Consider the following 57671-nt stretch of genomic DNA (forward strand, 5'->3'; position numbering starts at 1 on the left):
GATCCGGGAGCCGGCCTTGCGCACCGTCCCGTCGACCGCATAACGGACACCCAACTCCCGCGCGGCCTGTGCCGGCGATTTAGTACGGTCCATATACATATTCGCGGATCCGCGCGCGATCACGAAAAATTCCTGAAACCGTGACAGATTGGTGGTGACGTCTTCTGTCAAGCCTTCTGCAAACCACTGATCATCCGTGTTGCTCCCCTGAAATCCAAAAGGCAGAACGACGATGGACTGGTTCGCGATGGGGCGTTCTTTGAACTCAGCAGAGTTTTCGAGGTTGCGGCGCAGTCCTGGCGTCATGGCCGCGGTCGTCGGGTTTTCATGCACTTGAAAGACATCGATTGTTCGGCCGATGTTCTTGAAATCCTGACCGCCAAGATATTCGTAACCATAGCCTAGCTTGTTGCTGACATGATCATAGGCGGCGCCTGAAATACACACTTGCCCAGGTGAGGCAAAAGCTTCAATCCGAGCCGCAATGTTGATGCTTTCACCGGTAATTTCATCGCCACTGACAAGTATTTCACCAAGATTGATGCCAAACCGGAACCAGATCTGCTCTTCTTCCGACAAACCTTCGTTTTCAACCGCCAGCGTTTTTTGCATTTCTACTGCAAAAGTAACTGCGTCGACGGCGCTTTCGAACACCATAAAAGCATTGTCACCTGCTGACCCCTTGAAATCACCGGAATACGCGCGAATGGATTCACGGAATTTTTCCAGTCGGTTAGCAACTGAGATGGTTGTACCGACCTCATCCACGCTCATCATGCTGCTAAAATTTGCCACGTCGGCAAAAACGATCGCCACAAGGCGTCGCCTGAGATTTCTGCGCAATCCAGATGTATTCTCTGTGCTACTCACGGCCCTCTTTCCAACAGGTCGGTGTAAATGAAAGGTCGCAGGATTGCATCACCGTTTCAATGACCTGCTCTCTTTTGGCTAACCATTCCGAACCCAAAATACCAGCAATTACGATATCTTTTCTTTCGCCTTCAACGAACCACCCTTCACGGAACTTCCCCTCATCAATAAATCCAAGCTTATTGATTGCCCGTTTCGTTGCAGCATTGTCATCACGATAAAAGGTTGTAACCCGGTGCAATCGCAGGCGCTTGAATGCAAGATCCAAAACGCACACCGCCATTGCCGATGCCAGTCCCTTCTTCCTGAAAGGCTTGGCAACGAAGAAGGGCAGCACCCCATCTCCTTGGATGTAGTTTACAGATTCCAGCCCCGCGATACCAAGAGGTTCACCGTTTTCAGTTTCGGCAATGAACCAAAACCCGCAGGGAGATTTTTGATATTCGATGGATTTGCTCCAACTTTCACGAAGCGCGTCCTCACTTGTTGGAACGGGAAGCGACCTATCAAAAAGGGCGACGTCCTGAAAATCCCAGAACCAGTTTGAAATATTTGCAATGTCGGCAAGCGCCAAGGGACGCCAGGTGATGTCTCCAGTGGTTTCTATTGACATAGAGTTATTCCTATCAAACTTTTTAAAAATTGATCGACGCCGACCGCGCGTTTCAGCTCCGTGACAGCGTTTCGCAAAAGAAACTACGTCGAGAATGTTAATAACCCAAAGTATGACCGCCCTTACCCGCTTTGCAACATTTTTAAGCACTCAGTTCAGCATTCCACTGTCCAGGATCGCAGGAAAAAACTGACAAGGCTCCAATTTCAAAAAGTCTTTTTATGGCGTAGACGTCTGAAACCGGGCTGGAAAAGGTTCAATCCATTCTCAAAAGACCTCAAACGCCAAACCCGTAAAATGCACGTTTTGATGGACAGAGAAAATCTGCGCGCGGCTGACCCAAAACACCAAAACAATTCCATTTTTATCTGATAACGGAGCATTAAGCGCTCACATATAGTAGTTTTTCAGGTTTCTTGAGAGTTCCAATGCACCTGAAGAACGACGCTATAGCTGGGGACACCACCAAGCTGCTGGTCGATGCACTGGCGCTGCCCGCCTTCATTGTTGGTTTGGATCACTCTGTAATCTTCACAAACGCCCTGGCAGACACCCTCTTGCTGGATAGCGAGGGTAATTCGCTTCTCGGTCGTTCCATACAATCCCTTCTCTCGCAGGACAAAGAAACCCAGTGCTTGGACGAACCGTTCTTTTCCCTCACGCAGACCGCTACCCGTACTGTCCGTCTCAATTCTGTCGGATCCAAAAGCGTCGAATTTTCTGTTTCCGCCCTGAAAGATCCGCAGGGTTCTGTCTTCAGCTATTTGTTTCAATGGCAACGACCTACGGAACAATCGCTCCAAGACGGGTCAGATGCGACCGGCCTGCATCGCGACACCAAACCAAGACATGTGGGAAAAGCCGCTGAAAAAACGGGTCAATCCAGCTGGGAGACGCGCTGTCATATCGAGAACGATTGGCGTTGGCAAACAACGATATTAAGCGCGAACCACGCTATTTGGGACCATGATTTTGAGCGAGATCAGCATTTTGTTTCCGAGACCTGGCGTCAACTGCGAGGTCTTTCTCAAGACGATCCATTCCCAAAATCCAATGAGGCTTGGTTGGAAACCATTCATCCCCAGGATGTTGACCATATTAAGAATGAGCTCCGGCGTCTCGATTCCCAGGAGACAGACATCATTGACTACAAGTTCCGGCAAAAACACACGCTCGGACATTGGGTTTGGTTCATGAGTAGCGGTCGTGTCATGCGCCGTGATAAATCGGGCCTGCCGGCGCGTATCATCGGGACTGATACGGACATTACCGATATCAAAACTGTCGAGTTGGAACGACACCGGATGGCAGATCGTCTGCATATCGCAATGGAAGCCGCTGGCATGGCGAGATGGGAATTCGACGTAGGAGCGAATTATGCGTATTGGGACGATCGCATGCTTGAGATCTTTGAGATCACGGATGGCATAAATATACGCAGCTCAAACGCTTGGGCAAACTACATTTATCCAGACGACAGAGAAGCAACACTCGCATTAGCGGCAGAATGCCTTGAACAAGGGAAAGACATAGCATGCGATTATCGTCACATGCGAAAAGACGGAAGCATCAGGCATATCCGGACACGCGGCAAATACGTTCGCGATAAAGAACACGGAGCACGATACTACGGCGTCAACTTTGACGTAACGCGCGATTACGAGCGCGCAGAAGAACTTGAACAAGCGCGGGCCCGTCTGGAACATGACAGCCGCCACGACGCACTCACGGGTTTAGCAAATCGCAGATACCTCGACGATGTATTCACGCGACAGTCGCAATATCTGGACCGCGCAGATCTCAGGCCCGCAATCCTTCACTTTGACATCGATTATTTCAAGCAAATAAATGACACTCTTGGACATGATGCAGGTGATGCCACTCTGAAACACGCCGCAGAAATCCTGAGAAAAAACGTGCCCGAAGATGCATTGGTTGCCCGCGTGGGGGGAGACGAATTCGTCGTGCTCCTGCTGAGTGCGCCCGACCCTTCCGAGTTGGAAGAAATAGCCAAGAATATCATTGGCGACATGTCACAACCGTTTTTTTATGGATCTCAACAATGCAATACGGGAACCAGCATTGGCATCGCTGTAGCCGAAGATGCGGAACCCTTGGACAACGGGTTGTTCATCAACGCCGATCTTGCACTCTATGCGGCAAAAAAGGCAGGTCGCGGCCGGCTTCAGTTTTTCACCCGAGAAATGAAAACAGAGGCGCGCCGTCGGAAAAACTCTTTTGACGCTCTGCTGGCGGGATTTGATAACGGCGAGATAACTTGCCATTACCAACCACAGTTTGACGCACAAACCTTGGAAATGACGGGTTTGGAAGCCCTTGTGCGGTGGGAAAGCAAGAAATTTGGGTTGATTATGCCAGATGAGTTTCTGTCGACCGCCGAAGACATGGGTCTAGTGGCGCATTTCGACGAACTCGTCTTGAGGAAGACACTGCACGATCTTGAAAAATGGGAAATGCAAGGATTTGATATCCCAAGAATTTCCGTCAATGTTTCATCGCATCGACTGAACGACCCTACTCTGATCAAACAGTTAAAACCTATGGGTATTCCGGAGGGTAAGATAGCATTTGAATTGCTTGAGTCCGCATTTCTGGATCTAAAAAACGAAGTTATCGAACGGAATCTAAAACAGATAGAACGTATGGGTATCGACGTGGAAATCGACGATTTCGGGAGCGGGCATGCCTCGATAGTAAGCTTGCTACAAGTTGCCCCGAAGCGTTTGAAAATCGACCGTTTTTTGATTGAGCCAATTGTGGCTTCAAATCGTCAGCGAGATTTGATCAAAACCATTATCGGGATCGGCCAAATGCTCGATGTACAGGTTGTCGCAGAGGGCGTAGAATCCTGGGAACATGTCAAGGTCTTGCAGGAAATCGGATGCTGTTACTTACAAGGATACGGTCTGGCGCGCCCTATGGACGCTGAAGGGGTGAGTACATTCATGCGAGAGTTGGTAACCAAAAATGGATGTCTGGCATTTGGTTGAAAACGTACATTCGAGCGCCTTGGAGCTGGCAAAATGGGGCTATCTCATGTCGTATTAACCGATTGCTCCCCTAGCCCCGTCACGAAATGGCCAGACCAAATTTACCGAGATCCCAACTTGCAAAAATTCGACTCGAATCATGATTTCGAGATGACATTTGTTCTGACTGCATCATTGCGTGATTTCGCATAACAAAAAGTCCTCGGCGCGATTAATCTTGTCGTTTCGCGACCATGTTGCCACACCATGTTCGGGAGCGCTGTAGCTTGTGAGCAAGTCCATACCTTTGAAAAACTAATTCATAAGTGCTTGATCGGTATAAACCGGTCGCTTCTTCCTCGATCGTTTCAATAGGGTCTACGTGATTTTCTCTATTCTTGTCTTCGTCGCAGCACGGTGTACGATCGTTCGGTTCGGTGGGTTAACTTCTCAAGGAGGAAGTTGAGGCATTCTGCACCTGAAAATCGCGGTTGCTCGCAAGACTCCCCGTTGGATCCTAAATCTGATTTCAGTTGTGCATCGGCGCCAGATTTTTGGTGACGTGCCGCTGATTCTTTCAACAGAAAGCCTCGCTCAATCGATCCGGTTCAACAGTTAGGATGCGACGCAGCTTGTGCGGCGTGGCGGAAGCGCTCCCAACCTTACTATGAAAACACTTCGGGAACCCTGGCAGAAATGACGTGCCTTTAGACCTGTTTGATATGCCAGCAAAGCACAGCCTTTCGAACAACAATTTTCGCAAAATCCGCTCCGCATACACCACACGGCCCTTTGCATGGTCGCATTCTTGCGCAAAAGACCCAGATGTTTAGCTTAGCCGGGCCACGTGAAAACTGTATCATACCTGTTATGTTTTGGTTGAGCGTGGGGACGCGAAAGACCGTGTATTTGTCGCTGCAAAGAGTTGACTAATCGACAGTTTTGGGGCGGTGATTCTCAAGTGCTTTGATGCACGTGAACGTATTCTTGGGCAGGACAATCGACAGCTCCATCAAATTGTGTGCGGCGTTACCTACCAAGTCTGTCAGGGTACATGGACCATCGCTGATTAGAACCGTCGAAGACGATCAGCGTGCAGAAACACGCGAGGCGCAAACGCGTCCGGTGAGTCCCAATCCGCGCGCATTTCAGGGGCTGTTCGCATCCAATTCCAATCTGACCATGCTGTTTTATCCGGATAATGACCTTGGCTTGCTGAAAACATCTGTCACGAGACCTTGATGCCGTGATGTTAGCAGCTTCGCCTCAAGCCTTTTAGCGGGTGGCGGCAGCGCCGCTTACGCGGCACCTAATCGCCGGCCAGTATATCCGCCGGTTCGCGACATCCAGCATTTTGGTAGCATTCGGAAAGTTTCGCTGCCCCTCCTCAGTCTGCGCTAAGATTTCTATGCGATCAAACGGGTGCTTACTCATCGTCACTCATCCCAAGTTCAAACTCCAGTTGTTCACTTGAACAAGAGAGCAACATTCCTGATTTGCCGAAGGATGACACTATCGCTTCGCGGTGACAAAGACGCAGAACATTACTCTTGATTGCGTTTTGCGTTTAATCGTAAGCAGCCGAAAATCCCCCCCGCAGCCGTCGCGGCTGAGATACCGACCAAATATCACGGGCTTAAAATCTCGCGCGAAGCATTGCCCATTTAGGTGTACGTTACCGGGCTCCGATGATCGTGCACATCAGTATTGCAGTTTCGTTTGAGCTATTTTTACTGAGTTTCGTTCACAATCATTCGAGTTGCCGCCCGCCAAACTGTAGTGCTGGGACGCATCCATGTAGACGTCTTAGCGCCCTGTTTCGGTACCACCACATTGGTTGGTCGCTTTAACATCTCTGCTCGCACCTGCGGCTTCTTCAGCGCAGCCGCACCAGCAGAAGCTACATTTTTTTGACTCATGTATACATGTGTGCTTGTATGCAAACAGGGGGAGACTTTGAAAAATCTTTCAACCAGCCTGTCTGATGCATCGCGGAACTTTGCCGCGACGATAGACAAAAACAAACCCATGGGCGGTCAAATCTACGACGCCATCCGGCTCAGCATCATTCTGGAAGAATTGAAGCCAGGCGGAACGATCAACGAAACGGCTCTGGCATCTTGGTTTAACGTTAGTAGAACGCCAGTCCGGGAAGCGTGTCAAAAATTGATTGAAGATGGCCTTGTTGAAACGCGAAGCAAGGTTGGAACAGTGGTGGCATCTATGGACGAAGCCCGGGTGCGCGAAGGAATTATCATCCGCAGGGCGTTAGAACGTGAAGTTGTGCGCTTGCTATGCAAAAGCGACGTCGACTTTAGACCTCTGGATAAAATCATCGCACTGCAACGCGTCGCTTTGAGCCATGAAGATCACATTGAGTTCTTCCGCGTTGATGAAGAGTTGCACGCGACCCTCGCGACGCTCGCAGGAATACCGTCTGCCTGGCGTTTGTCGCACTCCGTCAAGGCGCATACGGACAGGGCACGGATATTGCTCACAAGGCATTTGCCAAACCGCATCAATACCGCATTTGATGAGCATCTGGAAATCATCGAGGCGATCAAGTCACGCGATGTCGAACTGGCACAGGCTCTGATCAACAAACATATCAATTCGGCCCTGGAATCTGTAGGTCACCATGTTTGATCTGGAACAAAATTCTGCAACCAAGTGTATTGTTTTTCTCGCTGCGAAGCGATTGGGGCGGTCTATCAAAACTCGACGATCGGTATGTTTGCAAATTGAAACCAATAGGTCTGGCTCGATCGAAGCTGCAATGGTTTCCGCGTCGCTTGAGCCTGTCCGTGATCCGAAAAACTCCAAATCGCGCTACTTACTACTGCAAAATCAAATATCTAAGAGACTGAAATATAAAACCGGTACGGTGCATCACATCGAGGCGGATCGGTATGCATCGAGGCGATATGTGACAGACCTTTACGACTGGAAATACTTGCAGCCAAAACCCGACTGGCTCGAGCATGGCTTAAAAAGCCCTGTTACCGTTGACGCGGCACGAAAGGAGCATTCTCTTTTGGCAGCGTCTTTTCTTCGGATTGAGGAAGGACCGGTTATGAGGAAGCATCCAGGATTGTTGCGCATTGTGTCCTGCGGTTTTTTTAGGCGGACAAAACAAAGCTATACCGTCGTGGATCCCTCCAAGGGATTTAACGCTCGGTCGCAAAAGCAGGTCGCGTCGCGCACAGCATTTTCTTGGGTACGGGTGGGGCGCACAAGGCGGTTTCAAATCGAAACAAGGGAAACGACGCGATTTCGGACCATCACCTGCGAGGTATCAGACAGCCCATTCAAGATCGGTGCTGCAAATGGCGAACTGTGGTCAAGGTCAACGCTAAATGATCTGAACTATTTGGTGAACAGCAAGTTTATCGCGAACTGTGAGATCAGAAAACTATCGCAAGAGGATGACGCCCCGAATTCAGCTAGAAACGCGGCGCCGGGTCTCGTTCAAAAATGCCTATTGGCGAGGTTAGCCGCATGAAAGAGGTATGGCGCTGGTTTGGGCCTCAAGACATGGTCTCAATTGAGGAAATCGTACAAACAGGTGCGAGCGGCGTAGTTTCAGCATTGCACCATCTCGCCAACGGCGCGGTTTGGGCACCAGAGGAAATCAAAAAACGTAAGGCTGAAATCACAACGCATGACGATGGCAGGCCAACCGGATTGACTTGGGATGTCGTGGAAAGCCTTCCGGTGTCCGAGGAGATTAAAACCCAGACCGGTGCATGGCGCGCGCACATCGAAAACTACAAGACCAGCTTAGAGAACCTGGCGGCTGAAGGCATCAAAGTCGTATGTTATAATTTCATGCCCGTGCTTGACTGGTCGCGCACCGATTTGGATTGGGTACTGAACGATGGCGCAACTTGCATGCGGTTTGACCTCGTCGACTTTGCAGTTTTCGATCTTTTCATTCTGAAACGGCCCGGTGCGGAGGTTGATGTGCCCCGCGACATACAGAAAAAAGCGCGGGACCGTTTTGAAACCATGGCGGATGAGCAGCGGCAAGCGCTGGTCCAGAATGTGGTTCAGGGCCTTCCTGGCGCCAACCAAAGTCTGACACATGATGATTTGCGCGTGTATCTTGCGCGATATCGCGGAATAGATGCCACGCTTCTGAAAGAAAACCAATACGCGTTCTTGAGGGAGGTTGTGCCAGTTGCGGAACGTCTCGGCATGCGCCTGTGCTGCCATCCCGATGACCCGCCATTTCCCCTGCTGGGACTGCCACGCGTAATGTCCACTGAACAAGATTACATGGAACTCGTCCAAGCAATTGACAGTCCAGCAAATGGCATAACACTTTGCAGCGGTTCATTGGGTGTCCGGGCCAAAAATGATCTGCCTGGGATGATGCAGCGTTTGGGAAAACACGTGCATTTCTTACATCTCAGGAACGTGCATCGCGACAGCGAGATCGTACCTACATCATTTCATGAAGCCGCGCATTTGGCAGGATCCACCGACATGGTGGCATTAATTGCCGCGGTCCTTGCGGAAGAAACACGTCGTTTCACAACCGGTGAGACAGTTTGTGAAATTCCAATGCGACCGGATCATGGCCATAAGATTGCGGATGATTTCAAACGTCCGGTCCAGCCGGGTTATCCTTACATTGGCCGATTGCGCGGGCTTGCGGAAATACGCGGTGTTTCGGCAGCGCTGGTGTCCTCTTTTGCTCAGCATTCCCTGACCAAAGATGATGCGGAGTCTGACCCGTGAGATATCATTGTGTTTATGACTGCGCCCCAGAAAGAAGAGGCGATCCAGAGAGGACCGGCGTTGGAACATGTCACGCTTGTGCGACCATCAAACGTCGTAAGCCTGCAGGCGTATTTGCGTTAATACCTGATGCAGGCTTTTCGACCGATCAAAGCCTTTCTCCAAACTTTTTCTCGCTTGACGCCTATTTTCTAGCGATCCCTGCGATCCACAAAAGTGAGTTATTTTCGAATTTCACAGAGGTACGCGATGGTTAGGCACAAACCGATGAGACTTGCCGTTATTGGCCTTGGGATGGCCTCAAAACCACACCTAGCAGCTCTGAAACGGCTTGCGGGCACGGTTGAAGTTGCGGGCGTGACCAATCGCAACGGGGCACGTCGCCAAAAAGTGGCTGATCAGTTCGGATGGCCTTGCTTTGTGGACATCGACGCCATCTGCAACTGTGAGACAGTGGATGGCGCCATAATCATCACGCCGCCCAATGCCCGACATGAAATCGTGGATAAACTATCTGCAGCGGGCAAGCACATCCTGATGGAAAAACCCGTAGAGCGTTCTTTTGAAAACGCGCGGCGGATCGTCGATCTTTGTGAGAAACGAGAGGTTGCGCTTGGTATTGTCTTTCAGCACCGCTTTCGAGCCGGTGCTGTCGCGTTGCGCGATCTTATTCAATCCAAAAGACTTGGAGACATCTACCTAGCGCGAGTGACGGTGCCTTGGTGGCGCGACCAAAGCTATTACGATCAAGACGGCAGAGGGCAATACGACTCCGATGGTGGCGGCGTTTTGATTACTCAAGCCATTCATGTCCTTGATTTGATGTTGAGCCTCACCGGGCCGGTCAGTTCAGTTGTCGCGCTGAAGGGCACCACGCCGTTACATCAGATGGAAGCGGAGGATTTTGCGTCAGCCGGCTTGCGATTTGAGTCCGGAGCCATGGGATCGATTGTCGCAACAACTGCCAGCTTCCCGGGCAGCGCCGAAACCTTGGAACTGGATACGCAACATGCAGCATTGCGCCTGACCGCGGGCGAGCTGGTTGTACATTGGCGCAATGGAGAAACGGACAAATTTGGCGAAGTAACCGGGACCGGCGGCGGCAGCGATCCGATGGACTTCCCATGTGACTGGCATCAAAGCTTGATCGCGGACTTTGCCGCCAACTGGCAAGCAGGTACGCCGCCCTCGGTTACAGGGCGCTCCGCATTAAATGTACACGCGTTGATTGATGCCATTGAGCGTTCCGCCCAAAGCGGACGTCAAGAAAACGTGGAGACATTGGTATGACCGCTCTCAAATTCGCAGCCCTCGGATTGGATCACCGCCACATCTACGGCATGGCCCAGGGCATGGTGGATGTTGGCTGCACCTTTTCAAGTTACTGGACAAAAAGCGAACCACAGCCTTTGGCCGGTTTGGTCAAGCGGTTTCCGGATGTGCCGCGTGAACATGATTTGCAAGCAATTCTGGATGATCCTGAAATCGCATTGGTGCTGATTGCAGCACCACCTGCCGATCGTGCGGCGCTTTCATTACGGGCCATGCGACATGGCAAAGACGTTATGCTGGACAAGCCGGGCTGCCTGACGCTGCAAGAGCTGGCTGAAATTGAGGCCTGCATTAAATCTACGGGCAGGATCTGGAGTGTGAATTTTTCAGAACGTTTCGAGGTGCCTGCCGTCACCTTGGCCGATGAGCTTCTGGCTGAGGGCCGCATCGGACGCGTGGTCCATGTTCTGGCGGTTGGGCCACATCGATTGAATGCGCCTATGCGGCCGGATTGGTTTTGGACCGCGAAAGACTATGGCGGTATTTTGGGCGACATCGGCACCCATCAAATCGACCAGTTCTTACATTTTACGGGTTCGACAGACGCCACGATCACGCGTTCAACCGTTGGTAATTTAAACACGCCGGATCATCCGGAGTTTCAAGATTTTGGAGAGTTGAACTTAAGCAGTGACACGGCGCATGGGTATGTGCGGTTAGATTGGTTTACGCCGGATGCTGCACCAAATTGGGGTGACGGGCGGCTGACGATTTTAGGCACAAAAGGCTTTATTGAACTGCGTAAATACATGGATATCGCAGGTCAGCCCGGAACGGATCATGTGTTTCTGGTCAATGGCTCGGACTGTACGCGCTTTGATGCTTCCCAAGCGGGCACACCATATTTTGCGCGGCTGCGTACTGACATTGAGCGGCGCAGCGAAACGGCCTGCCCACAACGCCACACGCTGACCGTGATGCGGTTGGCGATAGAAGCACAACAAAAGGCAATTCATTTGAACTAAGCGACGAGGTCGCAAATTAGCAGGAGCTCTGCACCCACCTTGGAGGAGAAACTATAATGAATATCAAACAAATTATCACCGGGGCGTTCACAGCCGCCCTTCTCGCGGGTCCAGCATTGGCGGACACTTGGCCCAGTAAACCCATTCAACTGATCGTGCCTTGGGGAGCAGGCGGCGCGACCGATCAGGTGACACGTGTTGTCGCGGCGGAACTTGAAGGCGCCTTGGGACAAAGCGTCGTCGTTGTAAACCAGCCCGGCGCTTCTGGATCGATTGGGTCGCAAGCCGCATGGGATGCGACGCATGACGGATACACCTGGACTGCTGGTGCAGCAAAGGATCTGGGCACTTATGCTGTCACAGGCAAAATGGACACATCGATTAAGGATTGGGACCTCTACCTGAATTCCGCTCTGGCGAGCGTTATCAGCGTTCCGGCCAATTCGGACATCACGAATTTGGATGAGTTTCTGGCCGCTTTGAAAGCCGGTGGTCTCAAGGTCGGTACGTCCGGGGTCAACTCGGCTGGGCATTCCACTATCGAAGCGCTTTCGGCAGCCGTTGATGGCAGCTACGTACACGCATCATATGATGGTGGAGCCAATGCAGTTTTGTCGACTGTGTCGGGTGAAACAGACGCAACGACACAGCTTATTTCTGAACAGATCGACATGCTCCGCGCGGGTCAGCTCAAGGCAATTGCAATCATTTCGGACGCAGATGTTGAGGTTCCAGATGTCGGGACCGTGACTGCAGTGACCGCAGCGCTGCCGGATTTTGCCGTTGCACCGATCTATTTTGGCCTCTTTATGCCTGGCGATGTTCCGGCAGAAGTCAAAGAAAAAATGCAAGCTGCTTGGAATGACGTCATTGCGAATTCAGCAGCACTCGCCGAGTACACTGAAGGTCGTGGCTCGATCAAAACTGTTTATTCGGGAGACACCGCGCAAGATAAAGTATGGGCATCCATTCAATTGAATGCATGGCTGTTGCATGACAGCGGACAGTCATCCGTGGATCCAGATAAACTGGGCATTGCGCGTCCATAAATGGAAACCAAGGCGTCGCCGCGTTTTGTGGCGACGCATCTGTATTGCATTGCCCAAAACCGAAAAATAGTCATCATGACCAACGCCAAGCTGGACCGGGCCCTAGGGGTTCTATTCGTTCTGATCGGAAGTCTCGTTACTTACGGTGCGGCTTTGATGCCGCGCTACGGCGAGCGGGACGCCCAAATCTATGAAGCACCCGGATTCACACCGGCGCTTTTGGGTATCGCATTGGCTATCTGCGGTGTGCTTTTGGCATTCCGACCTGCGAGTGACACGCAAAACACATCGTTCTGGGACGAAGTTGCCGGGTCATCAACGTCGCGAAAGCGGGCCGGCGCGGCATTAGGGTTAACCCTCACGTATGGCGGCCTACTCTTTGGCAGAGTTCCCTATTTCGCGGCCACATTCGTTTTCGTCTTTGCTTTCATTTGCACGTTCGAATTGCTTTTACGCCCCGCAGACAAGGCCAATCTGCGACCAACTTATTTGAAAACGATTGTTGCCGGCGCCGTGATCGCCACACTTTGTGCCGGGATTTCGCAATACGCCTTCGAAACCGTGTTTCTGGTTCAACTGCCCTGAGGTCGACATGCTGGATTACGCCGCACTAACGACTGCCTTTGGCAATGCTTTGACAATTGACCATTTGTTTATATCGCTGTGGGCGACCCTTCTCGGTGTTATCATCGGCATGTTGCCTGGACTGACTGCCACGATGGGGTTGGCCCTTTTGACAACCCTTACCTTTCAAATGGAAAGCAGCGCGGCTATCACTGCCTTGTTGGCAATGTATGTCGGCTCGATCTATGGTGGAAGCCGCACCGCGATTATCCTCAACATGCCCGGCACACCCGCCAGTGCCGCAACGACACTGGATGGGTATCCATTGTCGCGACAGTCCAAAGCGCGTGAAGCGCTGGGTCTTGCGACAATTGGATCCCTGTGCGGCACGCTACTGGGTGTTTTACTGCTGGTCTTCACAGCACCCGTTTTGGCAAATTACGCTTTGCGATTTGGGTCGTATGAGTTCTTTTGGCTAGCGCTCTTTGGTGTCGTCATCTCGGGGCGTTTGACGTCGATGGATGACCCTCTCAAGGGCTGGATCGCCGGATTTTTGGGCCTGATCATCGCCATGATCGGCCAAGAGCAGGTTTTTGCATTTGCCCGCTATACCTTCGGCTATCAACCTCTGTCAGGCGGTATCAGCCTCATCCCAGCCATGGTTGGAGCCTTTGGATTTGCAGAGATCCTGTCAAGCATTTCCAAAAGCCAAACACCCGAGATCGCGGAAAACAAAGGACGCGTGGTGCCAGAAGGTCGCGAATTGTTACGCTATTCCCCAAGCATCGCACGATCTGGTGTCGCGGGAACTGTGATGGGCCTCATTCCGGGCGTTGGCGAGGACATCGGCGCATGGGTTTCTTATGCCATTGCCAAACGGTTCAGCCGGGAAAGCGCCAAATTTGGACATGGATCCAAGGAAGGCTTGATCGCAGCCGAAACCGGAAATTCCGCCGCAGTGCCCGGCGCAATCATTCCGGTTTTGACGTTGGGAATTCCTGGGTCGGCGCCCTCAGCGGTTCTTCTGGCGGCGATGATCATTCACGGTGTTCAGCCGGGGCCGCTGATTATGATTCAGAATGCGCATATGGTGTACGGCGTGGTTGCCGCGATCGTGATTGCGGCCATTTTCATGACAGTTTTTGGACTCCTACTAACCAGCCCGCTCCTCATGGTTCTCCGAATTCCGCGAGAGAGGATTTTACCGATTATCTTCGTTCTCTGCGTCGTTGGGGCCTTCGCCATCGCATCCCGCCCCTTTGATGTTTTGGTCATGTTGGCGTTTGGGACGTTTGGTTTTCTATTGCGTCAGATGAACTACCCGATGGCCCCGATCATCCTTGGTTTGGTACTTGGCGCCATTCTGGACAAAAGCCTGCGTCGCGGACTCATTCTGTCAGAAGGAAGCCTCGAACCTTTCTTCACCCGCCCGGTCAGCGCTGTTTTGGCTTTCGCGACGATTTTCAGCGTTCTCGTCATCTTGGTATCGGGTCTAAAAGCTGTCGTGCGCAGGCGAGGCTAACGCTTCAAACAGCAGTCGGTCGTCTTGTTACGAAAAAACGCCACAGGTGTCAGGTCACGGGGCAAATATAGTCGGGCACGATGCCCGAGGTGGCAATGTATGGCGCTATGCTCTGCCGCGCGAAAAGCCCGTAATCCGTTATCAAGACTGTGCGCATACCTGCCGCAGCGCCCCCGAGGATGTCCGTGTGCAGTGTATCGCCCACCATCGCCACGCGTTCTGGCGTGATCCCTTCCAGCCGTTCGATCACGTCAGCGTAGGCGTTTCCGAAGGGTTTGCCGAAAAACACAGGGGCCACGCCTGTTTCATCCGCAAGTTGATGCGCGTAAAAGCCCGGCTCGATGCTGAGACCTGTTTCGCGCGGTGCGACAAGATCAGGGTTCGCGACCAAAACCGGGCGCGCCTGTGTTTGAAGTGCCTCACGCAGCGCCTCATAGGTCGCAACGGACAAATCAGCGCTTGAGAGCATCAGGAACCCATCCACCTCAGGCTGCGCCTGTGCTGTCCAGCGAACGACATCTGCATCAAGGTCGGCAAAGTCATCGACTTCGGTGCAGATCGCCCCCCAACGCCCCTCTGGCAGATGCTGTCCAAGCCGCGCGGCGCATACATCGCGGCTGGCCACCACTTCGTCAGCGGTAAAATCAAAACCAAGTTTGTGATACTTGCGCAAGGCAGCGGCGCGGGTGTCGCTGGCAGCATTGGTTAGCACTACCAGTTTTTTCCCGCGCGCGCGGAGTTCCTTCATGCGCTCGACCGCTCCGGGGATCGAAGTCTGCCCAACATTCAAAACCCCAAACGCATCCAGAACAAACGCATCCACGTCGTCTGCAACTTCTGACAAGGACGCACAATGCCGGGACGTTGACGGAAAAAGAGCCTGTGGTAAACGGTGCCGGATACCTTCGTAACGCGCAAAAGCTGCGGCGGTATCAAGCGTGGACAAATAAGACACGGATCAGATCAACCTGTATTGACGCGCTTTGTTGCGCAGAAACGGCAGACCCTTACCCATCACCTCAGTGTGGCTTTCCGCGACGGGTCGCCAGACGGACAAACCATGCGCAATCTCGGGCGGCATGTTGATGAAACTCTCCATTGCAAGCCCACCGTCAAAACCGATTGCAGCCAGCGTGGCATAGATTTCATCCCAATCACATGTCCCTTCACCCGGCGTGCCCCGGTCACTTTCGGACAAGTGGATATAGCGTAAGTGATCGCGCCCATCGAGGATGCCATTACCCGCTCCTTTTTCCTCAATGTTCATGTGATATGTATCCAAGTGCAGGAAAATGTTGTCCGATCCGACTTTCTCAATCATCGCAACGCCTTGGGCTGCGGTGTTGATCAAATGGGTTTCATAACGATTGACCGGCTCGATTCCGAACAGAATGCCCGCGTCTTTTGCGAGTCGCGCCGCGGCGCCCAATGCCCGCGCAACATTATCCAATTCGTGCAGCGTCGGCGGCAGACCGGAGCGTTCACCGATCCCCCCATATGTCACCCCACTCAACGCTAACGCACCCATTGCAGCAGTCTTTTCAATTGCCGTTTTCAGAAAGGCGATTGCGCCGTCGGGATTGTGGGACGCCCAGACGGCTTCCGGCAGGCCAAGAGAACATACGGCGGATAAATCCGCCTGCTGCAATAGTCTTCGACTGTGTTCCGCATCCGCTGATGGTGGATCCAACAGGGCGATTTCAATGAAATCCATCCCTGTTTCTTGTGCCGCCGCGATCGCCGCCGCCGCGCCTTTGGGGTCCCATGTCATGGTCCACATGCTGGTATGTACGCCAAATCCTTTCATCACACGCTTGAATAACCTCCCTCAATCATCATCAACGCGCCGTTCACCAGATCCGAGGCGGGTGAGGCGAGATAGAGCGCCATGTCTGCAATTTCCATCGGTTCGCCGAACCGGCCCAATGGCGTGGCAGCCAAAAACGGTTCTGATTTTTCTGGCGGTGACCACAGTTTGCGACCCATCTCCGTCATCACGACCGTTGGACAGATCGCGTTAACCTGAACATTGTACGGCGCAAATTCGGTCATCAGCGCCTTGGTCAACGCGTTCAGCCCACCTTTGGATGCGGCATAGGCGGCGTGGTCCGGCAAGGCAATCACCCCCGTCTGGGACGAGATGTTGATGATCTTGCCGTGCCGTTGCGCCATCATGGCCGGGGCGAGTCCCTTGGAAAGGATGAAGGGCGCGCGCAGGTTTACTGCCATTGTTCGGTCCCAATCGGCAATATCAAAGCTGGTCGCAGCACCAACAATCGCGGTGCCTGCACAATTTACCAGGATGTCGATTGTGCCGCGTATCGCCAGCGCTTTGGCTACAACTGTCTCCGCCCCCTCGGCCGTTGCGACATCAGCAATGATGGTGTCGCAGGTGCCGCCTGCTGCTTCGATCTCCGTCCTGAGGATTTTCAAATTGCTGGCATTGCGCCCGGTTGCCACCACTTGCGCACCGGCATCGGCAAAGACGCGTGCGACCTCGGCACCAATCCCGGAGCTTGCCCCTGTGACAAGAGCCGATTGCCCGGCAATGGAAAATCGATCGATCCAATCGGCCATGGTCATTCCATATTTGTATGCCGTGCACGCATGGCATCGGCACTGATACCAGCAGCATCGCGCAAGTGCAGGATCAGAATTTCAAAGAACATGAACTGTGCCGCCTCAAAAAGCGACCCCATCGGCAGCACGGATCCAGCACCGGACTGATCGCGCGCCATCGTCTGGGCCGGAAGATGAATGACTGTGTCCACCATGCCTGGCACATTGCCACTCGGCTCGGCGGTGATACACATCGTTGCAGCCTCTGCACCTTTGGCCCGCTCAACTAACGCAGACACGGTGCCAAATTCCCCAGGTCCGGCGCTAACGATCAACAAATCTCCTGAGCCGACGTGCGGCGTTGTCATGTCCCCGACCATATGCGCATCCAACCCCAAGTGAAACAGACGCATGGCCAGTGATTTGATCATCAACCCTTCCCGTCCCACGCCGTGCAGAACAATCCGGCGCGCAGTCAGAATGGGAGGTGCCATAGCCTCGATTTGCGCGGGCAACGAAGCCTGCAACACGTCTCCAACTTCGCCCACCGCCCGTTGTGCCAACTCATTCATACTCATAAGCTCATTGCCTTTTCAGAAAGATCGGACTGACGGGCGACTACCGCATCAACAGCATCTTCAAACAGACCTAAATCCTTGAGAAAATCAACAATTGTGTATCTGCTGCGAATGAAGGCAGAAGCGCGGATGGTCCTGCGCAGGTGGCCAAGCGAAATTCCGATGTCTTGCGGCAGAGCGGGTGACTGCGCACTGCGCAGCATGGCGATCATCTCATCCGCGCGAAACAGATGATGTTTCAGTGTCGCACGCGTCTCTGGCCAGATGCGGTGAATCCGTGTGATCCGATCCTTGTGCATTTGTGCGTTCGGCCACTTGGCAAGGGTTTCCTGCTCCGCTCGCTGCGCGATCCCACGATCGGGAATGCTAGTGTGTAAATCCGCCAAAGCCGCCGACAGATCCGGTGCGGCCGGTGCCAAGTCTTCAAGGTTTTGGTTCAGCAGCCAATCATAAAACATCAAAGCCGTGACACAGCCTACGGCGACCGCTGCCCCATGGGACACCTTACGCCCATCATGTTCGTGCCCCTCCATTTCCCACATATGGGCGATTTGGTGGTCCGCCCCCGATGCAGGTCGCGACGAGCCATGAAATTCCATGGCAAAGCCGACAGCTGTTAATCCAATAAACAGTGGCGCGCAGCCGTCACCTCCGTCTGAAACGCTTTCCGGGGCGGCGAGCCAACCGCGCAAATGATCCTGCACCAGCGGCCAGGCGAGGTCATCACGTGCTTCCACACCTACCAGCTCAGCGAGCAGCCAGTCCCCCCCAGCCGGGGATTTTCCAGCCAGATCGGCATAGCCCCAGCCTGTCATTTCTGGTGGTGCAGCCGCAATGACGTCCAGATCGGCAATCAGCGCGATGGGCGCCCGTACCGGGATCGTAACCTTGAATCCGTTCTTGGCGAGCGGAGCGCCTGCACTGGTGTAGCCATCCATTGACGCCGCAGTGGCGACCGATAGATAACGACGGTCACTCTCAAAGGCGGCGTATTTCACAAGATCATTGATGACCCCCGAACCAACCGATACGGGCATCAGCGCACTATCCGCACTCAGGCGGTCGAGAAACACCTGCGCGGCCTCAACACTGGCCTTGGGCAGCGGATCCGCCGGGATTACCAGAGTATCGACGGTAAACCCCGCAGCACGCAACGCCGCGCAGGCTGCTGCACCCGCTGCCGCAAATCCAGCCGTATCCGCGCAGACCAATGCCTTGCGTGATGCAAAAACCTGTGTGGCGACTGTCCCGGTCTGGGCCAGGGCACCCGGCGCTATCAAAAGGGCCTGCGTCGCGGCTGATCTTGCCAGCGCCGGCAAGATCAGGTTGTCGTACTGGCCTTGCCAGTTGCTCACGCGACCACCTCCGCGTCGCTATTGGGCAATGTGACGCCCTGCTTGTCAAATTGATGCAACCGGTGGACGGGCAACGAAATTCCGACCCTATCACCGGCCTTGGTCTGGTCTTCACCATCCGTCTTGACAACCAACCGAGCACCATCTGCGGCCTCAAGGTAAAGATAGCTTTCACCGCCCAGCTGTTCCTTGACCGCAACACTCAAATCGCCACCCTTTGTCAACACCACGTGCTCTGGTCGGATACCGATGCGAACGGCACTGTCTTGCGTCGAAACCCCGGTCGCGAAGGCTGTGTCCACGTCAAAGATATTCATGCCCGGCGAACCGATGAACCCAGCCACGAACTCGGACGCAGGCCGGTGATACAAATCCATCGGCGCGCCCACCTGTTCAATCCGTCCCGCATTCAAGACCACGATCTGATCAGCCATTGTCATCGCCTCAACCTGATCATGCGTCACATAAATCATTGTGGCGTCCAACTGTTTGTGCAGCGCTTCCAACTCCACCCGCATCTGCACCCGCAACTTGGCGTCCAGATTTGAAAGGGGTTCATCAAACAAGAACACCTTGGGTTCCTTGACAATTGAACGTCCGATAGCGACGCGCTGACGTTGCCCCCCCGAGAGTTGTCCGGGCTTTCGATCCAGGTAATCGGTCAATTGCAGGATTTTGGCCGCCGCTGCGACACGCCGGGTCCGCTCATCAGCAGATACACCGCCCACTTTCATCCCAAATTCCATATTTGCGCGCACACTCATGTGGGGATAAAGCGCGTAGGATTGGAAGACCATTGACACATCACGATCTACGGGTTCGAGGGTCGTTACATCCTTTTCGCCGATGTGAATGGCCCCATCGCTGATTGATTCGAGACCCGCAATTGTCCGCAGCAGAGTCGATTTTCCACAACCTGAGGGGCCTACGAAGACTACAAATGCGCCGTCCTCGACCGCCAGTGAAATATCAAAAAGCGCCTGTACAGGCCCATAGAACTTGCTGATATTCGATAGCTTTACCGTGGCCAAACCGTCTTCTCCTGATGCGCATCCCGCACTCTACAAAAGCCGGTTGCGTAAAAATTCGTGTTGACATCGTCGTCAAGTGTTACATCTGTATGTGCGACGATACAAAAGATTGTCAACCGTTTCCAAGGGAGGGAAAAATGATTATCAGGAAATTTCTCGGGACTACTGCTTTAGCCACTGCATTGGCTTTTGGCGCACAGACCGCAGGTGCCGATGGCCATGGCTGGAGCCTCGAAAAGGCCGCCGAACCCTATGCTGGGACAACTGTCGATGTGGTTTTTCTGTTGCGTCCTGGCTATGAGGCCATCGAAGCCATGCTGCCTGAATTTGAGGAAAAAACCGGAATTAAGGTTAACATCATCAAGCACCCTTACGAAAACGCATTGGGTGAGCAGGTCCGCGATTTTGTCGCCGGTGGTGATTTGGATGTGGCATTGATCGACCTGGTCTGGATCGGCAATTTTGCCGAAAACGAATGGATCGAGCCGCTGTCCAAGTTTACATCCAATCCAGAACTGGCCGATCCTGAGCTGGATATTGATGACTTCTTCCCGCTGGTTCTGAATGCCTTTGGGGGATGGAACGGTGAAATTTACGGCCTGCCGGTCGATAACTATTCGGGGCTGCTGTTTTACAATCGCTGCATGCTGGAAGAGGCCGGCTTTGATGGTCCACCCGAAACCTGGGACGCACTGAAGAACGAATATGGACCGGCCCTGACCAAGGATGGCAAATACGCTTATGCGTTGCAGTCCAAGCGAAATGAAACGCAATCCGCGGATAGCTTTGCGCGCATGCTCTGGCCCTTTGGCGGATCCTTCCTGAACGATGAATTCCGCTCCAACCTCGCGTCAGATGAAAGCATTGCCGGTCTGCAATTTCGCCAGGATCTGATGCAATACATGCCTGATGGTATCGTTGCCTATGATCACGCGGAAACCGTAAACGCGTTCAGTCAGGGTGATGTAGCGATGATCACCGAATGGTCGGCCTTCTATTCCAGCGTCGTCAGCGCGGACACCTCAAAGGTCGCTGATTGCGTTGAAATCGCGCCTGAGCCCATGGGTCCGGCAGGGCGCAAACCAGCCCTTGGCGGTTTCTCCATGGCTGTCGCTTCACAGGCCGATGAAGCGGAACAGGCGGCGGGCTATCTGTTCATCCAATGGGCCACATCAAAGGCTAATGCGGTCGAATATCTGGAGCGCGGTGGTGTACCCGCGCGTCAATCCGCTTATGCAGACCCGGCATTGGCAGAAACCTATAAGTTCATCCCGGCTTTGGTTGAATCCTGGCAGGACGGTGTGCCGGAATTCCGTCCACGCTTTGCGGAATGGCCTGAGATCACCGAGATTGTTCAGGAATGGGGCACCAAGATCATGCTGGAGGAAGTCACCATCGAAGAAGGTGTCACCGAGCTTGGCAGCCGCATGGAGGCCGTCCTGGAACAGGCCGGTTATTATGATGGCAGCAAGCCTCTTGCGCAGTAATACGCAGGTCTGACCAAATGGGCGGGGGCGCAGGTGTGCCCCCGTCCGCTCACAGAAAGACACCATGATGCCCGGTCCCGTCTCACGAAAAACCCTCTTTGGCTTCATCGGCCCGTCGGTCATTGCATTGGCTGCTATCGGGATTGTGCCATTGCTTTATGCGGCATGGACAAGCCTGCACTTCTATAACCTGACCAAACTGCGGCAAGTCGAATTCATCGGAATAGACAATTACATCCGGGTGCTGACAGACCCTTCGTTCTGGGAGGCGATGGGACGCACGTTCACGTTGCTGGGAATTGCGTTACCCTTGCAACTGGCCTTGGGTCTCGGGATCGCACTCGTGCTGCACAAACCCGGCCTAACGATCCTGAAAACCCTTGCGCGGCTCGGTCTGGTGCTGCCAATGGCCACGACTTATGCGGTTGTTGGCCTGTTGGGACAGGTGATGTTCAATCAGAAATTCGGCGTGGTGAACCAACTGCTGACCCCGTTCGGCGGCGACAACATCAATTGGATCGGTGATCCGACCAATGCCTTTGTCATGATCGTGTTTTGGGATGTGTGGCAATGGACGCCCTTTGTGGCGCTGATCATGCTGGCGGGGCTGACAATGGTGCCCGGGGAGATCGAAGAGGCGGCCCGCCTCGAGACGAAAAGATGGACTGTGGTGCTGCGGTATGTGCAACTGCCGTACCTGATACCGGGTCTGGTGGCCGTGCTGATCCTGCGCACCGCCGACACGCTGAAACTCTTTGACATGGTCTTCACGCTGACGCGGGGCGGACCGGGGGCGTCGACAGAATTCATCTCACTGATGATCCAGCGCGTGGGCTTTCGCGCCTTTGATCAGGGGCTGGCCTCGGCTCAGGCGATCATCTTGCTGATGATCACCATCGTTCTGAGCCGCCTGTACATCCGCGCGTTTTACAAGGAGGTCTGAGCCATGACGACCCAACGTTCCCTCTGGATCCAAGGTTTGTTGTTGCTGGTCATCCTCGCCGTCTGTGTGTTCCCGTTTTACTGGATGGTGACAACGTCGCTCAAAACCCAAATCGTGGCACTGGAAAGCCCGCCGGTCTGGGCTTTTGAACCCACCCTCGCCAACTATCGCGAAGCATTGTTCGAAGACGGTGTGCTAGGCACATTGATCAATTCTCTGATCATTGCGGTCTCCACCACGGCTCTGGCGATCGTGCTCGGGGTGCCTGCAGCCTTCGCCCTTGCCCGGTTCGAATTTCGCGCCAAGAAAGAGCTTTGGTTCTGGTTCATCACCAACCGGATGGTCAGCCCGATTGTCCTCGCCCTGCCCTTCTTTTTGATCGTGCGTCACCTTGGTATGCTCGATCAGCATATCACCCTGATCCTGATCTATCTTACCTTCAACCTGCCCATTGTGATCTGGATTTGCACCGATCAGTTTCGCGGCATTCCCTATGATCTGGACGAGGCCGCGCGGCTTGAAGGCGCGTCACAATGGATGATCCTGCGCAAGATATGCCTGCCACTGGCCATGCCGGGGGTGGCCGTGTCGGGCATCTTCAGTTTCATTTTCTCGTGGAACGAGTTGATGTTCGGCCTCGTATTGACACGCACTCAGGCCAAGACCGCACCTGCAATGGCTGTGTCATTCATGGAAGGTTACAACCTTCCCTACGGTAAGATCATGGCCACTTCCACGCTGATTGTGATCCCGGTCTTGATCTTCGCGCTTCTGGCCTCCAAGCAACTGGTGCGTGGCCTGACAATGGGCGCGGTGAAATAGGCTAGGATCAGCATGGCGCGCACGTCAAAAACCGGATGGATCGACGCGGACGAACAGCTCTTGGTCCGTCTGGCCTGGGCCTGCGAGATAGAAGGCATGACGCAAGCGGCGGCGGCCGACAAATTCGGGATCACGCGCCTCAAAGTAAATAAAGCGCTGAGCGAAGCGCGCGAGCGCGGTATTGTTCGCATATCCATCAATTCCGCATTTGCGCCCTGCGCCGCGTTAGAAGCACAACTATGCGCGCGCTTTGATCTGCAATCCGCGTCGGTCGCGCCGATTGCCAGCGTGAAGTATGACTTGCACACGCTGCTGGGCTCTGCGCTCGGCCAATACCTTGCCGGGTATCTACAAAAGTCTGACGTGTCGCTTTTCGGGATGTCATGGGGCAACACCTTGAACATGGCGACCCGTTTCATGGAACCGCTGAACCGGCCCGAGCTGGAGATAATTTCCGTCATGGGCGGGCTGGCCAAAGGTTCAGACCTCAACAGCTACGAAATTACAACACGTCTGGCGGATCTTTGCAATGCCCAGCACAGCTATTTTACTGCGCCGATTTATGCTGGATCGCGCGAGAGCCGCGATATTCTGACCGCACAGGAGGTGTTTCAGACCACCATCGAAAAGATCCGCGCAGCTGATGGCATCGCGTTGGCGGCAGGCGAGATGGCCAGTTCTTTGCTGATCAAGGATGGGCTGCCTGCGGATGTTGACTTGACGGACCTGGTTGCGCGGGGGGCCGTGGGCGACATCATGGGATACTTCCTCAAAGCGGACGGGTCGTTGGTCGATCACCCCATCAACGAGCGCGTTTTGGGACTGGCGCTGGATGACCTGCAGGCGATCAACAATGTGATCCTCGCGGCTGGCGGGCTGCACAAAGTTCCGATAATTGCGGCGTTTCTGGCGCGCGGGGCTGTTGCCACGTTGGTTACGGATCAGGCAACCGCAAACGCCCTGCTTGAGAACACCACATGAGTATTTATGCAGGCATTGATCTGGGGACATCAGGTATCAAGATCGCCCTGGTTGATGACGCCGGCCAGTGTGTGGCCCAGGTGTCGCGCCATTGCGCTGTTGATCGACCCCATCCCGGCTGGTCACAGCAGGACCCCGATCTTTGGTGGCAGATAACCCAAGCCTTGTTCGATCAGTTGCATGCAGAGCAACCCAAACTGCTGGCACGCCTTCGCGCGATTTCTTTGTCGGGTCAGATGCTGGGTCCGGTCTTTCTGGATGCATCCGATCGCCCGACCACGCCGTGCATTTTGTGGAATGATCAGCGTTCGATTGCCGAATGCAAGCTGCTCAGCGACCGTGTCCCCGACATCGGCTGGCGCGCCAATGGGCAGCCCGATCCAGGGTTTGGCGCACCCAAAATACTCTGGCTGGCGGGGCATGATCCAACAGCGCTGGCGCGCGCGGATGTCTTGATGCTGCCAAAAGACTACGTAAGGTTGTGCCTAACAGGTGACCGCGCGACCGAGGTAAGCGATGCCTCGGGCACCATGTTGATGGATTGCGCCACGCGCACGTGGGATGATGAACTGCTGAACGCTGCGGGATGGTCGCGTGACAAATTGCCCGACCTCTTGCCGTCCCATGCGGCGGCGGGCGTGCTGCGGGAACCGTTGCGTCAACGATGGACGATCCCGCAGAATGTGGTTGTTGCCACGGGATGCGGCGACAATTACGCTGGCGCTTTGGGCGTGGGCGCAAGCCGCGCGGGTCAGGCCGCACTCAGCATTGGGACATCAGGCGTTTTATCCGCCGTGGACGAGCGCTTTCGCCCAGCCCCAGATCGCGCGGTTTTGACCACACCTCACGCCGTCCCGGATACATTCCTGTCAATGGGCGTGGTGATGAGCGCCACACAATCACTCGATTGGATCGCGAATCTGTCGCAAAGCCTGGTATCCGATTTGATGAACGGCGTGGCGGCGCGCCTGAGCGAAAAAGGGCCCGCAGGTTTTCCTATTGCGCGCCCCAGTCTGACCGGTGTGCGTACGCCTGACAATCGCCCTGAGGCGGGTGCAGCCTTCGCGGGCATCACGGCCGTCAGCGACAAATACGACCTGACCTATGCCGTGATCGAAGGCGTCGCTTTTCAGTTTTTCGATTGTTTTCAAGCGCAAAGCGACAGCGGCGTTCCGATCACAGATATCAAGGCCATAGGCGGCGGCACGAAATCGCACCCGTGGACCCAGCTAATTGCCACGCTCTGCAACACGACACTTGAGGTGCCAGAAAACGGCGATATTGCCGCATGTCTTGGTGCAGCTAAGCTGGCGAAGGCATCATTGAACCCATCAGACGTCATGGAAATCCTTGGGCGGTCGCCGACTATTCTATCCCATGCAGCCCCTCAAAGAGAATGGTCTGACGTCTTGATGGCGCGGCATCAACACTATCGCGCCCTGCCATTTCAATGAACGCGGGGGCGGCGGGATCATTCCAGTATTTTGACCGGCCGTTCCCATTGGATCAAAACCACGCAGCCCGGTTCAGACCACACAGAATGCGACGTCCCTTCCGGATTCAGCACGCAGCAACCTTTTGTATAAGTCCCACGTTCATCCGATTGCGCCCCCTCCAGAACGAGGATTGTTTCCAAGCCTGTATGTAAATGGTTTGGTACTCTTGCGCCGGGTTCATAACGCAAAAGGGCCACAGCAGGCGCGCCTTTTTGGATGTGGTAAATCTCGACTCCCTCACGAAACGGCTCAAAGGGCAGTTCGTTATATCCATCCATCAGATCTGCAATAAAAATCGGTTCAACCATGCCACGCGGCCTCCAATTCGGCAAAGCACGCAGTCCAGCCCACGATCGCCCCTTGCGCGCGGATCATCTGCAGCGTTGCCGCTTTAAAAGCGGGAAAATAGCTTTCTGTCGCGTCCTCCACGAGCAAACTGTCAAAACCACGATCATTGGCTTCCCGCATCGTTGTCTGCACGCAGACTTCCGTCGTCACCCCTCCAAATATTAGCGTTTTTATCCCCAATGTCGTCAGGTGTTGCGCGAGGGGTGTCGCGTAAAAAGCACCCTTGCCAGGTTTGTCGATCACCATTTCCCCGTTAGCCGGATACACTTGGGGAATGATATCCGCGCCCTCTTCGCCTGCAATCAATATGCGCCCCATGGGACCGGGGTCGCCGATGCGCAAGCTTGGGTCCCCCCGATCTCGTTTTGCGCGCGACAGGTCCGACAAATCGGGTCTGTGACATTCGCGAGTATGAATCACTGGTACGTCGCGGGCACGACACAGCTCAATCAGTGCCGCAGTCGTGGGCACAATGGCCTGCAACAATGACACATCATTTCCAAGACTTTCACCAAACCCCCCGGGTTCAATGAAGTCGCGTTGCATATCGATCACGATCAGCGCCGTGCTGGCAGGATCAAAAACAAAGGTGAAAGGCTGAGCCCCTGGGATCTGCTGCATCATGCGTGCCCCCCCATGTGACTACCGATCTCTGCAACATCAGCTTTTCCAGTATCCACATCATAGGTAATGCGCCCTTCAGACATGACCAAAACGCGGTCAGTAAGCTCCATGAGCTCGTCGAGATCTTCAGACATCAGCAATACGGCTGCGCCGGCATTGCGGGCCTCCATGATCCGCGCCCGAACTTCGCTCACAGCAGAAAAATCGAGTCCAAAGCAGGGGTTGGAAATGATCAGAAGGTCCACATCCCCGGACAATTCACGCGCCAGCACGGCGCGCTGAACATTCCCCCCAGAGAGCGCATTGATCGGACTGTCAAGTGAGGTCGTCTTGACCTTGAACCCCGCGACCAGTGCGGCGGCACGCCGGTTCATGTCACGTTTGGACAGCCAGAAACGTTTTCCCGCCCCTTGCACGTCAAAACTGCGAAACCCAATATTTTCTGCAACAGACATACGCGGAGCACAGGCGTTGCGCAGCGGTTCCTCAGGCAGAAACCGCACGTTCAATCGCCGGGTTTCATCGCGCCCTGCGCCATAAGGCGCCCCTTTGACATGGATCGTGCCTGCCTGACGCGCGCGCTGTCCGGTCAGGATTTCCATCAATTCCATCTGACCATTGCCCGATATGCCCGCAATGCCAACAATCTGTCCCGCGCACACTTTCAGATCGTCGATTTCGATCTGTTTCAAACCCGATCTGTCGCGCGCTTTGATCCCGCTCAATTCCAGAACCGGCGCGCCGGTTGTACCTGTTCTGGGCGCGGGTACCGCCAGATTGGCCTGCCCCATCATCAGACTGGCCATGTCTGCATGGCTGAGATCCGTGACTTTGCCGCCGCCCACCAACTTGCCGCGCCGCAGGACGGATACTTCATCCGCAAAAGCCGTAACTTCCCGAAATTTATGGGTAATCATAAGCACCGAAATCCGCCCCTGTGCGCAGAGCGCCCGCATGTGGCCGAGCACCTCATCTGCCTCATCCGGGGTCAAAACAGAGGTCGGTTCGTCCAGGATCAAAAACTTCCGCCCCAGATAAAGCTGTTTGAGAATCTCCAGCTTTTGCTTTTCCCCCGCTGCCAGGGCGCGCACAGGTTGATCCAGCGGCACCTGAAACGGCATCGTTTTCATGAACGCTGCAAGGGCTGCATGTTCGGCGCGCCAGTCAATGATGCGCGGGGCATCTTCGCGGCTGATCACCAGGTTTTCCGCCGCGCTCAACGACGGCACCAGCGTAAAGTGCTGATAGACCATACCAAGCCCGACCGCATGAGCCGCCTTTGGATCACTGATCCGGGCTTCACGCTGATCCACAAGCATCTCGCCAGAGGTCGCGTGATAAAACCCCATCATGCATTTCACCAGCGTGGATTTACCCGCGCCGTTCTCGCCCAGCAGGGCATGGAAACTACCCGGTTTGATCTTGATCGAACAGTCATCCAAGGCTGTAAACCCGCCGAATTGCATCGTCATGCCGATCGTTTCGACGCCGATGGCCCCTCGCGTGGTGAGTGTCATGGCAATTGGTTCAACACGGTTTCGCTGTCACTGACCGCCCCAAAAACGCCACCCTGCATGGTGACCATCTTGAGTGCGGCGTCATGATTGCCCTGGTCGGTTGCGCCACAGCAATCCGACAGGACCAGACATTCAAACCCACGGTCATTGGCTTCGCGCATTGTGGTCGATACACACACATCCGTGGTGATACCGGTGAGAATGATGTTTTCGATCCCCCGCGTGCGCAGGATCATTTCAAGATCGGTGGCGTAAAAACTGCCCTTGCCCGGTTTATCAATGATCGGTTCGCCCGGTTTCGGCGCGAGATCCGGGATAATACCCCACCCCGCCTCACCGCGCACAAGGATTTTGCCACAGGGTCCCGGATCCCCGATACCTGCTCCAATCTGTTGACTGCGCCAACGCTTGTTTGCGGGCAGATCAGCCAGATCAGCGCGATGCCCTTCTCGCGTGTGAATGATATGGTATCCTTTGCCGCGCATTACGCCCAACAGGCGTTTGATCGGCGCAATCGGAGCTTGCGTCATCGACAAGTCATACCCCATTTTGTCCACGTACCCACCGGTTCCACAAAAATCCGTCTGCATGTCGATGATCATCAGAACGGTATTTTCAGGGCGCAAGTCACCGTTGTAAGGCCATGCATAGGGCTCGGATTTGATCGTCATTCTGCGGCCTCCGCTTTGGGCGTGCCATAGATCCGCGTGGGTTCGGGAAAGCCAAAATCGGTTCCATCGGTGGTCTTGACCGCGTCCTCCCAGGGCAATTGGTACTGCCCTGCCGCCAGATCCGTCATGTACGTGTAAGGACAATCCTGCGCGCCACCTTTAACAGCCACATAGCCGCGATGCCCGAATTGGTAGATGTTGTTCTCTACTCCCCAGTTGATCCGCGCCTCGCGCACCAGATCGGGGCGGACCTCGGCGGTGATGATCTCGTCCGCGCGACCCGATGTGCCATGGGCAATGATGCTACCATCAAAGTTGCAAAACATCCCTTCGCCCATGCTGTCAAAGGTCCCATCAGAGCCGCACATGCACACATTGGCCGTCACCATCAGATTGCAGAAGGCGTTGGATTGGTTGGTGAATTTCCAACTGTCGCGAATAGGAGCAGTATACCCGGCTGTGCGCAACATGATTTCTGCGCCTTTGTAGGCGGCCTCGCGTGCCATTTCTGGGAACATCCCGTCATGACAAATGATCAACGACAATTTACACCCGTTGGGCCCGTCAATGACCGGAATACCGCCATCTCCCGGCTCCCAGGGTTCAACCGGCACCCAAGGATGCATTTTGCGGTAGTAGAGTTTCACATCACCCGTGTTGTCGATGATCAGACCGGTGTTCCAGGGCATGCCACCGGGGTTCGCCTCCATGATCGAAAAACAGCCCCAGATGTCATTATCGATACAGGCCTGCTTGAAGGCCGCAACCTCGGGGCCGTCCATGGTGCACATGATCGCCGGGTTGATGTCCATCGACAGCCCGTGCAGCGCATATTCGGGGAAGACCACCAGATCCATGGTGCCCATGTTGCGCCGGGCCTTGGCTGTCATCTCCACGATCCGGGCGGTTTGGGCAGCCAAATCGTCCGGGGTTTGCACCACAGGCAGCTTTAACTGAACCAATCCAATTACCACGCCGTTTGGCGATTTGTTCAAGCCTCCAAGTCCATTCATGTCTGCGTCTCCTTATTTGGTTATGCTCAACTCACCCGGCGCGCCGGTCATGGCGCGGGTTGGCGAGGAGGTTGCGATCAAAACACCCAGCGTGAGCACGTAGGGTGCTGCGAAAAACAAGTAGTAGCCCTCGGAAATACCTACCGACTGCAGCGTTGGGCCAAGCGCACCGGCACCGCCAAAGAGCAGCGCTGCGCCAAAGCAGGCAATCGGGTTCCAGCGGGCAAAGATGACCAAGGCAACTGCCATCAGGCCCTGCCCGGAGGAAATCCCCTCATTCCAGCTCCCTGGGTAATAGAGCGACAGATACGCGCCTCCAACTCCGGCAAAAGCCCCGCCGACAGCCGTGGCCAGCGCACGGATCAGGTTCGGTCGCAACCCCATCGCGCGGGCGGCATCCGTGCTGTCTCCCACCACACGCAGGACCAGCCCGATTTTTGTTGCACGCAGCATCCACCAGATCACAAAAGCCAGCACAGCACCGATCAGAAACAGGACATTGACCTGCAGTGCAGCTCTGATTTGCGTCACATCCGACCACCAGCCAAAACTGATGGCAGGCAAATCCGGGGCCACGGGTTGCACAAAAGGTTTGCCGAAATAAAAAGCCAACCCCATGCCGAGGATCATCATTGCAATGCCGACAGCGATATCGTTCACCTTTGGCAACGAACAGATCACCCCATGCAGCAGGCCAAAGATCGCACCGCATAATGCCGCCGCCGCGACACCAATCCACGGCGATCCGGTAAGATAGGCTAGCGCATAACCGGACATGGCCCCAAACACGAGCGTACCTTCAAGTCCCAGATTGATACGTCCTGAGCGCTCCGTCAGCACCTCGCCGAGGCTGACAAACAGGAAAGGAGTTGAAACACGGATCGCCCCGCCGATGATCGCCAGCGGGATCACCCAAAGACCCAGATCACCGTCCATCAAGCCGCCCTCCAACGTTCCGGCGCAAAGATTTTGAAACGTCCATAGAGAGTTTCGGAAATCAAAATCGACATGAACACAAAGCCTTGCAACACAAGTATTGTGGCATCCGGCAAGTCCATCCGGCGTTGAACAAGACCCGAAGACGCCTCAAAACCAGCCAGCAGGATGGCGACAGGAATGATCGCCAGCGGATTGTGTCGCGCCAGGAAAGCAATCAGAATGCCCGTATAGCCATAGCCGCCGGCCAAACTTGCGTTTGCAGATCCATGCACGGCGGCAACCTCAAAGAAACCGGCCAGCCCTGCGATTGCTCCGCCGAGCGCCGTGAACCCTACCACCAGCCATCCGACGGGCAGGCCCTGGACCTGAGCTGCACGGATATTTCCACCGGCAATGCGTGCGGCAAAACCCCAAGTGGTTTTTTCCATCAAAACCCACGCGAGCACACAACAGATCACACCAAAAACCAGCCCCCAATGCACATCCCACCCGGAGATATTACCAACCCGCAGCGCTTCCTGCAGCGGGGCGGTGGAGGGTTTGTTCAGGCTTGCAGGATCGCGCAACGGGCCTTCGACAAGATGGTTCATCAGAGCGATTGCGATATAGGCCATCAGGAGGCTTGAAATCGTTTCGTTTACGCCACGAAAGTGGCGTAGAGCTCCGACCGCGCCAATCCAAATTGCACCGACCATCATTGCAATGAACATTATTATCGGCATCGCCAATCCCGCTGGCATGCCACTAAGCGCAACCCCGGTCGCACCTGCCGCTACCCCTCCCAGAACGATCGCGCCTTCACCGCCAATCACCACCAGCCCTAGGCGCGCGGGCAATGCGACACATAGTGCCGCTAGCAACAGTGGCGCTGCGCGTGAGAGGGTGTTTTGCCAAGAAAACGCGGTGCCAAAACCACCGCGATACACCAGCGAAAAGAACTCAGACGGGGCCTTGCCCTGAAACAGCAGGAAAATGCTGAAGACCGCAAACCCGACCAACAGGGCACCGAACGGAAGGACAATTGCCTCAGCACGCCGCACCCAGGTCGCCAACCCGAGAGGGGTCTGTGACACCGTGTGCGCGGCGCGTATCGCATTCTGGTCCATTGACCCACCAAACGCCAGATCAGGAAGTTGAGCCAATCACACCTTCGACCAGGTAATCCATGCTTTCCAAAGCGATATCATCTTCGGCAAAAGCTGCACCTTCCGCTGCAATGACCTTGCCCGTGTTGTCCAGCAAAGGACCACGGATTGCAGCAAAACCACCTGCCATGATATCGGCTTTCGTGGACTCAAATTGCGCGCGCGATGCATCAGACACAGAAGGCCCAAGCGGTGACATCTTGATAAAGCCATCCGCCAATCCCCCGCGTACAAAATTGTCAATTGAGCCGCCTTCCTGCACGGTTTTGACCATGCTCGTGTAGACCCCGGCCCAGTTCCATTCCGCACCGGTGAGATATTTCTCCGGTGCCAGCGGAGATTGATCGGCATGATAGCCGCACACAAAGCAATCGCGTCCTGCGGCCGTTTCCATCACCACCTTGGGCCCATCCACATGACAGGTGATCACATCACAGCCCGCATCGGCCAACGCATTCGTGGCTTCAGCCTCTTTGACTGCCAGTGACCATTCGCCGGTGAAAATGACCTGACAGGTGATTTCAGGATCAACCTGCCGCGCGCCCAACAGGAAGGAATTGATGTTCAACAGCACCTGCGGGATCGGTTTGGCCGCCACAAAACCGATCTTCTTTGTCTTTGTCGCATGACCCGCCGTGATCCCGTTCAGATACTGCCCCATGCCGATGTATCCGAAATAAGATCCAACGTTCGTGGGCATCCCTTCACTCCAGAGGCCAGCGGCATGTTGAAAGCGTATATCTGGGTATTTCGGCGCAGTTTCAAGCACATGCGGATTGAAATACCCAAACGACGTTGGAAAAAGCAGCTTCGCTTCATCGAAGTTGATCATTGATTCCATTGATTTTTGGACGTCTATTGTTTCGGCAACGTTTTCCTCTTCGACCACTGTTACGCCCTCCATGGCCTTTACCGCGGCCGCACCTTCGGCATGGGCTTGGTTGTACCCAAAGTCATCTTTCGGACCGACATAGATAAAACCGACGGTCAGTGGTGCGTGGGATGCGGCATATGTGAGTTTTGGCAGGGCTGCAGTCCCTACGGCCGCAGCGGTTGCTTTAAGAAAGGTCCGGCGAGGCAAAAATGAAATTGGCATAGAAAAGCTCCTTAAACTCCAGAACAGAGCCGGTAGGGCTCGATCAGCTATTGCGTTGTCCAAAGAATGTCTGGTTTTAAGCGTTGCTGTCTTCTGCTAATATCGCAACGTTGTGATGCAAAAAATGCATCGTCTAAGAGTGCAAGACTGAGAGATCTCTTTGCATATTGGATTGCCTGCTTACCTGATCGCCAGCTTTTCAAGCGCAGCAACAAGCTGCTGGCCAAATTTGGCCGAGGCAACGGGCAAAGCACGTCCTTTCATCTGACCAAGCAACAATTGACCTGATGGCACGTCACGCTCAGCCAGTGGACGATGCGCGATGGCACCTTGTTTCTGCGGATTCAAGCCAATTGGGATCTGAAATCCTACGGCATCTTCTTGCGTGACATGATGACGTATGAGTTCGAAGGATTCCGTTTCCACCGTTGGGGTCAGAGTGCGTCCGATCCGGGTAGCCCCCAGCTCCAGCAAATGCCGCACCCCATAGGCGCGTGTGGGCAAGACCAGCCTGTGTGTAAGGCAATCCCGCAACCTCAGCATTGGTTTTTGCGCAAGCGGCCCATCATGCCGGAAAACGGCGTGAACCGTTTGCGGCAGAGCATGAAGCACATCGAATTCCACGAGGTGCACCGGCTCAAAGACCAGCGCCAGATCACTGCTGTAGGACGCCAGATCTCGCTCTGCTTGCGCACGATCCCGCACATTCACCGAAAAAGTCACCCCAGGATGTGCTGCGCGGTAAATCGCAATCTGTTCAGGCAGAAAATAGGGCAGCAGAGCCTGCGAGCAGGCAATCGAGATGTGCCCGCGCCGCTCGCCCGACAAATCAGCAACCTGTGACTGGACGCGGGCCAGATCGGTGCGTTGCAAGCGAATATGCTGCATAAGTACTTCACCCGCCGGATTAAGGCGCATGCCACGCGGCAGACGCTCAAAGATGGGCCACCCGAATTCTTGCTCGAAATTCTGGATACGGCGATTGAGAGCAGATGCGGTCAGATTTGTGTCCTCCGCGGCCTTGCGAATAGAACCCGCACGCACCACGGCCTCAATCAAATCAAACGTCATTAAGTATCTCATAAAATGTCTCTTTTCGCCTATCGCTGCAAAAATTGCAGCGATTATGTGCTTTTATAGCATTAGAATCGAACACTATTCCATCGCAACCTAAATCCAAACGCGAATCCAATGCGGCGTATCCAACAGCGAGAAAATCATGATGAACACCACTTCCCGAAGAAACTTCCTTAAAATGAGTGCTGCAGGGGCCTCCATTCTGCCGTTCCTGCGGGCAATGCCTGCTGCTGCGCAGGGCTCTGACACGCTTGTCGTGGTAACTGGGGCAACCATCAACAGCCTCGATTTGCACCGAACCGGCACCAGTCGGGCATCCTATCAGGTAGGCATAAACTGTTATGATCGGCTTTTGACTTTCGGCACAAAAGAAGCGCCGGGCGGTGGGTTGTCCTATGATTACACCGATGTACAGCCGGAGCTCGCCGAAAGCTGGACAGAATCCGAAGATGGGCTGACCCTGACGTTCAAACTGAAATCCAATGCAACCTTCTGGGACGGGCGCAAGGTGACAGCGGCCGATGTGAAATGGTCGTTTGATCGTGCAGTCTCGGTTGGCGGCTTCCCGACTGTACAGATGAAAGCGGGCGGTCTGGAACGCCCTGAGCAATTCATCGCAGAGGATGATGAGACTTTTATCATAAAGCTGGACCGTGCATCCAAGCTGACCATTCCGGATCTGGCCGTGCCTGTGCCCTATGTCATCAATTCAGTTGAAGCTTTGGCGAACGCCACCGAAGAAGATCCTTGGGCTTTGGACTATCTGCACCTGACACCAGCTGGATCGGGCGCGTATAAAGTGGCCCGCTGGACGGCAGGAGAGCAGCTTGTCTACGAGCGCAACGACGACTGGGTCGGTGGGCCTTTGCCAGCCACTAAACGGGTGATCATTCGCGAAGTGCCCAGCCCCGCAACGCGACGCGCGCTGATTGAACGCGGCGATGTGCAAGTGGCATTCGACATTCCGGACAAAGATGCTGCGGAACTTGCCGAAACACTGGATGTTTTCTCCACGCCGGTCGAGAACTGCATTCACTGTTTGTGCCCGAACTTTGCATTTGAACCGTTTCAGGATGCCGATGTGCGCAAAGCCATTGCCTATGCAATCCCCTATGAGGACATCTTCAAGGCGGCTGCGTTTGAGCGCGGATTACCCATGTGGGGTGGCGAGGAAGAGATCAACGACATCGCCTGGCCGCGCAAGACACAGTATTACACCGATCTGGACAAGGCTCGCGAGCACATGGCCAAATCAGGATACGCAAATGGGTTTGAAGTGCCGCTATCGATCAGCCTCGATCTGGCGTCATGGATGGAACCCACAGCACTTCTGGTTCAAGAAGCCTTGGGAAAAATCGGAATCACAGTGGAGATTGAAAAGATCCCCGGGGCCAACTGGCGCACCGCTGTTCTGGTCGAAAAACGCCTGCCGTTGCACCTTGAGAATTTCGGCGGCTGGCTGAACACGCCAGATTATTATTTCTTCTGGGCTTATCAGGACGGGCATCTGTTCAATTCCTCCAACTACCGTAACGAGGAGATCGAGGAACTTGTAAACGCCACGCTGCACATGCCAATGGACGATCCGGAATACGCGCCAAAGATCAAACGCATGTTCGAGATCGCGCTGGATGAATTGCCGCGCATTCCGCTTTATCAGCCCGCCCTCAATGTGGCGACGAATGGAGCAGAAGGATATGAGTTCTGGTTCCATAGACAGTTGGATGTGCGCGTTCTGAAGTCCGTATAAAGGTGCTCACCGACTACCCCCGGCTGCGCGCGATCCTGTTGCGCGTGGCTCAAGCAATCCCCGTGGTGATCGGCGTCGTTGTCATAAGCTTTTTGCTGACACGCGCCCTACCGGGTGATCCAGCGGTGTACTTTGCCGGGGTGGCCGCCGATGAAGCATCTATTGAACAGGTTCGTATCACATTGGGCCTGGACAAATCGATGGCTCAGCAATTCGTCATTTACGTCGGAAACCTGCTACAAGGCGACTTGGGTCAATCGTTGTCCAGCGGCAGACCGGTGGCGACCGATCTGGCAAACCGATTGCCCGCCTCTTTGGAATTGACCCTGACCGCCTTGCTTTTGGCCGTTGTCATTGCTGTTCCGCTGGGCGTACTCGCCGCCACACGCCCCGGCACTTGGGTGGATCATGTATGCCGGGTTCTGGTGACTGCGGGGGTATCGCTGCCAACGTTTTTTACCGGGATCCTTTTGATTTATATATTTTATTACCTTCTGGGCATAGCCCCGTCACCCTTGGGTCGGTTGGATTTTATCTATCTGGATCCGGATCATGTGACCGGCTTTTACCTGATAGACGCAGCCCTTATGGGCGATTGGGAAACCTGGCGCGGCGCGGCGAAACAGCTGATACTGCCCGCCTCTACCTTGGCCCTGTTCACGCTGGCGCCCATTGCACGGATGACGCGGGCTGCGATGCTCACGGCGCTGTCCTCTGATTTCATCCGGACTGCCCGCGCCGCCGGATTGTCCAGCAGTTTGGTTCTTTACCGCTATGCATTTCGCAACGCACTGCTGCCGGTTGTGACCACCTTGGGAATGGTCTTTTCCTTTGCCCTTGGCGCGAATGTTCTGGTGGAAAAGGTTTTCGCCTGGCCCGGTATCGGATCTTATGCGGTCGAGGCACTTGTGGTCTCTGATTATGCTGCTGTTCAAGGGTTTGTGTTGGCCATGGCTCTACTATTTGTGGCACTTAACTTATTGATTGATCTGCTTTATACGGCGATTGACCCTCGCATCGGGTTTTCGTCCAAATGACAGATATGCTCCAAAAGCCGTCTACTACTGCGGAAGGCAATTTTGCTCATATCCTATATGTTTTGAGGGCCAATCCTGTCACTTTGGTGGCATTCGGCATGTTTGCATTTCTGATCCTGTCGGCGATCTTTGGCCCGGCACTGGTGCCTTATGATCCTTTGGCAACAAACGCGGCAACGGCCCTGCAGCCACCCTCATCAGCGCATTGGTTCGGCACCGATCAAGTTGGGCGCGATGTCTTCAGCCGCGTAATCGTGGCAACCCGGCTGGATTTGTCGATTTCGGTTGCAGCAGTGGCTTTGTCCTTTGTCGTCGGCTCCATTCTGGGATGTGTCGCAGGGTATTGGGGCGGCTGGCCCGACATCATTCTGAACCGGTTTCTCGATACGATCATGGCCTTTCCGCTCTTCGTCCTGGCCATGGGTATCGTGGCCGCTTTGGGCAATACGATTGAGAACATCATTTATGCCACCGCGATCATCAATATGCCATTTTATGCCCGTCTGGTGCGCGCCGAGGTCAACATCCGGCGCGATGCGGGGTTCGTGCGCGCCGCCAAACTGGCCGGAAATTCGGATCTGCGCGTGTTGGCGACGCAAATTTTTCCAAACGCTTTGCCGCCGATGATGGTCCAGGTCTCGCTCAATCTTGGTTGGGCGATCCTCAATGCCGCAGGGCTGTCGTTTATCGGGCTGGGCGTCAGCCCACCCACTGCCGAATGGGGTATCATGGTTGCCGAAGGCGCCAACTTCATAGTCTCCGGAGAATGGTGGCTGGCCGTATTTCCCGGGCTGTGGCTTATGTTTGCGGTGTTCACATTTAACCTTTTGGGCGACGGGCTGCGCGACATTGTCGACCCGCGCAAAAGGACGTAGCCGCAATGCTTAGCGTCAAAGATCTCTGCGTAAAATTCCAAACCCGGCGTGGCGCAGTAGACGCGGTGCGTGGCATAAGTTTCGAAGTATCCAAAGGCGAGATTCTCGGGATTGTCGGAGAAAGCGGGTCAGGCAAATCGGTCACATCTTATGCCTTGATGCGTATTCTTGATGCGGGCGGCACAATTACAGCAGGCGAAGCCGTCTATTCCGGTGTTGATTTGCGCCGCGCCGCAGAGCGTGACATGCGCAACATTCGCGGGCGCGAAATTTCGATGATTTTTCAGAACCCGCGCGCGGCGCTTAACCCGATCCGCAAGGTGGGGCATCAAATCGAGGACGTGTTGCGCCAGCATGCCCGCGCGACACGCTACGACGCCCGCATCAAGGCTGTTGAAGCGTTGAAGGCCGTTCGGATCAATGATCCCGAATCGCGCTATGATGCCTATCCTTTTGAGCTTTCAGGGGGCATGTGTCAGCGGATCGTCTGCGCGCTGGCACTGGCTTGTGATCCACGCCTTTTGATTGCAGATGAACCGACCACGGGGCTCGATATCACGACTCAAAAGGCAGTCATGGATCTTGTGCGCGACCTGATCCGGGCGCGTGACATGAGCAGTATACTGATCACCCATGACCTTGGGCTTGCTGCGCAGTATTGTGATCGCATTCTGGTAATGAAGGATGGGGTGATCGTGGAACAAGGCGATCCCGTGCAGATTTTCAGTGAACCTCAGCATCCATATAGTCGCAAGTTGGTGGATGCCACGCCGCGGATAGGCGCGAGCGTGCGCAGCCTGCTGCCCCCCGAGGATCGCGCCAGCGAACTGGTGGTAGAAGTAAGCGATCAGCCACTGTTGCAGGTGCGCAATCTGGTGAAGACCTATGCTGGAAAGTCGGGGCCGGTACAGGCGGTCAAAGGCATTTCTTTCACCATCAATCGGGGCCAATGTGTGGGGTTGGTCGGCGAAAGCGGATGTGGTAAATCCACCACTTCCGAAATTCTGGTGCGGTTGCTGGACGCAACAGATGGAGAGATCCTGTTCGAAGGCCAGGACATTGGTGCAACCGCGGCGCGTCGCTTTGCCAGCGATGCGATGCGCGCGAACATCCAGATGGTATTTCAGGACGCCACAGACAGTTTGAACCCGCGCCATACTGCGCGCCAAACCATTGCGGAGCCTCTGCGACGGCTGGGACATATGAGCGGCGCGGCGTTGGCCGCGCGCATAGAGGATCTGGCGCAATTGGTCGGGCTGCCCTTGCCACTGCTGGAGCGGTTTCCACATCAATTGTCGGGCGGTCAGAAAGCGCGGGTTGGCATTGCCCGTGCTGTTGCGCTCAATCCAAAGTTCCTGATTCTGGATGAGCCCACGGCGGCGCTGGATGTCTCCATTCAGGCTGTTGTATTGAATCTATTGGTAGATTTACGCGCGAAACTGAACCTAAGTTATCTTTTTGTCAGTCATGATCTGCATGTTGTCCGCTTGTTATGTGACCATGTGATCGTCATGAAAGACGGTCAGATCGTCGAACAGGGCAGCGCAGAGAACGTCATGTCCAACCCGCAAAGCGCTTACACAAAATCCCTGATCGCAGCGGCACCCAAACCGCCACAACGCCGTCAGGCCAGCTGATCCACAATTCGGAGACTCCAAAATGCTCAGCAAACTGCCCTTTACCATGAGCGCCCTGCGGGCCGCCTATGCTGCCGGAACACGCCCGGCAGACGTCATTGACGAGCTCTTTGCACGACTTGACGCAGTCGGCGATCCGGGCATTTTCATTCATCTGCGCGACAGGGATGGGTTGCGGGCTGAGGCGGAAGCGTTGGGCGATTTTGATGGGGACAAACCGCTCTGGGGCATCCCCTTTGCTGCCAAGGACAATATCGACGTGGCGGGGATTGAAACCACAGCCGGCTGCCCCGCCTATGCCTATACCCCTGAGAAAGACGCCTTTGTGATTGCTAAACTGCGCGACGCGGGAGCGATTATGATCGGGAAGACAAACCTTGATCAATTCGCGACCGGTCTGGTGGGTGTGCGGACGCCCTACGGTGCGCCACTCAACGCTGTCGATCCCGAGATCGTGCCGGGGGGATCATCCGGTGGGTCGGGTGTCATCGTCGGGCATGGAATCGTGTCGTTTTCGTTGGGCACGGATACTGCCGGATCAGGCCGGGTACCCGCCGCGCTGAACAATATCGTGGGGCTCAAGCCAACGCTGGGCGCCCTTTCAGCCAGCGGTGTTGTGCCAGCCTGTCGCACGCTGGATACGGTGTCGATCTTTGCCCTGACCGTGGATGACGCCTATGCCGCCTTCGCGGTGGCTCGCGGATTTGATCCAGCCGATGCCTACAGTAAACCCTTGCAACATGCGGCGCTGTCAGAGCCGGAAATGCCCCTGCGGATCGGGGTGCCGGATGCCGCCTCCATCGAATTTTTCGGGGATGAAGTGCAAAGGGCAGCCTTTGAACGGGATATCGCGATTCTGTGCGCAAACGGGGCGGTTATTGAACCCATCGACTTTGAGCCACTCCACGCCATAGCGCGCATGCTCTATGAGGGCGCATGGGTGGCCGAGCGTTACACGGTCATTGACGATCTGCTCCGCCGCGATCCGCAAGCCATTCATCCCGTGACACGCAAAATCATCACACACGCAGAAACCATGTCTGCCGCAGATGCATTCCGGGGTATCTATCGATTGGCAGATTTGAAACGTGCCGCAGAACCAATGTTGGAAGGCCTCGATATGCTCTGTGTGCCCACGATCCCAACGTTTTATTCGGTGGCTGATCTGGAGGCCGATCCCGTTGCACCCAATTCCAACAATGGCACCTACACAAATTTCGTGAACCTGCTCGACATGTGCGGTATCGCCGTTCCGACAGCGCCGCGCAGCGATGGCCGACCAGGCAGTGTCACCCTTTTGGCCGGCGCGGGAGGTGACGCGTTGGTGGCTTCCGTTGCACGCGAATTCGAAGTTGACTGCACGCGCAATTTGGGGGCCACGACGCATCCAGTGACAACACCCGCTCCGTTGCCTGCAGCAGCATCCGACCACATTGATCTCGCTGTTTGCGGTGCGCATATGCGCGAACTGCCGCTCAATTGGCAGTTGACCGATCTGGGCGCACGGTTTGAGCGCGCCACGCGCTCTTCGCCGGATTATAAATTCTACGCGCTGGCCGGTGGGCCGCCTGCCAGACCCGGCCTGATATACGCCGAAGGGCCCGGTTCCGGATCCATCGCACTGGAAATCTGGTCGGTGCCCAAAACTGAACTTGGCACGTTTCTGGCGGGGATCCCGGCCCCGCTCGGCATTGGAACCATTGTGCTTGAAGATGGATCAACTGTGAAAGGCTTCCTATGTGAAACGCGAGGCATAAAAGGTGCCAAAGACATTACAGCCCTTGGCGACTGGCGCAGCTTCCTTGCCCGTGAAAGCACGCTGGCATGACATCACACGCCGAAGAACGTCTGTTTGAGTTGGGTTTCGAGTTACCTTCCGACTGGACACCGCGCGGGCAGTTTTTACCGTTTCGAAAGGATGGACTTATTGTCTATCTCTCCGGCCAGATCTGCGAATGGGCGGGAGAGGTCACACATATCGGCCCTGTCACCGATACCCCGGAAGCCCTTGAAACTGCTCGAACAGCGGCGCAGATTTGCGCGCTGAACCTGCTTTATCGGCTCCGCGAGGCCTGCGAGGGAGATCTGGATCGAGTAGATGTTGTCCTGCGACTTGGCGGGTTCGTGAATTGTGGCTCCGGGTTTCCGCACAGTCCTGCGGTAATCAACGGTGCCACTGAAGTTTTCATCGCGGCTTTTGGCGATCAGGGATGGCACGCTCGCACGGCAGTTGGTGTGTCCGGACTGCCGGGCAACGCCTCAGTCGAGGTAGATGCAATCGTCCGCCTCAAAAGCTGACTACCCGGTTGGCAGTTTTGGTGCGGGCAAATCTGGGGCACAAGCCTCAAGCATTCCAGCGAACGCTAAGAGCCATGCATCCTGTCCCGGATGCGCCGCCAGCATTACCGATCTGGGCCGCCCCAATCCATCCAATCCCCAAGGCAGACACACAAGCGGGCCGCCAAAAACCGTCCAGGGCGTTAACCAGTCCTGATAGCCAGTCGTGCCATCCATAAGGGGCGGACCCTCGGGTACCGGCAAGGTGATCACAACATCAATCTCCGACATACCTGTCCAGAAGGCGGTCTTTTCCTGCGCCAAAAGCTGTTTGGCCGCCACCAAAGCATCACGCGAAACCGACATCCCCGCCCGAAGCCCTGCCGCAAATTTTTGTTTCAGCATTTTCGCCCGCACCCCCCGTAACATACCAGCATGGGCGGTGGCGGCTTCCGAAGTCATGACCACCCGGTGCGCATCTACAATCGCGTCAACATCTGCTTCAAGCGGATGCGCGGTGAGATGAACCCCGGATCCAGTTGCCGCCAGTTCAGCGTCGCGCAACGCCGCTATGGCATCCTGCTGTGGTGCGACATCGGTTTTCCACAACCCGCTTGTCGCGGTCACTCGCGCCTTTTCGAGGTTACCAGAATTGGCGCACTCAGGTGACATCGCCTCAAATGCGATCTGCGCCTTTTCCACAGACCCGGCAATAATGCCGACCGCGTCAAAACTGTGCGCCAAGGGTGTCACACCTTCCATCGATAAAACACCTGCTGAAGGTTTGAACCCGACTGCGCCGCAATAGGCGGCCGGACGGCAAAGCGACCCGGCCGTTTGCGTTCCAAGCGCGATATCAACCAGACCGGCGGCCACGGCGGCACCTGAGCCACTGCTGGAACCTCCGGGTGAACGGCGCAGATCATGGGGATTGCGGCAAGGTGTCGGGTCAGTGAAAGCGAATTCAGTCGTGGTCGTCTTGCCAACAATACTTGCACCTGCAGCGCGCAAGGCCGCAACCACAGGAGCGTCACAACTCGCGGGTTTTGCATCCAGGCAAGCGTCGCTCCCGTTGCGGGTGGGCAGTCCCGCAACATCAATGATATCCTTGATCCCGACTGTCAGACCCGCAAGCGGGCCCGAATGCATGTCGGCCCCCTCTTCGTTTACATCCATGACTGTAACAAACGCATGGATATGAGGATCCCATTGATTGATCCTTTGCTTGGCCTGCGCAAGCGGACCGGCGTTCATGTCTGATTTTGTCAGCATTGTGCAGCGATATTTTTTGTCACGCCGATCAGATGATCCCGCGAAACCAACGCTTCCAGTTCCACCGGCGCATGTTTTGCCGCGTTCGCTGGTGGTTCTGGCAAGACCAGATACCGCATATCCGCATTGCCGTCATGAACAATCAGTTGCATGTCCTTTGGTAGCTCAATTCTAAATTCAGAAAGCACACGGTGTGGCTTACGTACGGAGCGTGCGCGATACGCCTTGGAATTATAGCATGATGGGGGCTGCCCGAGTATCGACCGAGGATAGCAGGAACATAACGTGCAGGTGATTGAATTATGCAGGGTCGGCGCGTTTTCAACGACGATGATCCGTGCCTCCGTGACCGGGATATCAAGCGCTTGCACTGCCGCACGGCCGTCTTTGTGAAGGCGCTGTTTATAGTTGGGATCGGTCCAGGCCTTCGCAACCACCCGGGCCCCCAGACGGATGCCCGGGCTTTCCAGCTTTTCAATTGCCGACGTCACCTCTCGCGCGGTCAAGAGACCCTTTTTTGAAAGGAACTCCTGCAAGCCATCCACAATGATTTGTGCCTCGATGTTCCCGGCTTCATCTTCCACAGTCAGAGCTTCATGCTGCTTGTGGGTGTGATCATGGGGCATGTGGGACCTCCTCTGCGGGTGGCAACCGCTGATCGTAGATTTCTAGGACAGGCCGATCTCGTCTCGGGTGCACATCGTCTGGCCAAAGTTGGGTTTGAGCAAATGTAACGCGATAAAGACCAATGGCCTGTCCCGCGGTATTGCCAACGGCAAGCTCTTCCGGGTGCAAATAGGTTCCGCAGCATTCTTCGATACGTCCCACCTGTGTGCGGGTGTAATAAGGAATGCGAACATGTCCTGCCTTTTCGAGTTCAAGCCCTCGCACCGGGTCTCCGGGCGAAAAACGTGTCATTGACCGTTGTCGGGATCGGACCACCGCGCGTGAGTCGCGCCGTCGAAATCTCGTCCCGAGACGATCCCTTTTTCAGTCAGGGTATACGTCATTGCTTCCAGCCGACGCCTGTAAAAGGACAAGCTGTTGTATTTTTTAAGGCCAAAGCTTTCAAAACCACGCTGGACTTCATCCGGAGAAACAATTCTGCCCGTGCAATCGCCCAATAGAGTCCTGATGGCCTCAACCTGTTTTTCCCGGTGCATCCAGAGCAGTTCGACCATTGGGATGTCGCCCGCCTGATCTCCGCCGACGTCATGATACCTTTGGATCCCTTTTCGTTCGACATTCAAACCCTCTCCATACCCAGAGGATGGTAGCGCCATGCTCAAAGTGCCACTGTTATTTTTGCAGCAAACTGATGCGAATTTTGCCACAACCTTCAAAGGTCACAGGACGTCGGAAGGTTCCCGACCCGGACAGCGTAAGTTGAACACCGAATTGATGTGGAACTTTTTTTCGGATTTCCTGCAGAGGTTAGGATGTCAACTTTACCAGCGTTGCCCGAAAAAGCCACAATTTCAAGCAGTTGAGGCGCGCATCGATCAGAGCACTAAGACCCATGCACCGCGCGTATCAGCGCAACCCAATGTGGCATCAATGTCTTATCTCAAAATACCTGGCTCGCTTGAAAAGAACAGGGGGCGCGCAGACGCAAAAACCCGCTGGGTCGAGGCCACGTTCGACGCCCAGACGACACATCAACCGGAACCAAGTCGCGCGGGCGGCATGGATCACCGGGAGGGCTCACTTTTTCAGATGTTTTCAATCGCGGCACGCAGATGCAAGGTACCACACTACTTCACAACAGAAAATCACTGGCAATATAATCCGACGCCGAGATGTTGGGGCCGTCTTTGATCGCGATGGCAAAATCGATCTGATCATCGCCGTTTGTCAGTCCAAAAACCATGGTTGTGCCGCTGTCGTTTTCCAACCACAGAGCACCCGCACCCTGTAAAAGACCTGCAGATGTTGTGAGTTCTCCCAGAAAGTTGAAACTATCCTCTCCAGCCCGCCCAGCATTGGCGTCAATGCCCGATAAATTGATCCGGTCACCACCTGCCTGACCGACACCGTCCATCCCGTCAATGAGGTCCATGGCACCGAGGACGGACGCATTCTTGTTTGCAAATACAAAGACATCGCTGCCCGCTTGGCCGCGCAGCACATCCTGTCCAAGCCCCCCCTCAAGCAAGTCGTCCCCTCCCCCGCCAACAAGCTTGTCGTTGCCAGAGCCGCCCAAGAGGGTGTCAGCCCCGTCGCCTGCCCGCAGAGTATCATCACCCGCCTCGCCCCGCAGGAGATCATCGTCACCCCCGCCCTCCAGCAGGTCATCACCCGTTCCGCCGTGAATGAGATCTTTGCCCCCGGCACCAAAAAGCAGATCCGCACCAGATCCTCCGAAAAGAATATCATCCCCGGCGCCCCCTCGCAGTGTGTCGTTGCCCTCTCCGCCGCGCAGCATGTCATTATCACTGTCGCCCAAAAGCACGTCATCGCCGCCGTCCCCAAAGAGGCGATCCTGTCCGGTGGAGCCCGTCAGGTTATCCGCTCCGCTGCCGCCGTAAAGCGTGTCATCTCCGCTGCCGCCGTTCAGCGTGTCAACGCCGTCGGCACCGCGCAGCGTATCATCGTCCGCCTCGCCGCGCAGGATATCGTTGCCTGCGCCACCTTCAACCACATCGCGACCCGATCCTGCATCGACGATATCATTTCCGCCTTCACCATAGATGGTGTCATTGCCGGCACCGCCCCCCAGCGTGTCATTGCCACTCTGGCCACGAATGGTATCGTCTCCGTCTCCGCCCCAGATGGCGTCGTTTCCGTCCCCTCCGTAGAGTTCGTCATCTCCTGCTTCGCCGTCCAGTCGGTCGCCACCCGCACCACCGAGCACAATATCGTTTCCGTCACCCGCATGGATCTCGTCGTTCCCCTCGCCAGCCCGGACGGTATCATCGCCAGCACCACCATAAATCAAATCACGCCCGGCATCGCCGCTGATTTCATCCGCGCCCGATCCGCCCAGAATCCTGTCATCGCCCCAGCCACCGCCAATCACATCATCGCCACCACCGCCTTCCAGCCGGTCGGCTCCTGCCGAACCCCAGATCCTGTCGTGTCCGCCACCACCTTCGATTTTGTCGTTTCCGCCTTCGCCGTAGGCGATATCATCGCCCTCACCGAGGATGATCGTATCTGCGCCGCCGCCGCCATAAACCAAATCGTCACCGGCATAACCTCTGACCGTATCGTTTCCTTCTCCCGCCCAAATCTTATCGTCGCCATGAGCTGCAACTACGAAATCATCCCCATACCCCGCATAAATCAGGTCATCGCCCTGTCCAGAATTGATCGTATCAGACCCTTGGTACGCCATGATCCTGTCATCTCCAGACAGACTCCACAGACGATCATTGCCTGCAGTACCGTGGAGCAGGTCATGGCCATTTCTACTCCATAGGTCCGTCTGATCGCTCGGCGCCACGCGCTTGACTTCGAGCCCCGCCGTCTGATTGTTCGCAAGCAGAACGTTCGAGTTTTCCCAAATCGCCCTGCCGGAACCGGTGATAACGTTGTCGGTTATAGAAATGTCCTCGGAAAAACCGTCGATGTTCGCAACACGTATGCCGTCAGAACCTGCATCTTCGATCACGTTCGACCGTATACTGACGCGCTCAATTGCTCCTGCACCGCTGTCATCGACATGCCGATATAGCAGAATACCAAATTCCGTAACGTTTGATATCTGATTGTTGATGACATCGATGTCAAAAAGATTGGGATTTTCAGGATCTCGTCTGGACTCCCGCGCGATGACGATCCCACTGTTGGCGTCGCGAATTTCATTGCCCTCGACAACAATGTTGTCAATCGTGCGGCTACCGGCATCAATGTATATACCGTGAAGCTCGACATTGTGGATCGTATTGTCGGCAATCCGCCCGTTCTTGGCACCCGCCTTCACGTCAATACCGTATTGGTCGGTATTGTGGACATGGTTGTTTTCAATCACGAAACCGTCAACGCCGGCGCCAACCGCGATAGCTTCGTTCACGCCGTTTGGCGTATTGGTATTCGTGACTTCGTTGCCTCGAATAACAACGTCCTGCAAATAGTAGGTGTCCAGCGCCGCGAGGCCCGCCATGTCGACCCCATTGATGTGAATGCCCGAATTACCCGTCGTATCTACAAGATTGTTTTCAAAAGTGATGTCGCGGCTTATCGCGTCCGAGCCTTCGACGTAAAAGCCGATGTTCGGTGCATTCTTAAGATGAAACCCCGAAACCGAAACATGGCTTTGACCTGAAATACTGATCAACGCGTTGCCAGTGGCATCTTGTCCATCAATCAAAACGTCCCGTTTGCCCGACAGAGATTCAATCCGGATCGGATTGTCGGCAGTACCTGATTTGTTGACCTCAAAAGGGCGATATGTACCGGCCTCGATTTGAATGGTATCGCCCGCGCCTGCATATGCCAGCGCCGCGGGAATTGTAGTGAAAGTCGCATCGTGATCTGCAGATGCGGTCCCATCTTTGGACACCAATAAAGACCTACCTTGCGCCATTTTTTTCTGCTCCGTCCTGAAAAGAAGAGGAATAACTTTACACTTATTCCCGTATTACGAGTATTCATTTGCGCGTTTAGATGCATTCCAGACAGGTTTCAAACCAGTCAGGCGTGGGATCCTGAAAAATGCGCGGAACACCGCAGATCAGGGCCGTATCAGCACGTCGAAAATCTTGTAAAGACCGCGCCAGATTTTGCCAATTTCCATGAATTAGATGAATTTTTCATTTGTGATCAGTTATTTAAACTCACTCATGTGCTCAGCAGATTACTCTGACTTCGCAGACACACCGTTTTGGTTCGGCGGTTGGCAGCGCTCAAAAAAAATGCACTTGGGCGTAGCGAGCCGGTTCCCATATCTCATTTACAGGCCCCGACTGGACCAGATCCGTTTGGAATGCCGGGAAGGTTCCGACGATAAGAAAGATCACATTGAAAAGTGCACTCAAGCGACGGCGTTTTAGCAGATTTCTTATGCCGTCGGGATCACTAGTGTAAAACCGTTGCCTGCCAAAACTTTAGTCCTTAGCGGACCCACCCTTGGTGTGGACAACTTTTCAAACGAACGGGAATGTGAAACCAAATACACCTAATTGGCGAATGACTTAGGCCCTTTTCCATGTATTGTAGTATCATCTTGTCCTTTGGGCATTTGGAAACAAGTTTTGACAAATGACATTTTTACAATCGGGCGCCATCCTCTGGTTTCCACTGCCGACGCGATGCCAAAACAGGTGATGTTGTTGGTTTGCCCGTGCCGCAGCGGCTCCACGATTATGCTGCGCGCATTTGGTCATGCCGGTGTCGCTGCGTTCTTCCAACCGATCAAAAACGCTCTCAGATGGGGGTTGCTAGGCGAGAGGCGCCCTTGGGAAGTCCCGTCTGAAATTGATCAGAAAACGGTATTCTTGAAAGAAACCTTCGGCCCCTTCCGCCTGGAAGAGACAACCTATGATCCGCTTGAGTGTTTGCTCGCCGTCGGCTTGCCCGCAGAGCGTATCAATTTGGTTGTCCTAATGCGCGATCCGGCTGCCGTTTGGTTATCTTGGCAAAAACACTGGTCCGCGCAAACCTCTCCGACGCTATTCGCGGATGCATGGCACGCGTGTCTCAAATGCGTCAAAACCGCCAGGGCTCACGGAGTGAGCGTGCAGTCTCTGCGCCATGCGCAATTTTCGGCTGAGCCATTGCTGGCAATGAGATCGCTTTTTGAAATGCTAAACTTGGATTTCCCTGCCGAAGCCCTGGATGATTGGATCGAAAAACAGGGATTTGGCGAGGCCGGCTCCGGCGTTTTTATGCCAGATGAACCAGATGTCTTCGTAACTCCGGGGGCCCATGATCCCGTGATTGCGGCACGTAGAATTCATCCGATTGCCTCAAACGGCTCTCTGGACGCAACAGATCGCATGTTACTGAAGCGTGCCGGTGCAATCGATGCCTATCACGCGCTGTCGCAGGAGCTTGCTGTCTGTGATCATATTCAAACTGTTCACGGCAAGGATTGTGTTGATGATGTATGCTGAGGCCGTCAAAAAACCGCAGGCGCAACATGGCAACATAAAGGTGGGATGTTTCCCAGGATGACAGAACGTATTGAACCTCCGGCGCAGTCCAAACCACATCAGGCAATCGAGATCATTGGTTGGTCCCTATGTCTGTTCGTGCCGTTTGGTGCGTTCTTCATGTTGCGCGATGCCGGTATGCCTTCTAACTCTGCTGTTTTTCTGGCGATTATTTCCCTTCCTCTGGTGATGTGGCCGTTCAGCCTGCTGCCAGATTTTGTACCCGGATTGCTCGCGGTCGTGATGATCCTACTGGTTGGTGCAGCCCCTCCGGAGATTGTGCTTAGCGGTTTTGCTTCTTATGGCTATCTGCTCATCATAGCCATTCTTGGCCTTGGTGCCCTTATTCGCACGTCCGGTCTGGTGAACCGGTGCGCCGCTCTGATGATTCAACGTTTGCCGGGAAATGTCATGGCCTATGCAGGCACGTTGTTTTTTGGCGGGCTTCTGTTAACGCCTTTTCTACCGTCACCCGCTGGCCGATTGGCTGTTGTCGCCCCCTTGGTGGCGCAATTGGAAGAACGCGTCGGCGGTCAAATCGGCAAGCGCGGCCGCTCGCTTATTTTCATGAGCGGGTTGGACGGGGTCACTCTGCTGACAGCTGCCTTTCTGACAGCAGCCCCAGTTAATCTGATTGTCTACTCAATGCTACCGCAACAGGAGCGGGTCGCCTTTCAATTCGTGGATTGGGTGATTGCGTCGTCCGTTGCCATCGGCGTGATGGTTGTGGGGTATGTGATGATTGTATTGCTGGTGGCTTTTGACGCCACCAAAATTCGCAAGTCCGAAACCGAAGGGATTGGCGAGACGACAAAACCGCTGTCGCGTCAGGAATTCCAGTCTTTGGCCAACAATCAGTCGATAGAAAATGACCAAACGTCCTCGTCCAAGGAGCAGGCTGGGCCCTTATCACAGCGGGAATGGGGCGCCATCAGTGGTATCGTGCTGCTTGGTATTGGCGTTCTGACAACGCCGATTCACCTGATCCCCGCGCCCGTGCTGGCCTTTCTGATCCTTGGATTGCTTTTCAGCGTGCAGATCATGCAAAAGTCGGACTTTGTTTCTGAGATTGATTGGTCGTTCATCTTCCTGCTTGGGGCCTTGGTTGGTTTCACCAACACGGCGGCGTTCTTGGGCCTGACCGACTTGCTGGTTTCCGAAATTTCCTGGCTGGGTGATATACTACGGCAGGATTTCGGAACCTTCGTCCTGATCCTTGCAGGTGTCATCGTGGCCGCGCGCATTGTTGTCCCGCAGACCGCCGTCACCCTGGTTCTTGTGACCGCTCTCTTGCCTCTTGCCGAGGCATCAGGCGTCTCTGCCTGGGTCGTTGGTTTTTCGATCTTGATGCTGAATGATGCATTGATATTTGATTTTCAGTCTCCGATGCATGTGGCCTACCGCAACGCTACGACGATTGGCCGGAATCCTGATCGCACCATTTCCCTCACCAGATTGACCATCCAACGCATCGCGATCTTGGGCCTGCGTATCGGTGCGATATATGTGTCGATCCCTTTTTGGAAAAGCATGGGGGTGCTCTGAGACATGGCGCGCATGCTGAGCATAGTTGTGATCCTGATACTCTTGGCGGGCGCTCTTTCTTACCATGCGGGCAAACCGAGAGTGTTGATTTTGCAGAGTTATGAACCCGACTATGCGTGGACTGCCGGCGTTATAGAGGGCCTGGAACGAGTCACACGCAGTTGGAGCGATGTGCACATCAACTCACATTTCATGTATACCAAGAAATTCTCCGACGAGGATTCATTGCGCCGCGCGGGTGTGCAGGCGCAGGGTGCGGTGGAGCGTTGGAAGCCCGACGTGGTCATCGCCATTGATAACCTGGCCCACGCGCTGGTGATGCAAGACTACACAGACCACCCAGAGATCAAAATTGTCTATGCTGGTATCAACGGGCCCGTTTCCTCTTTTGGCTACGACAGCGGCAAGAACGTAACCGGAATCCGGGAAAATCGTGCCATGGGCCCGGTGCGTGATGCGATAACTGCGCTCCAGTATCAGGGGGCTCCGCGTGCGCCGTGGGACGGCAGCAGGCCCATTCGGATCCGATACATCATGGATCGTTCCGCATCGGTATTGCTGGACAGGCCCAGTGTGGACGGCTTTGCTTGGGCACCGCTTGAATATACGGCCTCCGTCGCTGTCGATAATTTTCCCAACTGGCAGGACGAAGTTGCGCAAACCAAAGACATGGCCGACTTGATCATCGTGACCAACTACCGGCAACTTAAACGCTCTGATGAGGATCCTTCTTTCGTTCCTGCAAGCGAGGTAATGGCATGGACAGAAGCAAATGCCGGCGTCCCAGTTATCGGGATGAATGTTTTCAATACAGAAGACGGCGCAACATTTTCTGTTGGCGCATCTCCCATTGAGCAGGGTCAAATAGCGGCGGAAATTGCAGCAGCCATCATCAGTGGGCAGCCTCCGGCCGACATACCACCCCGCGACAACCTGCAATTCTTGGTCTCCATGTCTAAGGAGCGCTTAGCCCGCCACAATCTGGTTTTGCCGCAGGTCTATGAAGCGTTTTCCCGTGCCACGGATACGTTCCGGTAGCAGCCCAGCCGGTTCCATTTCGGTAAGGGCATCCAAGGTGGTGTCCGTCGTGTTTCGGTACAATGCCCGGGTTGGGAAGGCGGGCGTTGTGGTGATGCATGCAGCACAACAGCCCCAAAACGGGTTGACCTTTCGGAAGTGACAAGTCCAGATATCATAGAGGAGCGCATGCGCGCCAAATGCGACGTAAGGCTGATTTGAAGAATGGCAAAGCCGTTCCAGACGATCCCGCGCACCAGACGCCTGCATAGATATTGGAAGTGGATGTGCATCAGGCCGAGAATACCGTCTGAGGCTAATCCCATCCCGTGGTGCTTAGCGCAAGATCGCGACATCAAAATCGCGGAATCAGTAGTTTACTGCTACCCGGGTGTTGCCCATAACCGCCCACAATTAACGTCTATGGCTTTTATGACCCGTAGTGAAAGTCAATTTGAAATTTGACCAAGCCGTCAGTCTGCGCGCAGGGCGCCACGTCTTCACAAAAGCGCCGAGACGTCGATGACCGATCTGATTCTTAGTGTGCAAACAACAATCTGGAGATGTGGCCACGAAAACATGCATAGAACCCGGTGTCAGTCGACGCCACCTTGCGATATGCGTTTGGGACTCACCACGGCATATCGCAAATGGTTTTGTTTCAGAAAGAGCATTACACGCCGTGACCAGAGACCGCCTCTGATGTCAGGCAGGCGACAAGACGGATGCGGTCACATGCAGTCGGCGAGGGCGGTCGACAGATTGCGGATAAGCTGGGGATAATGTGCCATGCCCGGTTCGAGATCAGATCCAAGTGGATCAAGAATGCCCGTCCGAGCCTCTGTGCCAGCCAGCACAGCCTCAACGAGACCCGGATTGAATTGAGGCTCTGCCAACACGCAATCGATACCCTCTTCCGCAATACGAGCCTGAATTTCGGCAATGCGCGCCGGGCTTGGATCAGACGCATCGGCAATAGAGATTGCACCAGCTGCCGGGAAATCAAAGTCGGCTTCAAAGTACTGATAAGCGTCGTGAAAAACGATGAACTGCCCCCCACGAACCGTTTCCAGGGTCGCATGGACTTCGCTTATCAAGGCGTCGATCTCAGTACGGCCCGCCGCCGCATTGGCAAAGTATGCCCCTGCATTGTCGGGGTCGGCGGCAGAAAGTTGCCCTGCAATTACATTCAGCCATGTCATTGCATTTTTCGGTGCCAACCAAGCATGAGGATCATGAGCGCCGTGGTCATGTCCTTCATGCCCGGCGGTCGCCCCATCATGGTCGTCATGATCGTCATGCGCCTCGTCAGCGTGATCATCATGATGCTTGTGGCCGTCTTCATCCGCGTGTTTTGCGTGGTCTTCGTCGCTGTGATCATCATGATTATGCGCTTCAAAAAGCGCGTTCTCACGGAATTCTAGTTCGATCGTACCATCTGCCTCGAGCAAGGCAGTGACGATTGCATCTGACGCCAGAGTTTCCAGTGTATCGGTGAGCCAAGGCGTCAGATCGGGACCGATCCAAAACACAAGGTCTGCGTCTTGCAGCGCTGCCGCCTCGGAGGGACGCAGGCTGTATTCATGCGGGCTGGCACCCGACTGAACAATTAGATCGGGCATACCGACACCTTCCATTACCCTTGCAACCAATGAATGAACCGGGGCGATGTCAACGGCGACCCGTGGCGTTTCGGCGAAAGCGGTTCCCCCCATCAAAGCAGTCGTCAGCGAGAGGGCGAGAAGCGTTCTGGACATCGGGGTCTCCATGTGATTTTATAACATTACGAGCTCAATAAACAAAATGTAATAACATGACAAGTGAGTCCAAAAAGAGAGAAGCTGGAGATGGTCCCCTCGGGTTCGCGCACCATGATCATGGTGCGTGTGTCAGCGACACGCTTGCTGCAGCAGAGGCCCGTTGCGCGTCAGACGGGCTTCGTTTCACGCCTGTTCGTCGAAAGGTACTCGAGATCTTGCTGCAAGGGCACCGCGCCCTTGGTGCGTACACGATTCTTGATCGGCTAAGAGAAGATGGATTTGGATCCCAGCCACCTGTTGCCTATCGCGCTTTGGATTTTCTTGTTGCAAACGGATTGGCCCATAAGATTGAACGGCTAAATGCCTTCATTGCCTGCGTTCATCCCAGCCACGCCCATACGCCCGCATTCATGATATGCCGTCTGTGCGATGCCGTTGCTGAAACACACTCGTCGCCCGCGCGCGGCGCTTTGGGCGACGCCGCCCGCGCCACTGGTTTTCGCATCGAACGAACCGTGGTCGAGGCCGAGGGCGTTTGCCCCGCTTGTGTTGACAAGGCAAACACATGAACCTTGTTCAGGTCGAGGACCTCAGCCTCCGCTACGGCGCAAGGACTGTATTGTCGCGTGTATCATTGAGCATCGCACCGGGCGAGATTGTCACAATTGTCGGGCCAAACGGATCGGGCAAGACCAGCTTGCTGCGCGCGATAATCGGGGCAGTGAAACCTTTTCAGGGTCGTGTTGAACGGGGAAGCGGCGTGAAGATTGGCTACGTTCCCCAAAAGCTCCACATCGACGAAACCTTACCCATCACCGTTGCAAGATTCCTGAAATTGCCAGGAGGTGTGACACCTGCAGACATAGATCACGCGCTCAGCCAAGCGGGCGTACCCGATCTTTCCAATGCGCAACTATCGCGTCTGTCCGGCGGGCAGTTCCAACGGGTCTTGCTGGCGCGCGCTTTGATCGGAAGACCTGATTTGTTGCTTTTGGATGAAGCCACGCAGGGGTTGGACCAGCGTGGCTCATCCGCATTCTACCAACAAATCGAAAACGTGCGTCAAGAAACAGGCTGCGCTGTCCTGATGATCAGCCACGAATTGCACGTGGTGATGAGTGCCTCTGACCGGGTGATTTGCCTCAATGGTCATGTCTGCTGTGAAGGTACGCCAGCCGTCGTAGCGTCAGCACCTGAGTACAGAGCATTATTTGGGACCGGCACCGGTGGCGCGCTCGCGCTTTACCGGCATGAACATGATCACGGTCATGATCATGACGACCACAACCACACTGAGGCCGCAGAATAATGCTCGACGATTTCATGGTGCGTGCCACATTGGCTGGGATCGGCGTCGCCATTGCAGCTGCACCCTTGGGATGTTTTGTCGTCTGGCGGCGGATGGCCTATTTCGGGGATGCCACAGCACATGCCGCGATCCTTGGCGTTGCCTTGTCTTTGGCGTTCTCAATGTCGATCTTCATAGGGACCATGGCAGTGGCAATGCTGATGGCGCTAACGGTCAGTGTATTATCAGGTCGGGGATATGCGATGGACACATTGCTTGGTGTTCTGGCCCATTCCGCGCTGGCCTTTGGGCTTGTGGCCGTGTCGTTTCTGTCCGGCATAAGGATCGACCTAATGGCCTATCTCTTTGGCGATATCCTCGCCGTCTCACATAGTGATCTTGCCGTGATATGGGGTGGGGCTGTACTGGTCGTGCTGCTCATTGGTTGGCGCTGGTCGGCTCTTCTGACCTCAACACTGAACGAAGATTTGGCTTATGCGAGCGGAATTGATCCCAAACGGGAACAGTTGGTTTTGACATTCGCCCTGGCTGTCACAGTCGCGGTCGCCATCAAAGTCGTCGGGGTTCTGCTTATCGCTGCCATGCTGATCATACCCGCCGCTGCTGCAAGACCCTTGTCGCGGACGCCCGAGGGTATGGCCATCGTCGCGGGTTTGATCGGAATACTGTCTGCCGCTGTCGGCCTGCGCACAGCCTATGTGTTTGATACACCTGCGGGACCATCGATTGTCTGCATTGCAGCGGTCACTTTCATATTGTCCAGCATGATCATGAGATTTGGAGCCGCGCGGTAGAGCTGTGGATTACTTTTCGAAGCGTTCGTTAACGAGCCAAATCCAATAGGTCTCTTTCGGTCAATCCACTTCCGGCACTGATTGAGTTTTTTGGATTTCAGCAATCGCATCGCAACGAACTGCACGGCAGCAATCCGTTCTGGCCCAGTAAAATGGCGCGCTCAATAGCTATGCCAACTCATTCCGGCCTGTTCACTTGCCATAGTCAGCATGACAACCCGGCATCGGCGTCAATCGAACACCACAAGCAACATGATCTAACTGCCGAATTTCAGGCACTGACGTAGGCTACGCTTTGTTGTCTGCTGATTTTTGATGAAAGGCAGATCAGAGTTGTCGAAACGAAAGAACCATAGTCCTGAAAAGGTGAGCGCATGGTAAAAGAGTTGCCCAGCCGGTTTGGCGTGCATTCGAGAATAATCCAGCTGGAATCGAGAGCTGCGTGAGGGCGCGTTTGGCGTCTTTGAACGAGGCGACAAGAAAGCCCCGGAAACTGACGAAGAACAGGTCAAAGACTTGCCTGCGAAGATCGATGAATTGGCGATGGCCAGCAATTTTAAGTCATGAAAGCTCAAAATCTGCAGCCTGATGTGAGGCGGAGCATGGTTGAAAAGGATAATCAGAGCCTCTAGGTCGGTAGGCAATGCAAGTTGCTGCCGATGTCGCGGTCATCGTTTTCCTATCAAACAAGGGCGAGACGGCGGTGAGCCTCGCGCTAAAGCGTCAGGTGATGCTCGAGATATCATTCTTCGGTGCCTGGCAGACAACCTGATACCTGCGAAACGAGGGCCATCTAGTGAAATGAGAAGTGCATGCGCTGGCTCACGAAAATGACGGGCTTTTTGGCGGTCTACCAGAAGCCCTACACCAGTGGGCCGGCGGAAGGGAACAAGACGTATCTCTACCTACTGCGCGGTTACGGATGGATAGGCCCAATCAGGCTTGGATCGCAGACATCACCTTTCTGCAGATGGGCGCGGTTTTCTGTACTTGGTCGCCACCCTGTATGAAACATCCATTGAGACTTGTGGGGCGCTAAGCATACAAGCTGAATTGGTTGGGGATATCTGCACGCTTTGGAAGCCTGATCCGAGGCACGCGCCGGGATTGCCAAGTGGATCGATTTTCAAAACCAGAAATGCCTACATTCTACTCTTGGCGGCAAAACACCAGCCATGGTTTTTTGGTTGTGAAACGATGAAAACCAAACCGATCAGCAGGAGCAATGAATAGCTTAACTTATGCGGAAAATGTCCAAGGATGGGGGATTAGATCAAATAGGAAGTGTGACCCCTAAGTTGACTAGCTGCGCTCTTCCCGTTCATGGCAGTACGATTTTACCGGATAAGAGACGGATCCAAATTTCATTGTGTCACAAACGACCACCAAATCGCGCCTAATGCGTCCTTAGTATTTTTGATCCGGCGTAAGAGCGTTGTCAGGTTGTTGCCCTTCTGGCAGGAATCGCGAGTAAGCTGGACCAAAACGAAATCGACTGATCTGAAACCAGAACGCACGGTTTCAACACGCAAAACGCGGACAGCGGCGAAGTACAAAAAAGAACGCTTCTGATAAAATACCAAGTGCTGGCCCAGTCTCGCAAAGGCGGTTCCATATTCAGTTGCCTGCCTCTTGATCGCAGAACGACAATGACCTCAAAACAATTAACATTTGGGCGACCTCATGAGTCTTTCATCTCTGCTTTGAGGAACCACCTATCCCTGAAGCAGGCGATGAGTTGCTCGATGGCGAGGGCAAATCGACGAACGGTACAGCCTTGCCAAAGAGAAAGCCCTGAAGTACGTCGCAGCCTAACGCGGTGAGCAACTCAGATTGATCGGCATTCTCCACCCCTTCTGCCGTGATTTTCATATCAAGACGATCGCCAAGCATCACTACAGTTTCAATTATTTCACGGGACCGCTCTGGATTTTCCTCCAACGCCGCGACAAAGGACTGATCAATTTTGAGCC

At 54.7% G+C, this 57671-nt stretch carries 51 protein-coding genes and 1 pseudogene (2 of these 52 running past the window's edge); 28 read left to right on the forward strand and 24 right to left on the reverse strand.

Annotation, left to right across the window (positions count from 1 at the left end; translation table 11 throughout):
- Positions 1 to 870, reverse strand: partial view of a tetratricopeptide repeat protein gene (locus R8G34_09670; protein MDW3223136.1) — the 5' end (the start) only. 921 nt of this gene lie to the left of the window's left edge; 870 of the gene's 1791 nt are visible here — the first part of the coding sequence; its start codon is at positions 868 to 870; its stop codon lies beyond the left edge, outside the window.
- Positions 863 to 1483, reverse strand: coding sequence for a GNAT family protein (locus R8G34_09675; protein MDW3223137.1), 621 nt, complete (start codon positions 1481 to 1483; stop codon positions 863 to 865). The genes R8G34_09670 and R8G34_09675 overlap by 8 nt, the downstream gene beginning before the upstream one ends.
- A 428-nt stretch (positions 1484 to 1911) precedes the next feature.
- Between R8G34_09675 and R8G34_09680 the strand changes: the two genes are divergently transcribed.
- From R8G34_09680 to R8G34_09720, 9 genes are all read left to right on the forward strand, one after another.
- Positions 1912 to 4494 (forward strand): EAL domain-containing protein, encoded by a 2583-nt coding sequence (locus R8G34_09680; GenBank protein MDW3223138.1) that lies wholly within the window; start codon positions 1912 to 1914, stop codon positions 4492 to 4494.
- Positions 4495 to 6501: 2007 nt separating this feature from the next.
- The gene (locus R8G34_09685; protein ID MDW3223139.1) at positions 6502 to 7119 is read left to right on the forward strand and encodes a GntR family transcriptional regulator; all 618 of its coding nucleotides are present in this window, start codon (positions 6502 to 6504) and stop codon (positions 7117 to 7119) included.
- Complete coding sequence (locus tag R8G34_09690) at positions 7112 to 7975, forward strand: hypothetical protein (GenBank protein MDW3223140.1); 864 nt, start codon at positions 7112 to 7114, stop codon at positions 7973 to 7975. The genes R8G34_09685 and R8G34_09690 overlap by 8 nt, the downstream gene beginning before the upstream one ends.
- Positions 7972 to 9216, forward strand: coding sequence for a mannonate dehydratase (gene uxuA, locus R8G34_09695; GenBank protein ID MDW3223141.1), 1245 nt, complete (start codon positions 7972 to 7974; stop codon positions 9214 to 9216). Before R8G34_09690 ends, uxuA begins: the two co-directional genes overlap by 4 nt.
- Positions 9217 to 9483: 267 nt before the next feature.
- Entirely contained in the window at positions 9484 to 10506 is a 1023-nt protein-coding gene (locus R8G34_09700; GenBank protein ID MDW3223142.1) for a Gfo/Idh/MocA family oxidoreductase, read from the forward strand.
- The gene (locus tag R8G34_09705; GenBank protein ID MDW3223143.1) at positions 10503 to 11513 is read left to right on the forward strand and encodes a Gfo/Idh/MocA family oxidoreductase; all 1011 of its coding nucleotides are present in this window, start codon (positions 10503 to 10505) and stop codon (positions 11511 to 11513) included. Before R8G34_09700 ends, R8G34_09705 begins: the two co-directional genes overlap by 4 nt.
- A gap of 56 nt (positions 11514 to 11569) precedes the next feature.
- A complete protein-coding gene (locus R8G34_09710; protein MDW3223144.1) occupies positions 11570 to 12562 on the forward strand; it encodes a tripartite tricarboxylate transporter substrate binding protein in 993 nt (330 codons plus the stop codon).
- On the forward strand, positions 12563 to 13147 hold the full coding sequence (locus R8G34_09715) for a tripartite tricarboxylate transporter TctB family protein (GenBank protein MDW3223145.1): 585 nt from the start codon (positions 12563 to 12565) through the stop codon (positions 13145 to 13147).
- Between the two features lie 7 nt (positions 13148 to 13154).
- Positions 13155 to 14648 (forward strand): tripartite tricarboxylate transporter permease, encoded by a 1494-nt coding sequence (locus R8G34_09720; protein ID MDW3223146.1) that lies wholly within the window; start codon positions 13155 to 13157, stop codon positions 14646 to 14648.
- A gap of 49 nt (positions 14649 to 14697) precedes the next feature.
- Here R8G34_09720 and R8G34_09725 read toward each other — a convergent pair whose 3' ends face one another.
- Genes R8G34_09725 through ugpC form a run of 6 tightly spaced genes read right to left on the reverse strand, consistent with a single transcriptional unit; the run spans position 14698 to position 20171 of the window.
- On the reverse strand, positions 14698 to 15603 hold the full coding sequence (locus tag R8G34_09725; protein ID MDW3223147.1) for an HAD family hydrolase: 906 nt from the start codon (positions 15601 to 15603) through the stop codon (positions 14698 to 14700).
- A 3-nt stretch (positions 15604 to 15606) separates the two neighbouring features.
- Positions 15607 to 16455, reverse strand: coding sequence for a sugar phosphate isomerase/epimerase (locus R8G34_09730; GenBank protein ID MDW3223148.1), 849 nt, complete (start codon positions 16453 to 16455; stop codon positions 15607 to 15609).
- Positions 16455 to 17225 (reverse strand): glucose 1-dehydrogenase, encoded by a 771-nt coding sequence (locus R8G34_09735; protein ID MDW3223149.1) that lies wholly within the window; start codon positions 17223 to 17225, stop codon positions 16455 to 16457. Before R8G34_09735 ends, R8G34_09730 begins: the two co-directional genes overlap by 1 nt.
- A gap of 2 nt (positions 17226 to 17227) precedes the next feature.
- Positions 17228 to 17785, reverse strand: a complete 558-nt coding sequence (locus tag R8G34_09740; protein ID MDW3223150.1) for a 6-phospho-3-hexuloisomerase — start codon at positions 17783 to 17785, stop codon at positions 17228 to 17230.
- Positions 17782 to 19140 (reverse strand): iron-containing alcohol dehydrogenase, encoded by a 1359-nt coding sequence (locus R8G34_09745; protein ID MDW3223151.1) that lies wholly within the window; start codon positions 19138 to 19140, stop codon positions 17782 to 17784. The genes R8G34_09740 and R8G34_09745 overlap by 4 nt, the downstream gene beginning before the upstream one ends.
- Positions 19137 to 20171, reverse strand: a complete 1035-nt coding sequence (gene ugpC / locus R8G34_09750) for a sn-glycerol-3-phosphate ABC transporter ATP-binding protein UgpC (protein ID MDW3223152.1) — start codon at positions 20169 to 20171, stop codon at positions 19137 to 19139. The genes R8G34_09745 and ugpC overlap by 4 nt, the downstream gene beginning before the upstream one ends.
- Positions 20172 to 20308: 137 nt before the next feature.
- Between ugpC and R8G34_09755 the strand changes: the two genes are divergently transcribed.
- The 5 genes from R8G34_09755 (at position 20309) to xylB (ending at position 25858) form a co-directional block, all read left to right on the forward strand.
- On the forward strand, positions 20309 to 21658 hold the full coding sequence (locus R8G34_09755; GenBank protein MDW3223153.1) for a sugar ABC transporter substrate-binding protein: 1350 nt from the start codon (positions 20309 to 20311) through the stop codon (positions 21656 to 21658).
- 67 nt (positions 21659 to 21725) lie between these two features.
- The gene (locus tag R8G34_09760) at positions 21726 to 22601 is read left to right on the forward strand and encodes a sugar ABC transporter permease (GenBank protein ID MDW3223154.1); all 876 of its coding nucleotides are present in this window, start codon (positions 21726 to 21728) and stop codon (positions 22599 to 22601) included.
- A 3-nt stretch (positions 22602 to 22604) separates the two neighbouring features.
- Positions 22605 to 23423, forward strand: coding sequence for a carbohydrate ABC transporter permease (locus tag R8G34_09765; GenBank protein ID MDW3223155.1), 819 nt, complete (start codon positions 22605 to 22607; stop codon positions 23421 to 23423).
- A gap of 12 nt (positions 23424 to 23435) precedes the next feature.
- Complete coding sequence (locus R8G34_09770; GenBank protein ID MDW3223156.1) at positions 23436 to 24404, forward strand: sugar-binding domain-containing protein; 969 nt, start codon at positions 23436 to 23438, stop codon at positions 24402 to 24404.
- Positions 24401 to 25858, forward strand: a complete 1458-nt coding sequence (gene xylB / locus R8G34_09775; protein MDW3223157.1) for a xylulokinase — start codon at positions 24401 to 24403, stop codon at positions 25856 to 25858. The genes R8G34_09770 and xylB overlap by 4 nt, the downstream gene beginning before the upstream one ends.
- Before the next feature lie 17 nt (positions 25859 to 25875).
- On the opposite strand, the gene R8G34_09780 is transcribed toward xylB, so the two are convergent.
- The 9 genes from R8G34_09780 to R8G34_09820 all read right to left on the reverse strand — a co-directional run bounded on the left by R8G34_09780 (position 25876) and on the right by R8G34_09820 (position 34324).
- Entirely contained in the window at positions 25876 to 26208 is a 333-nt protein-coding gene (locus R8G34_09780; GenBank protein ID MDW3223158.1) for a cupin domain-containing protein, read from the reverse strand.
- Positions 26201 to 26869 (reverse strand): isochorismatase family cysteine hydrolase, encoded by a 669-nt coding sequence (locus R8G34_09785; GenBank protein MDW3223159.1) that lies wholly within the window; start codon positions 26867 to 26869, stop codon positions 26201 to 26203. The genes R8G34_09780 and R8G34_09785 overlap by 8 nt, the downstream gene beginning before the upstream one ends.
- Positions 26869 to 28389: an ABC transporter ATP-binding protein gene (locus R8G34_09790; GenBank protein ID MDW3223160.1), complete on the reverse strand. Its 1521-nt coding sequence runs from the start codon at positions 28387 to 28389 to the stop codon at positions 26869 to 26871. The genes R8G34_09785 and R8G34_09790 overlap by 1 nt, the downstream gene beginning before the upstream one ends.
- Positions 28386 to 29060, reverse strand: coding sequence for an isochorismatase family cysteine hydrolase (locus R8G34_09795; protein ID MDW3223161.1), 675 nt, complete (start codon positions 29058 to 29060; stop codon positions 28386 to 28388). Before R8G34_09795 ends, R8G34_09790 begins: the two co-directional genes overlap by 4 nt.
- Positions 29057 to 30073, reverse strand: coding sequence for a formamidase (locus tag R8G34_09800; protein MDW3223162.1), 1017 nt, complete (start codon positions 30071 to 30073; stop codon positions 29057 to 29059). The genes R8G34_09795 and R8G34_09800 overlap by 4 nt, the downstream gene beginning before the upstream one ends.
- 12 nt (positions 30074 to 30085) lie before the next feature.
- Positions 30086 to 31009, reverse strand: coding sequence for an ABC transporter permease (locus R8G34_09805; GenBank protein MDW3223163.1), 924 nt, complete (start codon positions 31007 to 31009; stop codon positions 30086 to 30088).
- Positions 31009 to 32118, reverse strand: a complete 1110-nt coding sequence (locus tag R8G34_09810; protein ID MDW3223164.1) for an ABC transporter permease — start codon at positions 32116 to 32118, stop codon at positions 31009 to 31011. The genes R8G34_09805 and R8G34_09810 overlap by 1 nt, the downstream gene beginning before the upstream one ends.
- Before the next feature lie 19 nt (positions 32119 to 32137).
- Positions 32138 to 33253 (reverse strand): BMP family ABC transporter substrate-binding protein, encoded by a 1116-nt coding sequence (locus R8G34_09815; GenBank protein MDW3223165.1) that lies wholly within the window; start codon positions 33251 to 33253, stop codon positions 32138 to 32140.
- A 180-nt stretch (positions 33254 to 33433) separates the two neighbouring features.
- The gene (locus tag R8G34_09820; GenBank protein MDW3223166.1) at positions 33434 to 34324 is read right to left on the reverse strand and encodes a LysR family transcriptional regulator; all 891 of its coding nucleotides are present in this window, start codon (positions 34322 to 34324) and stop codon (positions 33434 to 33436) included.
- Between the two features lie 184 nt (positions 34325 to 34508).
- Between R8G34_09820 and R8G34_09825 the strand changes: the two genes are divergently transcribed.
- The 6 genes from R8G34_09825 to R8G34_09850 are packed head-to-tail and all read left to right on the forward strand — an operon-like array spanning position 34509 to position 41927.
- Positions 34509 to 36080 carry an ABC transporter substrate-binding protein gene (locus R8G34_09825; GenBank protein MDW3223167.1) on the forward strand — a complete coding sequence of 524 codons (1572 nt, stop codon included), beginning with the start codon at positions 34509 to 34511 and terminating at the stop codon, positions 36078 to 36080.
- A gap of 2 nt (positions 36081 to 36082) precedes the next feature.
- A complete protein-coding gene (locus R8G34_09830; GenBank protein ID MDW3223168.1) occupies positions 36083 to 37117 on the forward strand; it encodes an ABC transporter permease in 1035 nt (344 codons plus the stop codon).
- A gap of 5 nt (positions 37118 to 37122) precedes the next feature.
- Positions 37123 to 37992, forward strand: coding sequence for an ABC transporter permease (locus R8G34_09835; protein MDW3223169.1), 870 nt, complete (start codon positions 37123 to 37125; stop codon positions 37990 to 37992).
- A 5-nt stretch (positions 37993 to 37997) separates the two neighbouring features.
- Complete coding sequence (locus R8G34_09840; GenBank protein MDW3223170.1) at positions 37998 to 39629, forward strand: ABC transporter ATP-binding protein; 1632 nt, start codon at positions 37998 to 38000, stop codon at positions 39627 to 39629.
- 22 nt (positions 39630 to 39651) lie between these two features.
- Complete coding sequence (gene atzF, locus R8G34_09845) at positions 39652 to 41457, forward strand: allophanate hydrolase (protein MDW3223171.1); 1806 nt, start codon at positions 39652 to 39654, stop codon at positions 41455 to 41457.
- Positions 41454 to 41927, forward strand: a complete 474-nt coding sequence (locus R8G34_09850; GenBank protein MDW3223172.1) for a RidA family protein — start codon at positions 41454 to 41456, stop codon at positions 41925 to 41927. Before atzF ends, R8G34_09850 begins: the two co-directional genes overlap by 4 nt.
- On the opposite strand, the gene R8G34_09855 is transcribed toward R8G34_09850, so the two are convergent.
- From R8G34_09855 to R8G34_09875, 5 genes are all read right to left on the reverse strand, one after another.
- Positions 41928 to 43178: an amidase gene (locus R8G34_09855; GenBank protein ID MDW3223173.1), complete on the reverse strand. Its 1251-nt coding sequence runs from the start codon at positions 43176 to 43178 to the stop codon at positions 41928 to 41930. It lies immediately after the preceding gene.
- Positions 43172 to 43804 (reverse strand): nitrile hydratase subunit alpha, encoded by a 633-nt coding sequence (locus R8G34_09860; GenBank protein ID MDW3223174.1) that lies wholly within the window; start codon positions 43802 to 43804, stop codon positions 43172 to 43174. Before R8G34_09860 ends, R8G34_09855 begins: the two co-directional genes overlap by 7 nt.
- Positions 43794 to 44096 (reverse strand): nitrile hydratase subunit beta, encoded by a 303-nt coding sequence (locus R8G34_09865; protein ID MDW3223175.1) that lies wholly within the window; start codon positions 44094 to 44096, stop codon positions 43794 to 43796. The genes R8G34_09860 and R8G34_09865 overlap by 11 nt, the downstream gene beginning before the upstream one ends.
- Positions 44093 to 44461, reverse strand: coding sequence for a nitrile hydratase subunit beta (locus R8G34_09870; GenBank protein ID MDW3223176.1), 369 nt, complete (start codon positions 44459 to 44461; stop codon positions 44093 to 44095). Before R8G34_09870 ends, R8G34_09865 begins: the two co-directional genes overlap by 4 nt.
- A gap of 476 nt (positions 44462 to 44937) precedes the next feature.
- On the reverse strand, positions 44938 to 47706 hold the full coding sequence (locus tag R8G34_09875; protein MDW3223177.1) for a right-handed parallel beta-helix repeat-containing protein: 2769 nt from the start codon (positions 47704 to 47706) through the stop codon (positions 44938 to 44940).
- Positions 47707 to 48373: 667 nt separating this feature from the next.
- On the opposite strand from R8G34_09875, the gene R8G34_09880 reads away from it, so the two are divergent.
- The 3 genes from R8G34_09880 to R8G34_09890 are packed head-to-tail and all read left to right on the forward strand — an operon-like array spanning position 48374 to position 51856.
- A complete protein-coding gene (locus R8G34_09880; GenBank protein MDW3223178.1) occupies positions 48374 to 49234 on the forward strand; it encodes a sulfotransferase family protein in 861 nt (286 codons plus the stop codon).
- Positions 49235 to 49291: 57 nt separating this feature from the next.
- A complete protein-coding gene (locus R8G34_09885; GenBank protein ID MDW3223179.1) occupies positions 49292 to 50818 on the forward strand; it encodes an SLC13 family permease in 1527 nt (508 codons plus the stop codon).
- A 12-nt stretch (positions 50819 to 50830) separates the two neighbouring features.
- Positions 50831 to 51856 (forward strand): ABC transporter substrate binding protein, encoded by a 1026-nt coding sequence (locus tag R8G34_09890; GenBank protein MDW3223180.1) that lies wholly within the window; start codon positions 50831 to 50833, stop codon positions 51854 to 51856.
- A gap of 710 nt (positions 51857 to 52566) precedes the next feature.
- On the opposite strand, the gene R8G34_09895 is transcribed toward R8G34_09890, so the two are convergent.
- The gene (locus tag R8G34_09895; GenBank protein MDW3223181.1) at positions 52567 to 53592 is read right to left on the reverse strand and encodes a zinc ABC transporter substrate-binding protein; all 1026 of its coding nucleotides are present in this window, start codon (positions 53590 to 53592) and stop codon (positions 52567 to 52569) included.
- A gap of 56 nt (positions 53593 to 53648) precedes the next feature.
- Here R8G34_09895 and R8G34_09900 point away from each other — a divergent pair, with 56 nt between their 5' ends.
- From R8G34_09900 to R8G34_09920, 5 genes and pseudogenes are all read left to right on the forward strand, one after another.
- The gene (locus R8G34_09900) at positions 53649 to 54164 is read left to right on the forward strand and encodes a Fur family transcriptional regulator (GenBank protein MDW3223182.1); all 516 of its coding nucleotides are present in this window, start codon (positions 53649 to 53651) and stop codon (positions 54162 to 54164) included.
- Positions 54161 to 54904, forward strand: a complete 744-nt coding sequence (locus R8G34_09905) for a metal ABC transporter ATP-binding protein (GenBank protein MDW3223183.1) — start codon at positions 54161 to 54163, stop codon at positions 54902 to 54904. The genes R8G34_09900 and R8G34_09905 overlap by 4 nt, the downstream gene beginning before the upstream one ends.
- A complete protein-coding gene (locus R8G34_09910) occupies positions 54904 to 55698 on the forward strand; it encodes a metal ABC transporter permease (protein ID MDW3223184.1) in 795 nt (264 codons plus the stop codon). The genes R8G34_09905 and R8G34_09910 overlap by 1 nt, the downstream gene beginning before the upstream one ends.
- Positions 55699 to 56341: 643 nt before the next feature.
- Positions 56342 to 56470 (forward strand): hypothetical protein, encoded by a 129-nt coding sequence (locus R8G34_09915; protein ID MDW3223185.1) that lies wholly within the window; start codon positions 56342 to 56344, stop codon positions 56468 to 56470.
- 292 nt (positions 56471 to 56762) lie between these two features.
- Positions 56763 to 56891: pseudogene (locus tag R8G34_09920) on the forward strand (IS3 family transposase).
- A gap of 499 nt (positions 56892 to 57390) precedes the next feature.
- Here R8G34_09920 and R8G34_09925 read toward each other — a convergent pair.
- On the reverse strand, positions 57391 to 57671 hold the end of the coding sequence (locus R8G34_09925; GenBank protein ID MDW3223186.1) for an EAL domain-containing protein. 1672 nt of this gene lie beyond the right edge of the window; 281 of the gene's 1953 nt are visible here — the last part of the coding sequence; its start codon lies beyond the right edge, outside the window; it ends in the stop codon at positions 57391 to 57393.

This window comes from Paracoccaceae bacterium (assembly GCA_033344815.1).
Taxonomy (GTDB): Bacteria; Pseudomonadota; Alphaproteobacteria; order Rhodobacterales; family Rhodobacteraceae; genus Roseobacter.

Coding starts and splice junctions, on each gene's coding strand:
- R8G34_09675 (MDW3223137.1), bottom strand. CDS start 1,483: ATGTCAATAGAAACCACTGGAGACATCACCTGGCGTCCCTTGGCGCTT.
- R8G34_09680 (MDW3223138.1), top strand. CDS start 1,912: ATGCACCTGAAGAACGACGCTATAGCTGGGGACACCACCAAGCTGCTG.
- R8G34_09685 (MDW3223139.1), top strand. CDS start 6,502: ATGGGCGGTCAAATCTACGACGCCATCCGGCTCAGCATCATTCTGGAA.
- R8G34_09690 (MDW3223140.1), top strand. CDS start 7,112: ATGTTTGATCTGGAACAAAATTCTGCAACCAAGTGTATTGTTTTTCTC.
- uxuA (MDW3223141.1), top strand. CDS start 7,972: ATGAAAGAGGTATGGCGCTGGTTTGGGCCTCAAGACATGGTCTCAATT.
- R8G34_09700 (MDW3223142.1), top strand. CDS start 9,484: ATGAGACTTGCCGTTATTGGCCTTGGGATGGCCTCAAAACCACACCTA.
- R8G34_09705 (MDW3223143.1), top strand. CDS start 10,503: ATGACCGCTCTCAAATTCGCAGCCCTCGGATTGGATCACCGCCACATC.
- R8G34_09710 (MDW3223144.1), top strand. CDS start 11,570: ATGAATATCAAACAAATTATCACCGGGGCGTTCACAGCCGCCCTTCTC.
- R8G34_09715 (MDW3223145.1), top strand. CDS start 12,563: ATGGAAACCAAGGCGTCGCCGCGTTTTGTGGCGACGCATCTGTATTGC.
- R8G34_09720 (MDW3223146.1), top strand. CDS start 13,155: ATGCTGGATTACGCCGCACTAACGACTGCCTTTGGCAATGCTTTGACA.
- R8G34_09730 (MDW3223148.1), bottom strand. CDS start 16,455: ATGAAAGGATTTGGCGTACATACCAGCATGTGGACCATGACATGGGAC.
- R8G34_09735 (MDW3223149.1), bottom strand. CDS start 17,225: ATGGCCGATTGGATCGATCGATTTTCCATTGCCGGGCAATCGGCTCTT.
- R8G34_09740 (MDW3223150.1), bottom strand. CDS start 17,785: ATGAGTATGAATGAGTTGGCACAACGGGCGGTGGGCGAAGTTGGAGAC.
- R8G34_09755 (MDW3223153.1), top strand. CDS start 20,309: ATGATTATCAGGAAATTTCTCGGGACTACTGCTTTAGCCACTGCATTG.
- R8G34_09760 (MDW3223154.1), top strand. CDS start 21,726: ATGCCCGGTCCCGTCTCACGAAAAACCCTCTTTGGCTTCATCGGCCCG.
- R8G34_09765 (MDW3223155.1), top strand. CDS start 22,605: ATGACGACCCAACGTTCCCTCTGGATCCAAGGTTTGTTGTTGCTGGTC.
- R8G34_09770 (MDW3223156.1), top strand. CDS start 23,436: ATGGCGCGCACGTCAAAAACCGGATGGATCGACGCGGACGAACAGCTC.
- xylB (MDW3223157.1), top strand. CDS start 24,401: ATGAGTATTTATGCAGGCATTGATCTGGGGACATCAGGTATCAAGATC.
- R8G34_09780 (MDW3223158.1), bottom strand. CDS start 26,208: ATGGTTGAACCGATTTTTATTGCAGATCTGATGGATGGATATAACGAA.
- R8G34_09785 (MDW3223159.1), bottom strand. CDS start 26,869: ATGCAGCAGATCCCAGGGGCTCAGCCTTTCACCTTTGTTTTTGATCCT.
- R8G34_09790 (MDW3223160.1), bottom strand. CDS start 28,389: ATGACACTCACCACGCGAGGGGCCATCGGCGTCGAAACGATCGGCATG.
- R8G34_09795 (MDW3223161.1), bottom strand. CDS start 29,060: ATGACGATCAAATCCGAGCCCTATGCATGGCCTTACAACGGTGACTTG.
- R8G34_09800 (MDW3223162.1), bottom strand. CDS start 30,073: ATGAATGGACTTGGAGGCTTGAACAAATCGCCAAACGGCGTGGTAATT.
- R8G34_09805 (MDW3223163.1), bottom strand. CDS start 31,009: ATGGACGGTGATCTGGGTCTTTGGGTGATCCCGCTGGCGATCATCGGC.
- R8G34_09810 (MDW3223164.1), bottom strand. CDS start 32,118: ATGGACCAGAATGCGATACGCGCCGCGCACACGGTGTCACAGACCCCT.
- R8G34_09815 (MDW3223165.1), bottom strand. CDS start 33,253: ATGCCAATTTCATTTTTGCCTCGCCGGACCTTTCTTAAAGCAACCGCT.
- R8G34_09820 (MDW3223166.1), bottom strand. CDS start 34,324: ATGACGTTTGATTTGATTGAGGCCGTGGTGCGTGCGGGTTCTATTCGC.
- R8G34_09825 (MDW3223167.1), top strand. CDS start 34,509: ATGAGTGCTGCAGGGGCCTCCATTCTGCCGTTCCTGCGGGCAATGCCT.
- R8G34_09835 (MDW3223169.1), top strand. CDS start 37,123: ATGCTCCAAAAGCCGTCTACTACTGCGGAAGGCAATTTTGCTCATATC.
- R8G34_09840 (MDW3223170.1), top strand. CDS start 37,998: ATGCTTAGCGTCAAAGATCTCTGCGTAAAATTCCAAACCCGGCGTGGC.
- atzF (MDW3223171.1), top strand. CDS start 39,652: ATGCTCAGCAAACTGCCCTTTACCATGAGCGCCCTGCGGGCCGCCTAT.
- R8G34_09850 (MDW3223172.1), top strand. CDS start 41,454: ATGACATCACACGCCGAAGAACGTCTGTTTGAGTTGGGTTTCGAGTTA.
- R8G34_09855 (MDW3223173.1), bottom strand. CDS start 43,178: ATGCTGACAAAATCAGACATGAACGCCGGTCCGCTTGCGCAGGCCAAG.
- R8G34_09860 (MDW3223174.1), bottom strand. CDS start 43,804: ATGCCCCATGATCACACCCACAAGCAGCATGAAGCTCTGACTGTGGAA.
- R8G34_09865 (MDW3223175.1), bottom strand. CDS start 44,096: ATGACACGTTTTTCGCCCGGAGACCCGGTGCGAGGGCTTGAACTCGAA.
- R8G34_09870 (MDW3223176.1), bottom strand. CDS start 44,461: ATGGCGCTACCATCCTCTGGGTATGGAGAGGGTTTGAATGTCGAACGA.
- R8G34_09875 (MDW3223177.1), bottom strand. CDS start 47,706: ATGGCGCAAGGTAGGTCTTTATTGGTGTCCAAAGATGGGACCGCATCT.
- R8G34_09885 (MDW3223179.1), top strand. CDS start 49,292: ATGACAGAACGTATTGAACCTCCGGCGCAGTCCAAACCACATCAGGCA.
- R8G34_09890 (MDW3223180.1), top strand. CDS start 50,831: ATGCTGAGCATAGTTGTGATCCTGATACTCTTGGCGGGCGCTCTTTCT.
- R8G34_09895 (MDW3223181.1), bottom strand. CDS start 53,592: ATGTCCAGAACGCTTCTCGCCCTCTCGCTGACGACTGCTTTGATGGGG.
- R8G34_09900 (MDW3223182.1), top strand. CDS start 53,649: ATGACAAGTGAGTCCAAAAAGAGAGAAGCTGGAGATGGTCCCCTCGGG.
- R8G34_09905 (MDW3223183.1), top strand. CDS start 54,161: ATGAACCTTGTTCAGGTCGAGGACCTCAGCCTCCGCTACGGCGCAAGG.
- R8G34_09910 (MDW3223184.1), top strand. CDS start 54,904: ATGCTCGACGATTTCATGGTGCGTGCCACATTGGCTGGGATCGGCGTC.
- R8G34_09915 (MDW3223185.1), top strand. CDS start 56,342: ATGCAAGTTGCTGCCGATGTCGCGGTCATCGTTTTCCTATCAAACAAG.